The organism is Bartonella harrusi (genome assembly GCF_024297065.1).
In the GTDB taxonomy this organism is placed as follows: Bacteria; Pseudomonadota; Alphaproteobacteria; order Rhizobiales; family Rhizobiaceae; genus Bartonella; species Bartonella harrusi.
The window spans coordinates 1933186-1990856 of sequence record NZ_CP101114.1; the positions used below are offsets into that span (position 1 = coordinate 1933186).

Genomic DNA, 57671 nt, shown 5'->3' on the forward strand with positions numbered 1-57671 from the left:
CATTAGGTCTTCAAGAAGGAATTCGTGGAGGACTAGGTGGACTGGCTGTAGGTGGGATAACTGGAGGACCAGCAGGTATGTTGCCAGGTGCAGCTCTAGGTTTCACAGGGGGATTTGTAGGAGGTGCTGGTTGGGGATTTATAGAGAAAGCTCGAGAATGTTTTTTCTAATTTATAGAGAATAGCTTAAAGATATCTCTGAAATTATTAATAAAGATATTAAACTTAAATCATATCTATGGATAAAATAGTTTTCAGAGATATTTATTCTATATAACATATTATAATTAGGATTTTATTATAATGGATATTCGTTATGAAATCGCGAGATTGCTTTGGATGCTTATTATATATTGCTCTACAGTTGCTATTGGTTTTAAAGTATTTTGTGATTGGAATTGGACGTTCTCTATAAAAACAGCATTGTTGGCAGGAATTATATTCTTGATTATTGATATTTTGTGTAGATACCTCGGTCTACCTTGACATTTACTTAATAAATTGTCTTAAAATCGAGCAAATTTAATTTCATAGATATTTATTCTGTATAACAGACTACAATCAGGGTTTTGTATAATGAATATCCGTTATGAAATCGCAAATTTGATTTTCGCAATGATTATATTTCCCTCTGTTTTTTTTATTTTTTATAGAAAAATCTTAGGTTACAATCGGAAGTCAGCTATCAGATCTTCTTTATTTTTAAGTGTTATATGCTTTAGTCTTGATTTTTTACGGAGATATTTCAATTTATATTAACATTTACTTAATAAATTACCATAAAAACAAATTTGGTTTCAATGATATCTATTCTAGAAAATAGATTATAATTTGGATTTCGTAATGTTAGATTTTAATCATAAAATTATTTAATATTTCATGGTAACAGTTTTTTTTGGTTTAACACATCTTTTTTATTATAAATTTATTTCTTACAGTTGGAAAGATTCTCTAAAAAACTCATTATTAATAAGCTTTATATTTTTTATTGTTATTATTTTATTAAACTATATTGGTTTATATAAATTTTTAGATAATATTTTTATAATGGATATTTATTATAAATTATTGGAAGCATTATTTCAAACAATTTTAGTTGGACTAATATTTATAATTTTTCTGAAATTGAAAGGATACAATCTTAAAAAACGTATAATGTACTTATTAGTTATGTTAACAACAGTTTTCACTCTTATATTTTTATATAAATGCATTAAATAATTGTAAAATTAAACATCTATATCTATGGATAAAAAATATTTCAGAAATATCTATTACATTAACATATTATAATCAGGATTTTACTATAATGGACATTCTTTATAAAATTATACGGTTGTTTTGCATGATAATTATAATGGCCCCTATACTGGCTATTTCTGCTAAAGTATTCTGTGGTTGGAGTTGGAAATTATCTATAATAACATCGTTGTTATCAATTATTGTGTTCTTTATTTCCGATAGTTTATGTAGGTATTTTGGTTTATATTAATTCTTAAAAAATTTCCTCTTTTTAAACAAAAGAGAGCAACACGAAAAACATTCAACGCAATAAATTATCCAATATGCTATAGCAATGCTTTAAAAGAAGATGTTTTTAGGGCGCACATAATCGGATATTCACTTCATTTCTTCCATACCCTAAAAAAACAACGAAGGTGTTCATTTTAGATTTTCAATGCATTGCTCACTTATGGAGATCTTTAAGAAATTTCTCTCCTTGTTGCCAACCCCATCTCCCAGCATCACCCCCTAGAATTATTCGTAAACACTATAACACACAACGCAAAAGAGCGCATTTTGTACATTTACGCAAAAAACAAACCTACACCATCGTAATATTTGCCTTTCGTAAATGATTTTACAAAGGCTGTCGATAATCTATCACATCCCATCGACGTACAACACTTTATATGAAATTTCTTCAAACGTTCCTTTCTTGATGCGTTTATAAAAAATTATCTATAACAATATATTTTTACAATATTGTAATATGCTTTGCTGCACTTGAACCCCGTAAAACAGTGTAAAAAGAGTCTCTCTTTAAGACATCTCTTTAACAAAAACGCCTCAGATTTTAAAATTGACTATACTAATCTTTTTAATTTAGTCTAATCCCCAAAAGAGACTTTTCATTTAAGAAAAGACTTTTGGGAAAATTCTGCCAAAAATACAACAATACAACGGCTGATTTTTCCAAAGAATAAATTATAAAGAGAGGGAACCCATGTTTGAAAAAATCCATCCAATACCAGAGAATATCAAAAAAAATGCTCTTATTGATGAAGAGACCTATCAACAATGGTATCAGGAAAGTATCCATGATCCAGAAAGCTTCTGGGCAAAACATGGTCAACGCATTGAATGGTTTAAACCTTATACGAAAGTAAAAAATACGTCCTTTAATGGAGATGTCCCCATCCGATGGTATGAAGATGGCGTAACAAATGTTACCTATAATTGCATTGACCGTCACTTAAAAAACCATGGAGAGGAAATCGCATTGATTTGGGAAGGGGATAATCCCTACCATGATAAAAAAATAACCTATAATACGCTTTATGAACATGTCTGTCGCTTTGCCAATATTTTAAAGAACCACGGTATCAAAAAAGGCGACAAGGTGACCATTTACTTGCCGATGATTCCCGAAGCAGCCTACGCCATGCTTGCTTGCGCGCGCATCGGTGCCATTCATTCGGTTATTTTTGCTGGTTTTTCTGCTGAAGCAATAGCAGGACGGATTGTTGATTGCCAATCGACCTTTATCATCACCGCTGATCAAGGCTTGCGTGGAGGCAAACAGATTAACTTAAAAGACAATATTGATCATGCCATTGAGATTGCAGCACGCCAACATGTCAATGTAGATCAAGTCATGGTTATACGGCGCACCAGTAAAGCAATCAATTGGGTAGAAGGGCGTGATTTTTGGTACCATGAAGAAGCTTCTAATGCCAAGACGGATTGTCCAGCAGAACCAATGAATGCTGAAGATACCCTTTTTATTCTTTACACCTCCGGTTCGACAGGAAAACCGAAAGGCGTTTTGCATACAACGGCAGGTTATCTTGTCTATGCATCAATGACACATCAATATGTTTTTGATTATCACCCTGGAGAAATTTACTGGTGCACGGCTGATATTGGCTGGATCACTGGTCATTCTTATTTGATTTATGGGCCTCTGTGCAACGGTGCGACCACTTTGATGTTTGAAGGAACCCCAACCTTTCCTGACAAAGGCAGATTTTGGGAAATTGTTGATAAACACCAAGTAAATACGCTCTACACCGCACCAACAGCTATCCGCGCCTTAATGGGTGCGGGCAATTCCTTTGTCGAACGCTCAAAAAGAACATCCTTGCGGCTTTTAGGTACGGTAGGTGAACCGATTAATCCAGAAGCATGGGAATGGTTTTATCATACCGTTGGCGATGACCGCTGTCCCATTCTCGATACATGGTGGCAAACAGAAACAGGAGGGCATATGATCACCCCCCTGCCTGGTGCAACACCACTCAAAGCAGGATCAGCCACACGTCCATTCTTCGGTGTTCAACCGCAAATTGTCGACGAGCAAGGAAATATTTTAGAAGGCAAAGCAGAAGGCAATCTCTGTATTATCGACTCATGGCCAGGTCAAATGCGTACCCTCTACAATGATCATGAACGTTTCATTGCAACCTATTTTTCCGTATATAAAGGCAAATATTTTACAGGCGATGGCTGTAGGCGCGATAGCGATGACTATTATTGGATTACAGGACGGGTTGATGATATTCTCAATGTCTCTGGGCACCGGCTAGGAACAGCCGAGATTGAATCAGCACTTGTTTCTCATCCTGCCGTTTCAGAAGCCGCAATTGTTGGTTATCCTCATCCCATTAAAGGACAAGGTATTTACAGTTTTATTACCTTAATGGAAGGGACATCCCCAAGTGAAGAATTGCAAAAAGACCTTATTCAGCATGTTAGAAAGGAAATTGGCTCCATTGCTATCTTGGATAAAGTACAATTTTCCCCCCAACTGCCAAAAACACGGTCAGGAAAAATTATGCGGCGTATTTTACGAAAAATCGCCGAAAATAATTTTGATAATTTGGGAGACATTTCAACTCTTGCCGAACCACAGGTAGTTGAAGATCTGATTGCCAACCGGCAAAATAGAGAGTCCGCAACTTAACATTAAACCAGAATGGTGACTTTAGCTTTCCTGTCAAAATGATCTCGACATTCTAAAGTCACCAGTAAAGGAAAAAACATTCTATGGAGTCATTCAAACTCTCTAAAAACAGAGTGTCTTTCTCAATGCCAACGCAAAACACAAACGGATTAAAAAAACATTCAAAGGCGTATCAATTTTAAGAAAATCTAAAAGAGAAAAGCAAAGTAACCATGTAACCATCAAACAGAAAAGACGGCTTCTGAGTAAAAACGAGCCTGTTTTCTTTTATGTTTCTGCTAGCAACACCTTGGAATTCCTGTTAAAATCATAAATAAAGAAGAAATTCAAGGAAAAATAATAAGGAATTATATTCTTACAAAGAATGTTTTTCAATAACAAACTGGAAATGATGGAAGAAAATATTAAAAACAATACCCTATAAAAACGACCAAGAACCTAAAATAATGAAAGAAAAAACTCTTAAAATGATGCACGATAACAACGAAGTGGTAATGAAAAGTGATTCATTTTGAAAATGTTGGTTTGCGCTATGGAATGGGCCCTGAGGTCCTTCGTGATATCAGCTTTCATATTCCTCCTGGATCCTTCCAATTTCTCACTGGTGCTTCTGGAGCAGGAAAGACATCGTTGATGCGCCTGATGTTTTTGGCGCTTAAACCAACGCGCGGTCATATTGATCTGTTTGGCAACGATACAGCATTACTCAAACGACAAGAACTTCCAGCACTCCGGCAACGTATCGGTGTTGTCTTTCAAGACTTTCGTCTGCTTGATCACATGACAACTTATGAAAATGTCTCTTTACCTTTACGCATTAAAGGACAAGAAGAAGCAACCTATCGCAGTGAAGTAGAAGATCTTCTTTGTTGGGTAGGACTTGGAGATCATATTCATGTTTTACCCCCCGTTCTTTCTGGTGGAGAAAAACAAAGGGTAGCAATTGCCCGTGCACTTATTGATCAACCTGAAATTCTTTTAGCGGATGAACCAACAGGAAATGTTGATCCCCCTTTAGCAAAGCGTCTGCTCCGCTTGTTTATTGAATTAAATCGTTTTGGAACAGCTGTCATCATTGCCACGCATGATATTGCATTGATGGAACAGGTTGCGGCACGGCGCATGCTTCTCCATAATGGACGGATGACAATTCATGAATAAATTTTTCCCCCTTTTTACAAGTGGTCAAAAAAACAGCACGGCGATTATTCCAAGTAGCAATATTTCTGGGCAAGCACTGGTTGCAGTCATTGCTATTATGACATTTCTCTCTAGCCTCACATTGATTGGTGTTGATCTTGTGCAACGTGCCGCTCATAGCTGGAGCAATCAAATTAGCTATGAAGCAACCATTCAAATACGTCCCATTGAAAATATGAACATCGAAACAGCCCTTCATGATGCGGTTAAACTGGTAAAAACATTTCATGGTGTGCAAGATGCCACCATTGTTGACAAAACAGCGACGGAAAAACTGCTTGAACCATGGCTTGGCACAGGTTTAAGCTTCAATGAACTGCCTCTTCCCCGCCTTATTATCGTAACATTAAACGAAAAAGAAGAAATTGACTTTCGTGCCATAAGTCACGCCATCAAAACTCAAATTCCAGGAGGCCAATTTGATGACCATCGTGTTTGGGTGGATCGTTTGACAACAATGGCGCATACAACTGTTTTTATTGGTTTTGCAATTTTAATATTGGTTTTAGGTTCATTGATCCTCACGGTTATTTTTGCCGCACGCAATGCCTTAGCGGAGAATGCGCATATTATTAATGTCTTATACTTTCTCGGAACTGAAACCGTTTTCATTGCACGACAATTTGATTGGCATTTTTTTAAAACCGCCTTGCGCGGTGCGTTCTATGGTGGTACCATAAGCGCATTGCTGTTTGCTGCTTTTAGCTTTTGGACAAATTATAACATAGGGAGAGTAGAAGCTAGTCAAGTCACTGCTTTGTTTGGGCATCTTTCCATCAGTTCCATTCCTTATGGAAAAATCATCGGTCTTATTTTTTTCGTTTCTTTTCTTACTGTTTTTACAAACCGCATGACTATTTTAGCACAACTGAAAAAAATTGATCAATGCGAAAATGGCTTGTTTTAATTTTATGACCCACAACGCATATAATTCTCAGTCACCGATGCCAGACAATCAAAAGCATTCCCTAAAAAAGCACACCAGAGGCACTCTAAGCTCTCTGCGCTGTTTGTTTTGCTATGTGCCACCAACCGTATTTTCTCTTTTAATAATCACTCTGCTCTTTTGTGTTGGTTTCGTTATTTTTTCTGAAAAAACCGAACGGCTTCAACCACCTAATCCATTGCCGAAAGCGGATGCACTCATCGTTTTCACTGGGGGGAAAGACCGAATAAAGACAGGATTGGAACTCTTACAGCAAGGGCTTGGTTCGCGGCTTTTAATCAGTGGAGTCAACGCCTCAACCAATCTGAAAAATTTTATGCACAGCACGCATATTACCCCGCAGCTTTTCAGCTGTTGTGTTGACATTGGTCATAAAGCGATGAACACAACAGGAAATGCTGAAGAAAGTGCAGCTTGGATCAAAAAACACCATTACCAAACAGTTTATATTGTCACCCATGATTACCACATGTGGCGCTCTTTGCGTGAGCTTAAACATTTAATGCCTGAAATCAATTTTATTGCCTATCCTGTTAAAAAGAACGACAAGGGAAACACAATAGAACAGATCAAACACCTACGCATTCTTATATTTCAATACATCAAAACAATTGAGGTCTACATAAGAACCGCATTTTAATCTTTACCCTTCTCGTATTATAAAAATTTACACCAAGCAGCATCAGTATTTGCCAACTCAAACGTTACAAAGGCCCTCAAACACATTCCTAAAAGGCTTTTTACACCCTTCTTCCCTATCCACAAACCACCCAGCTTGTAAGATAAAAGCCCTCTCAAACACATTTCTAAAAGGCTTTTTATACCCTTCTTCCCTATCCACAAACCATCTAGCTTGTAATTATGCAAAGGGATAGTTTTGCCTCATTACTATGGGAATTGACTTTCTCGACATCCTAAAAGATAAAGATTCTTAACTACCTTTAGTTTTTCAACAATCCAACTTCTTGTCTCATAGGGTCCACTTACTAGCAAGATATTGATTTATAACAATAAATTATCGTTTTGCCTGTTGAATAAAACCCCTGAAAATGGTAAGATCCTCTCATTTTGAATCCTCTTATTTTGAAAGAATAAAAACCATGTTCCTGCGCGTCATAAACAGAGCTGTCGTGTGGATAAAAAACTCTAAAAAAGAGGAAAAATGCCTCTTATGAATCATCTAAAGACCGAAGACTGTCGCAACATTGGCGGCCGGTAAAGAGTATGATGGCGCCGGCTTATACCTTCATAAGCATAAAGATGGGGGTGCTTAATGGCTTTATCGATATACCATCCACGAGCGCTATCGTAAAATGGGCTTGGGTGCTTTAAAACATGTCTTAAAAAAAGCCCGTGAATATGCAACACGATGGCGTTCTGTTTTACACCCACGCACTGCAAATTACTCTATAAAACACGACAAGCAATCCATGCCTTAAAGAATTCACCACACATGCTAAAAACACCCCATGTAGAAGTCTGTACACAAACTTGATATTACCAGCTCTACAACAATAGTGCTTTATCACCACATCTCAAAAGACACTGTTTTACAATACAACGGATAAGTTAACATTTTCAGTGTCTCTTATTTCTAATTTCGGTAGACTGCGAACAATCTTCATTGTTTCTAAGCTGACAGTAATAACCCGTTGAAACAACTCCAACGGATAAGCAGGATTACCCATCGTTTCAACAGCATAGCGGTTAGCATCATTGATAAGACCACTCGCTTTATCAGTTTTGACAACCTGCCGTCCCATCACCCATTCAAGAGCTGGCCTACCATTCACCACATAATCATAAGCTTCAAGAGGGATATTTGTCATTGTGATATTACTGTTGTAAATAACAGTGGATTTATCTTTTTCCCTACTATTTCTAGCAAATTTCATTTCTGTGACATAGTAAAATTTTTCAGGATGAGGAATATCTGTAAGTTTTGGATCACCATCTTTAAAGGTAACAGGATAAGGTTCAACCTCTTCATAATTCATATGCATGTCACCAAGCTTTCGCCCTGCTGTCACAAAAGCCCAAAAATCCTCTACGCTTTTAACGATTGGAATCCGCAGCAACTGTTTAGCCAAATTATGCGCATAACGCGCACGATAATCTTCTGAATGCAAGATCCCGTAAACATAATAAAACAAATCATCCTTTGTTATCATTTCACGAGGATAAGCCGCTTTAAAATGTGCCAACCCTTCATCCGTAATGGCATCACGACGTTGCAAGCCAACTTTTTTGCTTTCTTTTGCAAAATTTGCAAACAAATGAGCCTGCTCCTCCTGTTTATCTTCTAAAGGCTCAGTATCTTCATAAACATACCGTGGAAAACATTGCCCCTTCTCCATTGCATCCAAGTTGAGCAAATACTTAGCCATCAAAACAGAAAAATCACTGCTTGCTCCAACTCCTGTTACTTGTATCACGCTATTTTCAACCACTTTTCCCAGAGGGAATATACGCGGCATTTGATACACCATTTCATTAAATTTGTCTCTTAAATGAGAGCCTCAAACATTGTAAGATTCTTTCATTTCAAACCTCCTCATCTTGAATCAAATCAAATCACGTGCCTACTTAACACAAACAGCACTGATGTATGGGTAAAAACGAGCAAGAAAAGGATAAAATCCCTCTTATAAAGCATCTTAATGCAAAACTGTCGCAACACTATTGTGAGCTGGCAAATATGATGATGGTGCAGGGACTTACACCTTCATAAGCGTAAAGATAGTACAAAATGATTGCTTATGAATATTTTAACATTCTACTGTCATGGAACCAATGGATTACGACAAAAACCCTTAAAGTTTCATTTTTTATCACGTTGGTTACAATCAGATCTGATGAATGCGCTTGAAAAAGCCAAAACGCAGTATCTCAATGATGTTGCATAAAAAACCTTCTCACATAAGGATAGACAAAGCTTTTTCAAATTATCACGAATTGAAGAGTACAAAATCCATCCTGTGACGCAGCGTCTAAAGAGGAGAAAAATGCATCATTCTAGAAATGCTCAGGGCATCACAAAATTAACTATTGTAAAAAAATTCAACACTCATGTTTTCGCTTCACATGCTTTTTTTAGTATTTATGTATTGCAGCGCCTAATCATTGCAAAGGTTTCCTTGAGAGCTCCATTAGCAATGTAGTAGCAATTTCGGTATTTCAGCATAGAGCAAGTAAAACATATCAATAGAGCACACCGCGAACGCAAGCATCACAAACTCTCATTGAAATATCCTAATATAGGGATATCATGTTAGGTAACAACGACTAAATCATGGAGAATTGATGCGTAATATCCCTCCTTATCCTGTTACCCCAAACCTACAGTTGGTATACGTATCAAACGTAGAATATTCTACTGCTTTTTACAAATTCATCTTTAAGAAAGAGCCTGTATTCGTCTCGCCACGCCATGTTGCATTTTCTTCTTCAGGTGACACACTCTTTGCTCTCTGGTCTGGTGGGATGCACCTGAGAAAAATATGCCTCGTTTTTCAGAAATCGGCATTATGTTGCCTGATGGGGAGAACGTAGATAAGCTATATGCAAAATGGCAAGAGCAAACCACCATTGAAATAAATGTCTTGAAGGAACCATATACTGACATATTTGGACGTACCTTCCTAATCAAAGATCCCGACAGTCATATTGTTCGTGTTTGTCCATTGGATTAAAAAGCCTTAAACCAGATCTTTAATCGCCTAAACTCTATTTGTCTGTTTTCAAAACCTATAAAGCTATGCACGCAAGAGGCTTACTTACGACGCGTAGCTTATCCGTTTAGTCCTATATGAAAATTCTCTACACCTTTAACAATCAGTATTGAGCCGCACAAAATGCTGTTTTCGCTGCAGGGCATTGTAATAAAAAAGCGTTTATAGATTGAGCAATATCATAAAGAGCTCATAAAAAGCGGCTTATTCTTGGGAACAATGGAGCTGGTAAATCAACTTTTCTAGAGATTCTTGCGGAGTTTATTGTTCTTATGCGAGCATACTTTATAAAGCCCCGCAAATTTGCTGGAAATTACTTGCACAAGATATAAGCTTTTCAAATCTTCAAGCAACACTACACTTTCTATATGAGCAGAATACCAATGACAGCGTGCCCTTGTTTACTAAATTCTTGGTTTTTATTATTGCCCAGCCATCGCATATGCTGCTTTTAGATGAGCCAACCAATCACCTGTCATTAAATTTTGTTGAGAAACAAGAAGATACTTTCCAGCTTAACGGCGACAATTATTATTACTTTGCATGATCGCTGGTTGCAGTGTCAATGGCAAAGTAAAAACTTAAAATATCTCATAAAGATTTTTAAATACAAATTTCACTCTGCTCTGCCTGCTTTTTTGAAATGAGAATCGTGAAATCAACGGACAGTTTATTTTATAGAAGCTAAAATAGAATACAAATTTACTTATGATCCGTTATGCTTATAAAACTTCATCCTTTCATGTATAGACATAAAACACACGCCCCTTAACGCATAAAGGATTTTCTAAAAAAGAGCAGCAAAGAATGCGCAACTTTTTCACCCATATTTCGCTTCATAAATGCTTCATGTTCATGCAAGCCAAAAGCATAACAACATACACGACAATTGATCATGCTTAATCACGCGAGAGAGCAACAACAGGATCAAGGCGTGAAGCTTGCCGTGCTGGTGAAAAACCAAAACAGATCCCTATGAGGGTTGAAAAAGTCAGAGACAAAATGACGGAATCAATCGTATAAAGCAAGTGGATAGGCGCTTTAAGCAGAACAAACAAACCACCGATAGAAAGTCCAAACAAGATTCCCAAACCGCCACCAATGACACAAACCAAAATTGCTTCAATTAAAAATTGCTGTAAAATATCACCCTGACGCGCGCCCACAGCCATACGCACCCCAATTTCATTGATTCGTTCAGAAACGGTGACCAGCATAATATTCATCACCCCAATCCCCCCCACGATCAGCGAGATAGCAGCAATTGAAGACACTAAAAGTGTTAAAATATGCGTGCTTTCCATGATACGTTCACGAAAGAACTCTGAACTTCGAATGAAAAAATCCTCTCCACCGTGCCGCATCGTGAGAAAACGCTTAACCATAGCCTCTGCCAAATGTGAATCAACATCATCAGCAATCTTAACAGTAATGGCACGTACCTGTGTTGTTCCAAGAAAACGCGTTTGCACTGTCGTATAGGGCAAATAAACTTGCAACGTATTAGAAGTTTCTCCCATATGTTGTGGTTCTATCACACCAAGAATACGCACGGGAACGTTCCCCACATGAACAATTTTTCCAATAGGATCTTCATGACTATGAGGGAAAAGCACAGCAAGTGCTTCTTTTTCGATCACAAGATCAACAGCGCGCTCATGCACACTCTTTTGATCAAACAATCTCCCTTGAACAGCTTTGAATCCTTGTGTCTGGAAATATTGTTCTCCTACCCCAACAATCACAGCATTGGCTTTAACGCCACCAACACGTATAGTAGAACTTGTTGAAAGTTGCGGTGTTACACCAAAAACATAGGGCAAATGAGAGAGCGCCTCTGCATCGGCTTCCACCAAGCTTGTTATTTTCTCTGCTTGTGGATCAGAGAGACTTTTTCCAGGTAAAATTGTCAATGTATTAGAACCTAAACTTTTAAAATTTTCCAGAATTTTCTCTCGCGTACCATTTCCCAAAGCCACCATAGCAATAATGGCACCAATACCGATAATCACCCCAAGCATTGTTAAAAAAGTTCGCATTCGATGTGCATTCATTGCCAACAAAGCCATAACAAATGCTTCACGAAACCGTTCGAAAAAAGAACGAAGAAAACCAAGCTGTTGTTTCCCTTCGAACTTTTCCCCCTCATATTGACTAGCAGCTTTTGTTTTTTTCCCCGCAGCTTTTGTTTTTGCACCCTTTGACACACGATCAGCAATAATTTCCCCATCACTAATTTCGATAATACGTTCAGCTCTTTCAGCCACGTGCATATCATGCGTTACAATAATAATGGTGCGTCCTTCTTGATGCAGTTCATCCAAAATACGCAACACTTCCTCACCACTGTGTTTATCTAATGCGCCGGTTGGTTCATCAGCAAGAATAACCTCTGCGTTATTCATCAAGGCACGAGCGATAGAAACCCGTTGCTGCTGCCCCCCTGAGAGCTGATTTGGACGATGATTAATCCGGTCCCCCATACCCAAACGTGTTAAAAGATCTTGTGCACGTTGTTTTCTTGTTGCGACAGGGTGCCCGGCATAAATAGCTGGAATTTCAACATTTCCCAATGCTGTCAATTCATTGAGCAAATGATAGCGCTGAAAAATGAATCCAAAATGGTTACGCCGCAAAGCCGATAATTCATCAGCAGAAAGAGTAGCTGTTTCTTTTCCTGAAATCCAATAACGACCAGAGGTTGCTCGATCAAGACACCCTAAGATATTCATCAAAGTGGATTTTCCTGAACCAGAGGCCCCTACAATCGCTACCATTTCACCACGCTTAATGGTGAGATTAATGTTTTTCAAGACAGTCACGCATGTTTCACCGGCCGGGAATTGACGCACAATATCTTCTAAAACAATGACAGCATCTGCTTTCTCTGTTTTCATAGCTTAAATCTCATCTTCGTTATGTTTATCAAAAGATTCTGGCATTCCACCAACACGTGTGCCGGTGATAACCACCTCCCCCTCATTAAGCCCTGAAACCACCTCTGCGACAACCTTGTTATTCAACCCAATTGTTACCTGTTTACTCACCACTTTGTTTTGCCCCTCAAGAACAGAAACCCATGCTTTATTCTCTTTTGTTTCATCGCGTAAAGCATCACTTGGAACCAACAAAACATTCTGAGCACGCCCTAAGATAATATGCACTTGCGCCGTCATATAAGTTCGCAAAAAATTGTCTGCATTATCAACATGGAGAATTCCGTTATAATAGATAGCCGACGATATTAAAGCACTAGATCCTGCCATACCAGGATTAATACTCACATCATTACGAATAGCTTCAGGCGCCGGTTCCACCCTTTCTAAAGTTCCCTCATAACGGCGCTGTGAATTGCCTAAAACTGTAAAATAAAGCGGTTGTCCAGCGTGAACTTTCAGAATATCCGCTTCTGAGATTTGCGCTTTGACCGTCATCTTTGACAAATCACCTAAAATAACAATTGTTGGTGCCGACTGAACAGCATTAACATTCTGCCCTTCTTCTACAACTGTTGCTAAAACCGTTCCCGCAGAAGGAGCAGTTATTCGTGTATACCCTAAATTGACCTCAGCACTATCCACATCTATTTTTGCTTGTACAATCTGTTGACGAAGCTGCTCAATTTGCGCCTCACGTATTTTTACTTGTGTTGCTGCATCATCCAGATTAGCCCGTGAAACTGCATGCGATTCAATCATTTTTTTCTGACGCTCTAAATTTTTCCGTGCCAGAGAAAGATAAGCTTCCTGTTCTACCAAATTCGCCTCATAATGCGCGAGTGCTGCTTTTTTTCTTTTAAGATCATTTTCTTGATCTGTCGGATCAATTTCTGCCAAGAGATCTCCCTCTTTGACAATACTACCAGGGGAAACGCGCATTGACACCACACGCCCTGTCGCCCGTGCACCAACAGCGACCAATCGATAGGGGCGCACAAGACCCGAAGCCAAAACACTTTCTTCGATATCCCCCCGTTTTACTACCGCAGTCATATAAACAGGTACTGATGTTCCAAAAAAAACAGAACGCAACCATAACAAGATAATAAGCAATAGAACCGTTAAAAAGAAGGAAAGTTTTTTATGTTTTTTAATGAAATTTTTTATAAAACTTATTTTCATTGCCCTACCTTTGTACGCGAACGGGGTACATTATCAACAACCTCTGGATGAGATGCGTCAACAACACCATCCCAGCCTCCCCCCAACGCTTTCATCAGCGCAATATACTGAGTAACCAAAGCAATACGACTATCCTTAAGAGCCATTTGCGTAGAATAATGGGAACGATCAGCATTTAACAATTCAAGAAAGCTGGTATTTCCATTTTCAAACAGATTTTGTGAAAGTTTTAAAGAATGCAAAGAAGCTTTATTTGCAACAATAAGCTTTTCTAAACGCTGATGTTCTTTGCTTAATCTTACAAGCGCATTTTCTACCTCTTGCAAAGCGCCCAACACAGCCGCCCGATAATGAATAAACGCTTGATCACGTTGTGCCCGTGCGACGGCAACAGAAGCGGTGATTTGTCCCCCATTAAAAAACGGGAAACGAAGACCAGGTCCAAAAGACCAACCAATTGTTGAACTTTTCCACAATTGATCAATTGCCGTTGCTGCTGTTGAAATATTTCCTGTTAAAGTAAGTGATGGATAGCGATCTGCCTCACGTTGACCAATCCGTGCTGTCGCTTGCGCGTATTGACGCTCTGCTCGCCGTAAATCGGGACGTGTTAACAAAATATCAGCTGGAATTCCTGCTGGTATTGGCCATTTTGGCTGCGGAATTTTTGCTTGTCTAACATTTTTTTGTAAAAGATCCTTTAAAGCCATAGGCACACGACCCGTTAAGACAGAAAGACTATGAATACTCATTGCCAAATTTGCTTCCATCTGCGCTATATCGGCTTCCGTATTCGCCAGTTGTGCTTGCGCATTGGAAACATCAAGTTCTGAAACATCCCCGGCCTTTAATCTAGCACGCATCAAGTCATATGTTTTGCGTTGTGAAAGAGCAATTTGCCGCACAATGAACAACTTTTGTTGCCATCCTCGCACTTGGACATAATTTGTTGCCACATCTCCCAACAATGTCACCATGGTAGCACGCATATCTTCAACAGCGGCTTCAAGACCGTAACGCGCCGCTTCAACGCCTCGCTTATGTCCACCAAAAAAATCAAGCTCCCAACTTGCATCAAAACTACTGCGATATTGGCTTAAAAGCGCATCAGACTGTCCAGAATCACTACGTGTTCCTGAAATTGAATTTGATACACTTGGCAAAAGCGATCCCACTACTTGCCCTAAGCTCGCCCGCGCTTCACGCACCCGCGCTTTAGCAACAGCAACATTATTGTTCCCAGAAATGGCATGATCCATTAACACATTCAAAACGGGATCATTCAAATGCCGCCACCACCCAGCAAGCACGACAGAACGCTGCGATATTTTTGTAGACTGCTGCCCCCAACTTTTTGGAACCTGAAAAGATGTTTTAAGATAATTAGGGCCAACCATACATCCTGATAATATAAAAACACACAACCAAATACTATAAAACAATCTGTTAGAAGTAACCCACTCTCGATTTTTGATCCGCATCCACTCTCCCACATGCTTTCAGAATAAATCTCTTAATATTTTATTTACGAAAATCTTATTTTGAATTTATCATAGTTTCAAAATCAATCCATTAATATTTTATTTACTATGATTTTATTCCCAATTTACTTTGAAAAATCAAAGAGTGTTTGTACTGGAACATGATCTGAAGGTTGCTTCCATCCCCGTGCCCTATGAAAAATTGCAAGATCAGCAACAAAAGGTGCTAAATCTGGAGAGGACCAAATATGGTCAAGTCGCCGCCCACGATCAGCAAGCGCCCAATCGCGTGCACGATAACTCCACCATGTATAAAGCTTGGTCGGAACAGGAATATACCACCGCATCAAATCAACCCAACCACCTTGGCAACAAAGAGCTTGTAAACGCTCTGTCTCAACAGGTGTATGGCTTACAACCTTCAACAATTGCTTATGAGACCAAACATCCTCTGGCAAAGGTGCAATATTCAAATCACCCACCAAAAGAGAAGAAAGCCCCTGTCCCTGATCTGCTTGAATAGAAGACATTTCTTCTAAAAAATCAAGTTTATGACGAAATTTTTCATTCACATCCGGATCAGGCACATCGCCTCCAGCGGGAACATAAAAATTGTGAATCTGTACATCTCTACCACAAATTTCCACAATCACTGAAAGATAACGACAATCTTGTTTTTGACAAAAGAAGCGCTTTTCAACAGTCTTAAACGGCAAGCGTGAAACAATTGCGACACCATTATAAGATTTTTGCCCACTCAACGCGATATGCTTATAACCTGCTGCTTCAAAAGCCTCGATTGGAAAAAGAGCATCTGGACATTTCGTCTCCTGTAGACACAAAATATCAGCAGGAAAGAGATCCAAATATTGAAAAACCTGTGCAAGACGCAAACGGATAGAGTTAATATTCCAAGTAGCAATACGAAAGAGCATCTGTTTGAATTCCAATGATGTAAAACAAACTATTTCTTTGCAGGAAGTGTAAACATCCCATCAGCAAACCTCACACCCGTACGTACATTCATAACCTGAACCGTTGTTTCTAAATTCTGTTGATCAACAATTGTCCATTGGCGTAAAGTTGTGCCCTTAGAATCAAACACCATTCTTATTTGCCCTGATCCAATGTTTTTATCACGCAGAACAATTGTCACCGCTCCTGGATCTTCACGAAAAGCCAACAAACGCCCTGATGAAACATCGATTTTATCATCTAACAGAAACTTCATTGGCGTTTGCAAAAGCTGTGAAAAATTCCACGTATTGAGAGCACGATTATGAATTCCTACGAATTGACCATCTGCAATAATCTGTAAGGGTATTTTTTTATAAATGAAACGAATTTTTCCTGGACGCTCTAAATAAAATGTCCCCTGAGACATTTTTCCCTTTGGACTAAACTGAATAAAATCCCCCGTCATTGTTTTAATTGCCGCAAAGCGATTCACAACATTCTGCGCCCTTGCTACTTTATTGGATGATTGCGAAAAAGCAGAAAAAGTGAAACAGCAAAAGAGAATCACTCCAACCAACCCAAAGATTCTTCTTTGTGGTAAAAAAGGCGTTTTCATAGAAAATGCTCCCCAGAAAAATAGTTTTGTTTTATAATAAAATAGGATAATCAATAAATACCCTTCCCTAAAAGAGAAAGATATTGTTAAAAGAAACTATCAAAAGATTTTATTTTAAAAGCGTTCTTCCTCAGCAGGTATCAAAATTTCTCGTTTTCCTGCGTGATTTGCTGCGCTAATGATCCCCTCTTCTTCCATCCGTTCAATCAGTGAAGCCGCACGGTTATACCCAATGCCTAAGCGGCGTTGAATATAAGAAGTTGAAGCCTTACGATCACGCAAAACGATAGCAACCGCTTGACTATAAGGATCATCGGCTGCCGGAGAAACCGAAGCAACATCCGCATCATTTTCTGCAATATCCTGCGTAATGGTTTCTAAATAATCAGGAAGGCCTTGTGCTTTAAGATGCGCGACAACTTGCTCCACTTCATCATCAGCCACAAAAGGCCCGTGCACACGTTGAACACGCCCTCCTCCCATCATGAACAGCATATCTCCCTGCCCCAACAATTGCTCCGCCCCCTGTTCACCAAGAATTGTTCGGCTATCAATTTTTGAACTAACAGAAAAAGAAATACGTGTAGGAAAATTGGCTTTAATCGTCCCAGTAATGACATCCACCGAAGGGCGTTGTGTTGCCATAATCACATGAATACCAGCGGCACGTGCCATTTGTGCAAGGCGTTGAACCGCACCTTCAATGTCTTTACCAGCCACCATCATCAAATCGGCCATTTCATCAATAATGACAACAATATAAGGCATAGAACGAAAATCCAGTGTTTCTGTTTCATAAAGGGGCTCACCAGTTTCATGATCAAATCCGACTTGAATTGTACGCGTCATTGTCTCGCCTTGACTTTCTGCTTCCCTAAGACGTGCATTAAAGCCATCAATATTGCGCACACCAAGTTTTGACATTTTACTGTAGCGTTCTTCCATTTCACGAACAGCCCATTTCAGTGCAATGACTGCTTTTTTAGGGTCCGTTACCACGGGTGTTAACAAATGGGGGATGCCATCATAAACTGAAAGTTCAAGCATTTTCGGATCAACCATAATGAGGCGGCATTGTTCAGGTGTCATCCGATAAAGCAGAGACAAAATCATAGTATTAATAGCCACAGATTTTCCCGATCCTGTTGTCCCAGCAACCAAAAGATGGGGCATTTTTGCTAAATCCGCAATAACCGCTTCACCACCGATTGTCTTCCCCAAAGCAAGCCCTAATTTCGCTTTACTCTCCATAAATTCTTGCGCTTGCAAAATATCACGCAAATAAACCATCTCACGCGTTGCATTGGGTAATTCTATTCCAATGACATTGCGCCCAGGCACCACCGCAACGCGTGCGGATATTGCCCGCATCGAGCGGGCAATATCATCTGCCAGACCAATAATACGAGAAGATTTAATACCAGCAGCCGGTTCAAATTCATACAAAGTGACCACCGGACCAGGACGTGCATCAATCATTTTTCCCTTGACGCCAAAATCTAACAAAACCCCTTCTAATTCATGAGAATTGGCTTTTAAGGCAGCAGGAGAAAGTTTAGCATCCCTTGCGGTTGGTGGAGAAACCGCAAGATAGTCTAAAAGAGGAAGGAGAAAACGACCATTTGAAGAAGCCTTTAAAGGCTTAAAAACATGGTTTTTAAGAGGAGGAGCCTTCTCTTGCTTTTCCTGACATTTTGCTTTTTCATCCAAGAAAATAGGTTCAATGCGATCAAAGGATTTTTCGCCTCTCTTAGAGCGCCTTTTGATAGAAAAAAGGCGAAAAAAACCCGCTTGTAAAAAATACAAAAGATGTAAAATCGCTCCCAAAGTTGTAACAAAAAAACCATGACGCCCCCTCTCTTCAACTTCCATATCTTCTAACGCATCAAAGGGAAGATTAGCCATTTCATTTTTTTGAACATTTTTTGCTTTACTTTTCTTTGTTTGGCGTCGCCACACCACGTTGCCTGCAAAAACAGCCATTAACAAACCTAACACACTCCCACCAAGACCCAACAACAATTTCTGAAATGGAGAAAAAAAGACAGGAAAAATTGCATAAACAGCATTTAAAGCTTTATCGCCCAAAAGTCCTCCCAAACCCATTGGCAATGGCCAATATGTAAAGAAGGCAACAGGTGTCATAAGAGCAAAAGAAATTAAAAAACAAATCGTTGATATCACCCATAAAAAAAGGCGAAAAATCAAATTGTGGATATCCTTTTGTGCTAACAAAAGAAATGACCAAAATAGTGGTGGTAACAAAACACCAAGACTTGCCAAACCAAAAAACTGCATAACAAAATCTGAAAAAATTGCCCCCGGCCACCCCATAAAGTTTGTAACACTGTTTGTATTTGCATGTGTCAAAGAAGGATCGGCAACATTCCACGTTGCTAAAGCGAAAACGCAAAAAATAAGAAAACCCAAAAGCCCAAGCCCAATGAAAACACCAATTTGACGTAAAAACATTTCAATAAGCCGCGAACCATAAGATTTTTGCGCTTCTAATAAATCATAAGGTGGAGAACTTTGCTGCATCCATCAATTCCAAATACAAAACCTTCGCATTAAAGAGTTATAAAATTATGACCACAAAATATTAACACAGTTTTAACTATCATCATCATAACAGTTGTCTTCTCTCTATACAGTTTCCTTACTCTCTACGAATGTCGCAAAACATTGTCCCTCAAGACAGTATGTTGTGAAATACGTTCATACCCATAAAATACCATAGCATTTCCGCTTGATTTTAGCTTTCTTTTACATCACCAAATATATTTTCTTTTGCATCAACAAATGGAGAAGTGTAAAGTTGAAGAGAATATTTAAGATAAAATTTGCCCCATAGGTTTATAAATCTGAATCATACTCAATGATCAACAGGAGAAAAATCAAGAGAAAGCAACCATCTCTAGACCAGCGTAAGAATGAAACCTTCGTCCTTTAGACGGAGGAGAGCAAAGAAGAAACCATAACAAAGTAAAAGTAAATGAAAGAAAATTATCCCCTTTAAGAACAATTAAACGACAAACAATGGAACAAAATATTGTGCACCCTAATCTCAATAAAAATGAAAAAGCGAATAGAACGATAAAACCCAATAAAAATATAAAACAATGCGATATTCTCATTGCTGGTGGTGCCGCTGTTGGTCTCACTTTAGCAATAGCACTCAAACAATCCACTCCTGAACTGAAAATTAATATTGTTGACGCTGCTCCTCAAGAAGATATCCCCACTGCCAATATACGAACCATCGCCCTTGCTGCTGCTTCTATTCGTATGTTAAAACAATTGCAATGTTGGGAACATATAGAACCCTACGCTCAACCCATTCATTCAATGATCATCACAGATGCATGCGCAGCTGACCCTGTCAAACCAACGCTTTTAACCTTTGAAGGCGATATTACCCCTAATGAACCTTTTGCCACTATGATAGAACAAAGAGAGCTTATCAACGCTTTGAAAAAGCGTATAAAGGATCTCGATATCACTGTCATTGCAAATATGCGTGTCGTTGATTTTCATCAAGAAGATCAACATACAACGGTCACTTTAAACAATGAAGACACTTGGCAAACGAAATTGCTTATTGCCGCTGACGGAGCACATTCAAAATTACGTGAAAAAGCAGGACTTAAAAACTTTTCTCACCGCTATAAACAAACAGCCATCATCTGCACGATTAAACATGAAAAGCCCCATCATGGACAAGCAACGCAACATTTCTTACCTTCAGGACCCTTTGCTCTTCTCCCTCTCAAAGGCAACCGATCTGCCATTGTATGGAATGAACACCATAAAACTGCGCAATATTACCTCAAAGCTGACGCTGTTATTTTTGAAACAGAACTCGAAAAACGCATTGGTCACCGGTTTGGCAAACTCTCTTGGAATGGAGAGCGTCAAGCTTTTCCCTTAAACCTTTCTTTAACACGGCACTGTATTAAATCTCGTTTTGCTCTCGTTGGTGATGCTGCCCACACAATCCACCCTCTTGCAGGACAAGGACTCAATTTAGGACTACGCGATAGTGCCGCACTTGCCGAAGTTATTATCGAAACAGCACGATTAGGCCTCGATATTGGATCCCTTACAGCTCTAGAACGTTATCAAAGCTGGAGGCGCTTTGAAACTGTACGTATGGCTTTAAGCAATGACTGGCTTAATAGACTCTTTTCTAATGACAATCTTTTCTTGCGTATGCTTCGTGATACTGGTCTTGGAATTGTCAACCAAACACCAAAGTTAAAAAAATATTTCATTCAAGAAGCTTCCGGCCTCACCCCTAATGCCCCACGTCTCTTGCATGGACTCTCACTTTAAGAAAAATGAATAAAAGCCATACTGTTTCACTTTTTACAATCAGTGAAAATAGAGACTCTTTTTCATCAAAATGGGTCCTTTGCTTATTTTTAAAAACCAAAGTTTTAGAAAACCCCCATAACCCCCATAGACGACTTTAGGAAAATCTATACATAATTGTACAAAAAGTTACCTACATTCTTTCATCACAATTTTCCATAAACGACACATGCAACAGCACAGCTCCCACACAATAAAAGAAAACAGACAAACACCAAAAAATTGCACCATCTTTTTATTTTCAACGTGTTTTTTAATTTCATTTATACGAATAATGAAATTTGCTAACCAACACTTCACAATGTTCACAAAATTATATTAAGACAAATATGAGCCATAAAAAAATAAAATGTGATACTTTAATGTACATAATTTTAGAAGAAAAACCAGACTTAAACTTATAAAAATAACAGACTCATGACAAAGTAGTATTCAAAAACAGAAGTCCCCATATCCAACAATATATTTATACAGAACAGTCATTGATCAATTTTGCATAGAGAGTTAAACTCTTTACTACAATAAGATTCATCTATCTCAATCCTTTTATGACAATGCAAGAAAAACCATTTGCTTTCTCATGATGAGAGGAAACAATATATAAAAAACACTTTAAGATAAAGAATAAATAGTTCTCATAGATCATCTGAATACGAAAGCAGATGCAATTTTAAGTCCGCAAAAAGAATAAAAGCACGGTTATCATGGTAATATACTCTTTGCATTTGAGTAAATTTGTATGTTTTTATTGCTTTATTTGATTACGCAGCATCTTAACACGTCATCCTTTAAATATAGCGATTATCTAAAAAAGCACACTGTTTAAGTTGATATCTTTTGCTATTCTTCTACTTTGCAAATATTGCCTATGTAAATGCCTCAGCCCCCACAGCCCATTGAAATTAACCAAAGAGCGAGAAAGACTATTCCGAAAGAATATGTGTCATGTTACTTCTAATTCCTCAAGTGTATATCCATTCTCCAACCATTCTTTAATCCACTTAGGTCTACGCCCACGCCCATTCCACAATTCCCATTGGTTATTGGGATTTCTATAGTAACGTTCTTTATTCACAAGATCAGCGATGTTAATTCCATGTGCACTAGCGATTTCAAGAATTTTTCGCCGTGCATTTTGCTTTTCTTTTGCTTGCCGTTTTTTTAATTCCACCTCAATTTGGGTACGCATCTCTTGTAGTTCATCAAAATTCATATTTTTAAGATTATTCACCTTATCACTCCCCTTGCAAAAAAAGAATTTCACTTTGCCATATTTTTAACACAATTATAGACGATTTTTGTCTATTTGTTATCGAAATTTAAATTACGATAAATATATCACTTAACGGAGATGTGTTTTGAACCACGAAGAATTATTTATTTGTGTCTCAGCTCTCACAACCATATCCTTTTCCAGTTTGACTACTGAAATTGGTGAGTGGAACGTGCAAACCCAATCACACCTCTCCGACTCTTACGAACCAGTAGTCGAAAGTGAATATAAATCGCCATTTTATAAACTATGGCAACACACAATAAAGGGCAAGTCCTCTGCCTGTAATGATAATACGATTTATCCTAACAAGCAGGGCTTTTTTTACATACATCGCTTTACTCCTTCATATTATTATTCCTCAAAAAGTTTTAAACAATCAGGAAATACTGCAAAATTAGCCTCAATAATTCCCCCAAAAGGGTTATTGTTTTGGCAAAAGCTCTCTTTCGGTAAACAGAATAACCGTAATGCTTTCTGGTGGAATGTGTACAACTTTACATCACAAATTTATATCATGAATTGGATATTATCTTGTATTAAAAATCTTCTCAAAAGAAGTAAGATTTACAGTTACAAAGCGTATTTTAAACTAAACAATTTCACTTCGCAAATCTATACAAATATGATGTGGCAACAATCAGAAAAGTCACATGGAATTCACATCAATAAGATTTTGTATCATCGGGTGTGCTGCTTATGACTCTTCAAAATTTCATGACACTTGCTGCTGTGTGCGCATCTACTGTACATCCCCCAACATTTTTAACTGTTGCTATGCAAGAATCTAAAGATGACATTCGTGCAATAAATATGCGTGATCATTATACATTATCCTATAAATTCTCTACATTGAAAGAAGCGATCAAAACATCTGAATGCCTTGAACAAAATAGGCATAATTTTGACATAAATTGGGGACAATTTAATGTTCGAAATTTGAAATGGCTTGGTGTTTCTTTCTCTGATGTCTTTTATCCATGCAAAGATCTTAAAGTTGTACGAACTGCTTTAACGCATAGCTATGAGCAGAAAACATCAAAGTACAATTCTGAACGAACTGAATTACAATCCGTGATCAATTTTTATAACTTGGAAAATTTCAGAAGTGGCTTTACTGGTACTTATATCCCAAAAACTGCCTTCTATGTCGAAGGAGAAGCTTCGGTACTTATAAGTGAAGAATCGCAAGAATCTGCAAAGCTTCATACAAGGAAGCAAGAGCAGCATATTAACACAGATGCACTTCCTCCTCCCTCAGAAGAATTAGCAGATGTATTTACACATAAAGCAAGCGGTGTGCGTGATGCTTTTGTAGAAGAAGGTCTTTCTTCATTAGAAAGGCAACAGGAGTAACACAGTCATCGCATTTATGAATTAGGACTATAATTTTGATAAGATATAGTAATGAAAGGTAGATAAAGGGATATTAAAGCTCTAAATTGGAAGATTATATGAAATTTTTTCTAATTGAGGGCACAAATAATGAAAATGATAGAGCAAAACAGTGTTGATATCGCATTCAGTCAAAAGGCAGCACGTGAGATTACAATTGTGATGCGTTCAGAAAGAGAGTGGTATTTCACATTTGTTGCAGATGATCCGATAACCGGAAAACCAAATAAGTATACGCTTCTTACACAAAGAGGGAAATTAAGAACTTGGGCTGATCCAAAATATCTCTTTAAATTTCTTCATGAAAGAGGTGTTTTTTATGGTAATTTTGAACTTAATCAGGACGAAAAACATGAAACAAACAAATACTCTTCTAACAATAGTTCGTAATAGAAGCATTGCGACTGCCGCGGCTGTCACTGTATTTTTGATGGTACATCCTTTATATGCTCAAGCCCAAAATTTAAATAATGCAAAAACAGTTCTAGAAAAGTTCCAAGAAGAATTGGGTAAAATTATCCCTGTTGCTGCCGCTGTCATCCTTTTGTGCTTAGCAATTGGCTATGCAGGACGCTATATTGAAAAAGATACATTTGTACGATGGGCAATTGGTGTGGTCATCGCTGGTTCTGCAGCCGAAATTGCTAATATGTTATTCAAAGTAGCATAATGAAAATAAATCATAAAGTTGTGTGCTATGGAATACTCTTTTTATTCAAAAAATAAAGATTTCAATGATTTTTTCCATGTCAATATAAACTATTACTTATAACAAGAAACAAAAAGCTATTTGCGCTAACAACACTCTAAATAAAGGCAAATAATATGAAACAGTTAAATACTCTTCAAACAGCAATAAGTAAGAGATCTAACGCAATTGTTGCGGCAACAAGTGCGTTTTTTATAACACATTCTGCGCATGCCCAAGCAGCGGGTTTAAACAATGCAAAAAAAGCTCTGGATGAATTCAAGAAGCAATTAGATATAATTATTCCTATTGGTGCTGCTGTTATACTGTTATGCTTAGCAATTGGCTATGCGGGACGCTATATTGAAAAAGATACATTTGTACGATGGGCAATTGGCGTTGTTATCGCAGGTTCAGCAGTTGAAATTGCTAAGTTGTTATTTACGGGTGCTGCATAAATTTATTGAAACAAGAAAGGTTCTTTTCATGCAAAGAAGCGCTTGAAGATTCGTGACTTCATGCATATCAAGAGGAGTTTTTCTTCTCTTACAGAGAAGATTATTTTCATGTCAACATAATCTATTAGGTTAAACAATATGAAACGATTACTGAATTTCCAATTAAAGAGTAATGATATAACAAACATAATTGCTGCAACTATAACTGTATTTTTTATAAGCAATCCTGTATATGCTCAACAAGCAACTCTAGACAAAGCACAAAAAGCTTTAGAAGCTCTAAAAAAAGATCTCATTGATAAAATTATTCCTCTTGCTGCTGCTGTTATCCTTTTATGTTTAGCAATTGGTTATGCAGGGCGCTATATCGAAAAAGATACATTTGTACGATGGGCAATTGGCGTTGTCATCGCTGGTTCAGCAGCTGAAATTGCCACGATGTTGTTTAAGTCATAGTGTGTTTATTGCAATAAATAATAATACAAAATGTGAAAAATTACCGATAGTTTCACTTGCGTTGAGAATATAAGATCCTTAAGAGTAAAACATGAAACAGTTCAATAATTTTCAATTAAAAAATAGCAACAGATTTGTTGTAATCTTCGCGTCTATAACGGTATTTTGTATGTCTCACCCTGCATATGCAGAGCTAAAAAATGCTAAGAATGCTTTAGAAAAACTAAAGGCTGAACTCATTGATAAAATTATTCCTCTTGCTGCTGCTGTTATTCTTTTATGTTTAGCAATTGGCTATGCAGGGCGCTATATCGAAAAAGATACATTTGTACGATGGGCGATTGGTGTCATCATTGCTGGTTCAGCAACCCAAATTGCTACCCTGTTGTTTACAGGTAAGTGAAGCCAATTATGAAATTGGCACGATGCATGATATTTTAAAAAACATATCAATTGGTTTAGATGTGTTTTTAAAATTCTGCTTATATTACAAAGGGGATATTACTTATGGCGATTTCAGTCATAATAAGGATAAAAAATATGGAACAATTAAATATTCTTCAAGCAAAAATGAGCAAAAGGATTCATACTCTTGTTATAATACCAATAATGCTTTTAATGACTCAAGTTGCATATAGTCAAACAAAAAACAGGTCCATAGATATTTTTATAGGTATGCAATATGGGTTAAGTATGGTTATTCCCATTGTTGGTGCTGTTCTTCTTTTATTACTGTTACTTATTTATTTGTTTCGCATCATCTCAAAAGCTACGTTCATACGATGGTCATTCAGTGTTATCATGGCAAGCGCAGCGTTTTATATTAGCAGTCTCTTGTTTTACATCAACTAACCGGAGCAACGCATGAAACTGAAAAAACATGAAGCATTTCCTTTATTTAAGGGCGCAACCCGTGTTCCAACAATTTGGGGTGTGCCCATGATGCCACTTATTGTTATGGTTACAGGTGTCGCTACTGTTGCTATGACAGTAAATATCTTTTTGTGGTTAATTGCACCGCCGTTATGGTTCATTATGGTGCAAATTACCAAGAATGATGATAAAGCATTCCGTATCTGGTGGTTGTGGATTGATACCAAATTTCGCAACCGTAACAAAGACTTTTGGGGCGCCTCAAGTTACAGTCCCTCTAATTACCGCAAAAGGAGATAAATATGACCGCTGTTGAAAGCAGCAAGCGTCTCGCTTCAGAGACGCCAGTAAGTCTGTTCATACCCTATTCCCATCACATTACAGATACGATCATCTCTACGAAAAATGCAGAATATTTATCAATCTGGAAGATTGATGGACGTTCGCATCAAAGTGCTTCGGAGGAAGATATTTTTCAGTGGGTAAAAGAGCTCAACAATACTTTGCGCGGTATTGCATCAGCGAATTTGTCACTATGGACTCATATTGTACGCCGACGCGTTTACGAATATCCCGATTCAACCTTTGATCAAATGTTTTGCTATCAGCTTGATGAAAAATACCAGCAAAGCTTTACGGGTTATAATTTGATGGTCAATGATCTGTATTTGACTGTTGTTTTCCAACCGATAGCTGATAAAGTTATGTCATTTTTTTCCCAGCATGAACGTGAAACGCTTGATCAAAAAAGGATGCGGCAGGAAGCATGTATCAAAGCTCTCAATGATATTAACAACACCTTAGGTCAGTCACTAAAACGTTACGGAGCAGAACTTCTTGGTGCTTATAAAAAAATGGACGCGCTTACTCTTCAGCGCTCGAATTTCTCGCCATGCTTGTTAATGGCGAATACCGCCCTATGCCGGTCTGCTACGATCGTTTTGCCGACTACATGTCTATCAATCGACCTTTTTTCTCAAAATGGGGAGCTCTTGGTGAATTGCGTACCGCCAGTGGAATGCGCCGATTTGGTATGGTGGAAATTAAGGAATATGATATAACGACGAGACCAGGTCAACTGAATGTTTTGCTGGAAAGTGATTTCGAATTCGTGTTAACCCAAAGTTTTTCTGTGCTCTCACGACATGCTGCCAAGGATTATTTACAGCGGCATCAGCGTAATCTTATCGATGCACGAGATGTAGCAACGAGCCAAATTGAGCAAATTGACGAAGCACTGAATCAGCTTGTCAGTGGACATTTTGTTATGGGTGAGCATCATTGTACATTAACCATCTATGGTGACACAGTTCAACAAGTTCGTGACCATATGGCAAAAGCAAGTGCCGCCTTGTTAGACGTTGCCGTACTACCCAAACCTGTCGATTTAGCCATAGAGGCTGGTTATTGGGCACAACTTCCAGCAAATTGGAAATGGCGGCCACGTCCTGCGCCGATTACATCACTAAACTTTCTGTCATTCTCATCCTTTCACAATTTTATGTCGGGTAAACCGACGGGAAACCCATGGGGACCAGCAGTTACAATTCTTAAAACAACAAGTAAAACACCGCTTTATTTCAATTTTCATGCCTCCACACTTGAAGAAGATTCAACAGACAAACGGTTGCTTGGAAATACCGCACTCATTGGGCAATCTGGTTCTGGTAAAACTGTTCTTCTTGGATTTCTGTTAGCACAAGCACAAAAATTCAAACCAACGACTGTTGTTTTTGATAAAGATCGTGGCATGGAAATTGCTATCCGAGCGATGGGAGGTCGATATCTATCATTTAAAGCTGGTAAAGCAAGCGGTTTCAACCCATTTCAACTTCCCCCCACACAAGATAATCTGATTTTTCTCAAACAATTTGTTAAAAAATTAGCAGAAGCTGGTGGTGAAGTCACACACCACGATGAAGAGGAAATTAACCAAGCTGTCACATCTATTATGAGCAATAACATCGATAGATCGCTGCGTCGTTTGTCTTTTTTGATACAGTTCTTACCAAATCCGCATCAGAGCGATTATAAAGCACATCCATCAGTACACGCTCGCTTAATAAAATGGTGTGAAGGCGGTGATTATGGATGGTTATTTGATAATCCCAATGATGCGCTTGATCTCTCGACACATCAAATTTACGGTTTTGATATTACCGAATTCTTAGATAATCCAGAAACCCGTACCCCAGTTATGATGTATTTGCTTTACCGCACGGAAGGAATGATTAGCGGGCAGCGATTTATGTATATCTTCGATGAGTTTTGGAAACCTTTACAAGATCCGTATTTTGAAGATTTGGCAAAAAACAAACAAAAGACGATCCGTAAACAAAATGGTATTTTTGTTTACGCAACACAAGAACCTGGTGATGCCCTAGAAAGTAATATCGCCAAAACGCTTATTCAGCAGTGTGCAACTTACATTTTTCTAGCCAATCCCAAAGCAAATTATGAAGATTATACAGAAGGCTTTAAACTGACAGATGCTGAATTTGAATTGATCAAAGGACTTGGTGAGTTTAGTCGGCAGTTTCTCATCAAGCAGGGTGACCAATCTGCACTTGCAGAGCTAAATCTCGGCAAATTCCACGTAAAAATTGATGGAAAAACCATTACGCGTGACTTTAGTGACGAGCTTTTGGTGTTATCAGGTACCCCTGACAACGCAGAGTTGGCCGAAAACATTATCGCTAAAGTAGGCGATGACCCGGCAGTATGGTTGCCAATTTTTTTACAACATATAAAAACTGATCGAAGGGGAACATGAAAAAAATAATTCTTACAGTAATGATAGTAGTAATTTTTGGAACTTCAAATTCTACAGCAGAACTTTATTGGTTTAGAAAAAATGCATATCTGGATAATAATAAAACGGGTAATAGTAGAACAGTAATGCTTAATATAAAACCAGTACGTCTTATGAATCTTGTTGATTTAACAAAACAAGAGCCTCCACTGAATAAAGAGCAGCTTGAACAAACAAAAAAAACAAATCAATTTATAACAGGTAATCGGAATTTTGCCGCTGAAAATTTTAAGACTATGCAAACAGATTTAGGCAGCTTTTTTCTTAAAGATCCACAATTAATCTACAAGATAAATAACCATCCAACTATATCCGCATCACTCAAAGGTATTTTGCAAGAAGAAGAAATATCTACAACTGTTCGTGAATCGCGCAACTCTATCAAAAAACGCACCCAATATGCAGCAGTTATTGATAAAGCTGTAAGTTTACAAACTTTTCAGGAAACAGAAAATCGTTTTAAGCAAATCTCTGGACTCCTAAAAAAAATAAATGCAACAACTGACTTAAAAGACATTGCAGAACTACAGGCACACATAAAAGGAATGCTCGCCATGATCCAAAACGAAGCAACAAAATTACAGATGGTTGCCTATTCACGCAATGCAGAACAAACTCTTATCAAGCAGCAAAAACAAAAACGTAACATGAAAATCTTAAACAGTGAAAATAAAGCAATGCCCACTATACGATTTATACGATAAACTATCTATAACAAACATTTATGCCATTGATCGTTTTTCATCTTAGAAATAAAGATTTCGCATAGTATCTAGTGGTCTCTTTAAAATTCTAGAGAACGCAAAAAAATTTAATCTACCTAAAAACGATTCCAAAGACAAATGCTTAGTTAAATGGATTGTATAAATACGAATAAACACACAGCATGCATCAATGTCCTAAGTGATGGAAAAACAGAAATTTGTTAAAGGGGAATATCATGGATTTTGTAATGTTCACGCAGCTTTTCAATAAAATTGATCAGGTAACAGCAACATACGTTACAGATATTTCATCAAAAGCAATCATTGCAATTACACCCATTGTGTCAATTGGGCTCACTATAGCTTTCATCACATATGGATGGCTCATCATCCGGGGCACTGTAGATATGCCCATCGTTGAATTTATTAACCATTGTTTGAGAGTGAGCATTATTACTTCAATTGCTCTCACTGCAGGGCTTTACCAAAATGAAATAGCCAATTTAATTACAAAAATGCCCAATGACTTGTTACATGCATTGATGCCCACCGCACCCCAAAATGCCGACTTTATCGAATTGATAAACAAAGTGGCCGAAAATGGGTTTAAGCGAGCAAGCGAAGCTTTCGAAGAAGCTGCTTTCTTAAATTCTGAGGGGCTTCTGTACGGTCTCTTCGGCATTCTCATCTTACTTGCAACAAGTTTCTTAGCCGCAATTGGCGGTGGATTCATTTTGTTAGCAAAAATCGCACTTATACTTCTCATCGGTCTTGGACCGTTCTTTATCATTGCCTTACTTTGGCAACCAACCTATCACTTTTTCGAACAATGGATCGCTCAGATCTTAAACTACACAGTTCTTATTACACTTTTGGCTACTGTATTTAAACTTATGATGAGCATCTTTGCAAATTACATGAATGATTTGCAATTTGATGGTCACCAGAATGTCAGTTATGCACTTGGTGGTGTTCTCATCTTATCTATTCTCTCCATTATGCTGTTGTTCAAACTATCAAGCATTGCGAGTGCCTTGGCAAGAGGTGTTACATTTGGACACCTCTGGAGATTAAATAGCGTAGGAAATAATGCTTTCCGTGACAGATATATAAGAAAATAACAAAAACCCCTATAACATAGTAACAAATACCTACGTTACAGTTAATATTTTCATGACTAAAAACAATCACAAAGCATACGTTTTATTTTATAATCAAAATTGAAATAAAGATAAAAAAGTGTTAGAGGTATATATTTAAATTAAAGAGAGGGGTATTATAAAATGAAAGTGATCAGTTTTATACTTTTGATTGCGAGTTTTTTATCCGCTTGCGGATTGGCTCCAAAACCAAAGCAACCCAATAATTGGAACCGTGTGCCTATTAACAAAACCCTCCCTGCCGAAACTCAGTGAGGTATAATATGAAAAAAATAATCACCACAATAACAGCAATAACAATGGTAGTAATTTCTGTAACTCCAAGTTTCGCAATATTTTTGTGGGGAGCAGGATCTGCAGATTTAAAAGCAGGAGTTCCTGCTTTGCCTGGTAGTTTTTTTAAGAAAAATTCTCCCCCCAAAAAAACACCTCCAAAACCTCCTATAGTTATACCGTCTCTTACACAAAAACTTCTTACAGAACTCATTGATTTAACAAAACAAAGACTTGAGCAAAATAAAGAGCAGCTTGAGCAAACAAAAAAAACAAATCAATTTATAACAGGTAATCGGAATTTTGCCGCTGAAAATTTTAAGACTATGCAAACAGATTTAGGCAGCTTTTTTCTTAAAGATCCACAATTAATCTACAAGATAAATAACCATCCAACTATATCCGCATCACTCAAAGGTATTTTGCAAGAAGAAGAAATACCTATAACTGTTCGTGAATCGCGCAACTCTATCAAAAAACGCACCCAATATGCAGCAGTTATTGATAAAGCTGTAAGTTTACAAACTTTTCAGGAAACAGAAAATCGTTTTAAGCAAATCTCTGGACTCCTAAAAAAAATAGATACAACAACTGACTTAAAAGGCATTGCAGAACTACAAGCAGGCATAAAAGGAATGCTCGCCATGATCAAAAATGAAGCAACAAAATTACAGATGGTTGCCTATTCACGCAATGCAGAACAAACTCTTATCAAGCAGCAAAAACAAAAACGTAACATGAAAATCTTAAACAGTGAAAATAAAGCAATGCCCACTATACGATTTATACGATAAACTATCTATAACAAACATTTATGCCATTGATCGTTTTTCATCTTAGAAATAAAGATTTCGCATAGTATCTAGTGGTCTCTTTAAAATTCTAGAGAACGCAAAAAAATTTAATCTACCTAAAAACGATTCCAAAGACAAATGCTTAGTTAAATGGATTGTATAAATACGAATAAACACACAGCATGCATCAATGTCCTAAGTGATGGAAAAACAGAAATTTGTTAAAGGGGAATATCATGGATTTTGTAATGTTCACGCAGCTTTTCAATAAAATTGATCAGGTAACAGCAACATACGTTACAGATATTTCATCAAAAGCAATCATTGCAATTACACCCATTGTGTCAATTGGGCTCACTATAGCTTTCATCACATATGGATGGCTCATCATCCGGGGCACTGTAGATATGCCCATCGTTGAATTTATTAACCATTGTTTGAGAGTGAGCATTATTACTTCAATTGCTCTCACTGCAGGGCTTTACCAAAATGAAATAGCCAATTTAATTACAAAAATGCCCAATGACTTGTTACATGCATTGATGCCCACCGCACCCCAAAATGCCGACTTTATCGAATTGATAAACAAAGTGGCCGAAAATGGGTTTAAGCGAGCAAGCGAAGCTTTCGAAGAAGCTGCTTTCTTAAATTCTGAGGGGCTTCTGTACGGTCTCTTCGGCATTCTCATCTTACTTGCAACAAGTTTCTTAGCCGCAATTGGCGGTGGATTCATTTTGTTAGCAAAAATCGCACTTATACTTCTCATCGGTCTTGGACCGTTCTTTATCATTGCCTTACTTTGGCAACCAACCTATCACTTTTTCGAACAATGGATCGCTCAGATCTTAAACTACACAGTTCTTATTACACTTTTGGCTACTGTATTTAAACTTATGATGAGCATCTTTGCAAATTACATGAATGATTTGCAATTTGATGGTCACCAGAATGTCAGTTATGCACTTGGTGGTGTTCTCATCTTATCTATTCTCTCCATTATGCTGTTGTTCAAACTATCAAGCATTGCGAGTGCCTTGGCAAGAGGTGTTACATTTGGACACCTCTGGAGATTAAATAGCGTAGGAAATAATGCTTTCCGTGACAGATATATAAGAAAATAACAAAAACCCCTATAACATAGTAACAAATACCTACGTTACAGTTAATATTTTCATGACTAAAAACAATCACAAAGCATACGTTTTATTTTATAATCAAAATTGAAATAAAGATAAAAAAGTGTTAGAGGTATATATTTAAATTAAAGAGAGGGGTATTATAAAATGAAAGTGATCAGTTTTATACTTTTGATTGCGAGTTTTTTATCCGCTTGCGGATTGGCTCCAAAACCAAAGCAACCCAATAATTGGAACCGTGTGCCTATTAACAAAACCCTCCCTGCCGAAACTCAGTGAGGTATAATATGAAAAAAATAATCACCACAATAACAGCAATAACAATGGTAGTAATTTCTGTAACTCCAAGTTTAACGCAAACACGTTATTTCCCTAATTTTTTTTATTGGTTTAGCTCCCCAAAGAAACCAACACCTCCAACTCCCCCAAAACCTCCTATAGTTAAGCCGTCTCCTATACCAAAACTTCTTACAGAACTCATTGATTTAACAAAACAAAAACTTGAGCAAAATAAAGAGCAGCTTGAACAAACAAAAAAAACAAATCAATTTATAACAGGTAATCGGAATTTTACCGCTGAAAATTTTAAGACTATGCAAACAGATTTAGGCAGCTTTTTTCTTAAAGATCCACAATTAATCTACAAGATAAATAACCATCCAACGACATCCGTATCATTCAAAGATATTTTGCAAGAAGAAGAAATATCTACAACTGTTCGTGAGTCGCGCAACTCTATCAAAAAACGCATTCAGAATGCAGCAGTTATTGATAAAGCTGTAAGTTTACAAACTTTTCAGGAAACAGAAAATCGTTTTAAGCAAATCTCTGGACTCGTAGAAAAAATAAATGCAACAGCTGACTTAAAAGGCATTGCAGAACTACAAGCACGCATAAAAGGAATTCTAGCCATGATCGAAAACGAAACAACAAAATTGCAGATGGTCGCCCATTCACGCGATGCAGAACAAACTCTTATCAAGCAGCAAAAACAAAAACGTAACATGAAAATCTTAAACAGTGAAAATAAAGCAATGCCCACTATACGATTTACACGATAAAAACTTCACAGCAACTCATTTATTGTATTTCACTGTAGGTTCTTTTAATAACTGTACTCAGTCTTATGACAAGACGATCATACGCACTGCGTTAATCTATAAATAGTTAACAGAAAGTATAAACGACATGTGCAAAAACGCAAATTATATACACTTAGAAAGAAGATTTTACCCTTTCCAATACTTTCATCGTGCTATTTCTAAACTATACTTCAAGTATATTAACTGGAAAAATACGTCATATTTTAACACTTCTAAATTACATAGAATAGGAAATACTTTCTCTCTCACTAATCAGATAATCAAAATCCAACCACTTATAAGATATTATTGATATAGAAAATAAAAACGATTAAAAATTACATAATTTATAATCAAAATTGAAATTATAGTAGAGATATGTTAGGGTATCTAACATGACTAAAAGAGAAAAGAAACATAAAAAAACTATTATTTCAGTAGCAATAACAATCATTTCTGAAATACAGAGCACAAATTTTATGGTTTATAGATCGGGAAGATCCGATTCTTATGAAAATTCTTGCTCTCAGGAAAATTCTTAGAAATCAGAGAAGAACAACTCTCCTTCTCTAAAAGATGTAATGCGATAGGCAAAACAAAAGATACTCTTGTTTCTTTAGCAAAAGAACAGCTTGAAATAGTAAAAAACAACTTAAAGACTATAAACAAAACATACCATTCTATAACGCGTTCTCGTCAATTTTATATTATGCAAACAAAAAATGCAGATACTCTTTATTTTAAAAATCCACACTCCATCTAAATAAAGATAGGTTTGATATAAAAAGCTCTTCAATAAATTCGCATGTTTCTAAAATAGAAAAAAGTGTAACGGCCCACTGGAGTAAAATCTTAACCTTTTTTCAATTCCTGTAGTACGTGCACTTATTGAAGACCGCAGCCAATATACAGCAGTTGTAGATAAAGCTTTGAGCTTGCAAATTTTTGATGAAGAAGAAAACCGTTTTATGTACATCAAAAAAAAGCCTTAATTGACACGGAACAGGCGCATGATATTAAAAAGATAAACGAATTAAATATGTATGTTGAAGGTACACTTGCAGTAATCCAAAATGAGATTACTAAATTGCAAATGGTTGCACTTTGGCGTGACACAGAACAAACACTGGTCCACCAGCAAAAATATAAACGCAATGCAAGAATTTCAAACCGTAACAACAAACAAATACCAACGGTAAAAGTACAATATATAAAAGCTACAAAAACAGAATAAGCTCTTTATAACAAGCTCATACCATAAATTTACTCTAATGAAAAATAAGTGTGTAATGCTTAGAGCAATCCCAACCAACTAAAAAAACATATAAAAATTTGATCGCCTTAAGTCCCAAAAATATTTTTTGTGAATAACATGAATGCAAAAAACAACACCATACACCAATATTTCAAAACAATGGAAAAGTGAAAATTCATGACAGAAAAGCACTCTGCACTTTAGAACATTTACACCACTTAAATTAATACAATAACAAATACATATATTACGGATATTTCATTAAAAATGATCGTTATAATGACACCTGTTGTCTCAATCGGTCTTAGTATTACTTTCATTGTATATAGATGGCTTATTATTCGCAGTACAATTGATTTATTCCCGGTGTAGTCGATATATCTATCTCTGACTTTTTAAGCCGTTGCTTACGGATAAGCATTATTCCCTCAAGGGCACTAACTTCGGGATTTTATCAGTAGAAATCGCAGATTTGATAATGAGCACATTTAGTACCTTATTATCTGCACTAACAACTTCATAAATCAACCATTCCCCAAATGATCACCACACTTGATATGACCGAACCGAAGATTTAAGCGAGCAAGCGAAGCTTTCGACGAAGCTGCTTTTTCTTAAATTCTGACGGCCTTCTTTACGGTCTCTTCGGCATTCTTATTTTGCTTGCAACAAGTTTCTTAGTAGCAATTGGTGGTGGACTCATTATGTTGGCAAAAATCACACTTTTGCTGCTTGCCGGTCTCGGTCCATTCTTTATCATTGCCTTGCTCTGGAAACCAACCTATCGTTTTTTCGAACAATGGATCGCTCAAATCTTAAACTATACAATACTCATAATACTCCTAGCCACCGTATTTAATCTGATGATGGGTATCTTTGCAAATTACATGAATGATCTGAAGCTCGATGGTCACCAGAATGTGGGTTACACACTTGGTGGTGTTCTCAGCTTATCTATTCTCTCCATTATGCTGTTGTTCAACCTATCAAATATTCAAGTGCTTTGGCAAAAAGCATCACATTTGGACATTTATGGAAGCTGCCTGCAGTAGGAAAGAACGCTTCTCGCAACAGATATATGAGAAAATAACAAAAAATCCTATAATGCAGTGAATAATTTCCGTGCTACAAACGTAATATTTCTGTAAATGAAAATAAAAGTTGATTTTATGCTATTTATTTAATAATCAAAATTGAAATAATGATAAAAAAATGTTAGGGGTCTATTTCACAGTCGAAAAAGAGGACTATTAAAGTGAAAATAATCATTTTTATAATTTTGATTGCGAGTCTTTTATCCGCTTGTGGATTAGCTCCAAAGCCAAAACAACCAAATAATTGGAACCGTATCCCTATTAACAAAACAATCCCTGCTGAAATTCAGCGAGGAGCAATATGACAAAAAAACAAACTAAACCAGTAAAAGCAGAAAAGCTTAACAGTTATTACGAAGAGAGCCGAGGCTGAAAACGTGAATTCATTAACGAATTTATAAGATCAGTACTAGCGCAGTAATGTAATTACCATTTCTTCTAGAATTATATAATAACAAAGGATAAAGCTATGAAAAAGCTGATTATTATAACAGCAATCAGTTTATTTTTTGAAACGCCCAGTCTAGCAATAGGAATAGGAGTTGGACTGCCAGACATAAGCCTCCTATGGAACAGTGGAAAAGAAAGTTCAACGTCAACGTCAATGTGGAAATGGAGTTCAGGAATAATACCTTCGTACAGCAATGGAGATAAAACAAAAAAAGCATCAGAAAAAAAACAACAAGCAGCCAGCGATCCTCTTCAAACCTTAATAAAACAACTGCTTGAAATAAATAAGAAGCAGTTCGAAAAAACTGAAAAAATACATGATGCTATAACAGGAACTCAAAAAATCAGCAAAAGGCAATACGATATACGACACGATAATAATGATATGTTACTTAAAAAACCAGAATTCATCTACGATAAAGATAAACAGACAGAAATTTCTGAAAATATTCCCAAAGTATTGACAGAACTTATACAAAAAGAAAATTATTTTGATATGTATGCTATAACTGATAGACGTGCATCTACAGATGCACGTAATTTTATCGATCAACGCATCCAATATGCAGCGCTCATTGATAAAATTATAACTTTGCAAACTTTTCAGAATGCAGAAAAGCGTTTTCATAAAATTGCAGAAATATCAACAAATATCGAGCAAACAGACAATCTAATGGATATCGCTAAATTGCAAATGCATATAAAAAGTTTGCTTACTGTGATCCAAAACGAAGCGACAAAATTGCAAATGGTCGCACATTCGCGCAATGTAGAACAAGCACTTATTAACCGACTAAAACGCAAGCGCAATACACAAATTCTTAGCAGTAAAAATACAGGAATGCCAATTATACCGCTACACCACAATAAATTATAATCAACATTTATACTTTCGTATCCTCTCTAATCATGAAAAAACACCATATAATACTCAAATGCCCTCCGATAACCCAAAGAAAAATATAAAAAATCTAACGCATTCTTCAAACATCTTGAAAAAATATTTGTAGCAAATTGTATAAATGTAAATGAAGCACATAACATATATCAATCGTCAATGCCCCAAATGATGGAAAGATAAAAATTCGTTAAAGAGGAATATCATGAACTTTACAATGTTCACGCAACTTTTCAATAAAATTGATCAGATAACAGCAACATACATTACAGGTATTTCATCACAAGCGATCATTACAATTACACCTATTGTGTCAATTGGTCTCACTATAGCTTTCATTATATATGGATGGCTCGTCATTCGTGGCACAGTGGATATGCCAGTCAGCGAATTTATCAACCGCTGCTTCAAAGCAAGTATTATTACTTCAATTGCTCTCACTACAGGACTTTACCAAAATGAAATAGCCAATTTAATTACAAAAATGCCCAATGACTTGTTATACGCATTGATGCCCACCACACCCCAAAATTCCGACTTTATCAAATTGATCGACAAAGTAGCTGAGAATGGATTCAAACGAGCAAGTGAAGCTTTCGAAGAAGCTGCTTTCTTGGATGCTGACGGATTACTGTATGGTCTCTTTGGTATCCTCATCTTATTTGCAACAAGCTCTCTAACGGCAATTGGCGGAGCATTCATTTTGCTGACTAAAATTGCACTTGTACTTCTTGTCGGTCTTGGCCCTTTCTTTATCATTAGCTTGCTCTGGCAACCAACCTATCGCTTTTTCGAACAATGGATCACTCAAATCTTAAGCTATACAATCCTTATAATACTCCTAGCTACTGTATTTAGTTTTATGATGAATATCTTTGCAATCTACATGAATGATCTGAAGTTTGATGGTAAGCAAAATGTCAGTTATGCACTTGGCGGTGCTCTCATCTTATCTATTCTCTCCATTATGCTGTTGTTCAAACTATCAAGCATTGCGAGTGCTTTGGCAAGAGGTGTTACATTTGAACACCTCTGGAAATTAAATAGAGTAAGTAGGAAGGGATAATCCCACAGCAACAACACCACCAAAATATCTCTATAAGAGAAATAAAATTAACAAAAGAAAAACTCTCTAAAGTTACATACTCTTTTTATTTTATAATCAAAATTGAAATAACGATAAAAAAATGCTAGAATTACATATTACATTTAAAAAAGATGGTGTTTAAATGAAGATAATCATTTTTACAATTTTGATTGAAATATTTTTATCCGCTTGTAGATTGGCTCCAAAGCCAAAGCAACCAAGTCAATGGAACCGCATCCCTATTAACAAAACAATTCCTGATGAAATTCAGCGAGGAGCAATATGACAAAAAAAGAAGCTAAACCAGTAAAAGCAGAAAAGCTTAACAGTTATTACGAAGAAAGCCGAGGATTGGAACGTGACCTTATTAATGAATTTATGAGGTCACGTAAGACAGCGTGGCGTGTAGCAGGTGTCGTTGGTATTTTTGGGTTGTTTGGCATGGTGTGTGGAGTTATTGGTTTTTCCCAACCAGCTCCAACGCCTTTAGTATTACGCGTTGATAACACAACTGGTGCGGTTGATGTGATTTCTGTGATGCGCGAACATGAGACAAGTTATGGTGAGGTTGTGGACAGATATTGGCTTAATCAATATGTGCTTAACCGTGAAACTTACGACTACGACACCGTTCAACTCAACTATGACACGACAGCACTTTTAAGCGCACCAACTGTTCAGCAGGAATTTTATAAGATCTACGAAGGTGAAAATGCGCGTGACAAAGTACTTTCCAATAAAGGGCGCATCACAGTTAAAGTAAGGTCAATCCAGCCAAATGGACGTGGCCAAGCAACAGTGCGTTTTACCACACAACAACATGACACGACCGGTACTATTGGACCAAAACAACATCAAATTGCGACAATTGGTTACACCTATGTTGGTGCACCAATGAAATCATCTGATCGATTGCTTAATCCTCTTGGTTTCCAAATAACAAGTTACCGTGCTGACTCGGAAATACTGTTGAACAATTAAGGGATTGATTATTATGAAAAAAATTGTGTTAATGACTCTATTGTCTTCACTTGTTTCTCTTTATACAGTACCCGCACAGGCACTCAAAACTCCATTTAATTCACAATATGATCATCGTATTCGTTATATCACTTATAATATAGCTGATGTCGTTCAAATTGAAACCGTTCTCGGCGTGGCAACACATATTATCCTTGAAGAAGGCGAACAATATATCACCCACGCTTTTGGTGACTCAGATGCCTATGCCTTTGCCCATAAAGGGCGGCATATTTTTATTAAACCCAAAGCAGAACTTGCCAATACAAACCTGATCGTTGTGACGGATAAACGTAGTTACAAATTTCGACTACAATTTCGCAATGACCGTGCTGGAGCGACTTATGAATTAGCTTTCCATTATCCTGAAGAAAATACCAAAAAATTAGAGGAACACAAGCAACACCTTGCTCTCGAACGTGCTTTTCATAAAAGTATGGCAGGTTATAATCTGAGCTACACCATGAGTGGTAATCAAGACATTGCCCCAATAAACGCTTGGGACAATGGACGTATTACCTATTTCAAATTTCCCGCCAACATGGATATGCCATCAATTTACGTAGTGGATGGCGAAGGTAACGAAAGTTTAATACCACGTACTGTTGTGGGCAATTCCAATGATATTATCGCTGTTCATAAGGTCAATCCTAAGTGGCTTATACGTCTTGGTAAACGCGCTTTAGCTGTTTTTAATGAAGCCTATGATCCCAATGGTATACCAAACACAACTGGAACAGTATCTTCGGCAGTTCATCGCATCAATAAAGGAGACAAATAATGTTCGATAATAAGAAAGGGGATGAGAACAACAAAGCTACAGAACTGGACTACCCCCAACAAAAACACATTGAAGGTGCGTATGGTAGCTCTGAATTAGGTACAGAACGCCGTCCAACAGTTCCTGGTGCACGTGCATTGTTAATGGTAGGACTCGTTGTCGTAGTGGCGGTACCAATTGCTTTAACTTGGAAAGCATTAAAAATGCGTAATGCTGTAGAAGTTGAAGAAGAAAAGCCTCAACAAACAGTGCAGCAAATTATCCCTAGCTATACTCCTCGAGCGATAGAAGAACCTAAGGTTGTCGAGGAGATAGAAAAACCAACAGAAACGGAGGCTTCAACAGAAGAACTTCCACAAACTTTGGCGAAACTTCTTCAAACAACGCTTCCGCAACAATTGCTCAAAGATTCTGAAGAATTAGCACGCAAGCGTATGTTCAGTTCAGGTCTTAACAATGGTGGTGGTAGCGAAGGTTCTGCAGAAAATTCAAAAAACAGTACATCTACAAATAATAGCAATAGTGGCCCATTATTCGACAATTTACAACAACCTGTACGATTAGATCAATCCCATGCAGTCCAACTTCATAACCGTGATCTTTTGATTACGCAGGGAACACAGATAGACTGTACATTAGAAACAAAAATCATCACATCACAACCGGGAATGACAACATGTCATTTAACGCGCGATGTTTATTCTACAAGCGGTCGTGTTGTTTTACTAGATCGTGGTTCTAAGGTCGTTGGTTTTTACCAAAGTGGCTTACAACAGGGACAATCACGTGTTTTTGTGCAATGGTCACGTATTGAAACGCCCTCTGGTGTTATCGTGAATCTTGACTCACCAGGCACAGGCCCTCTTGGTGAAGCAGGTATCGGTGGTTGGGTTGATAAACATTTTTGGGAACGATTCGGTGGTGCAATTATGGTGAGTATCATTGGTGATTTGGGAGAGTGGGTAAAAGGAAAAATTGGTCAAGATAATAAAGGAAAAACTGGTCAAGATAATAAAGAAAAAAAACAATCCCAAAGTGTGCAAAGTGCTGAATCGGTAGTAACCGATATTGTTCAAAACTCAATCAACATTGTCCCAACACTTTATAAAAACCAAGGTGAAAGAGTGAATATTTTTGTTGCTCGTGATCTGGATTTTAGTAATGTCTACAGCCTCGTTACACGCTAACTCAATACAGAAAGATCAAGCAGTTGCTCAACTCCTGCAACCACTTGATCATTTTTTAGAAGATACAAAAGTTACTGAATTATCAATCTGCCGCCCCTGTGAAGTGTGGACAAAAAGCTTCACAGGATGGCAGGTACATAGCGTACCAGAATTAACGGCTACTTTTTTACAGACACTTATCACAGCTCTTATCGTTTATAATGGTATGGCTCCTCAAAGCATTAATTATGTACGTTTACCCGGTGGACAACGCGGTACAATTATACAAACTCCAGCCATCATTGATGGTACACTGTCCTTTATGATTCGTAAGCATTCTTTCACCGTTAAGACGTTAGAAGAACTCAACGGAGAAGGCGTATTTGATGATTTTATCGATGTAAGTTTTAACAAGCCTTCGGAAGAAGAAGCACATAACCTGTTATCGAAACACGATTTTACACGATTGGAACCTTTTGAAGTGCAACTCCTAGGTCTCAAACGTGATAGAAATATTCTTGAATTTTTAGAAGAATGCGTCCTTCACAAACGCAATATCATCATTGCTGGAAAAACAGGATCGGGCAAAACGACATTTGCTCGCTCCTTAATTGAAAAAGTACCTGTAGAAGAACGCATTATCACGATTGAAGATGTTCATGAACTTTTTCTTCCTAATCATCCCAATCATGTGCATATGCTTTATGGTAGCGGTGCAGGTCGTGTTACAGCTGATGAGTGTCTAGATGCCTGTTTGCGTCAATCACCTGACCGTATTTTTCTTGCGGAACTTCGTGGCAATGAGGCATGGGAATATCTCAACTCGTTGAACACTGGGCACCCTGGATCAATTACAACAACGCATGCCAACAATGCTTTGCAGACATTCGAGCGGTGCGCTACATTGATCAAAAGATCAGAGGTTGGTCGTCAATTTGATATAGAAATGATAAAGATAGTGCTCTACACTACAGTGGATGTGGTGTTATTTTTCAAGGATAGAAAGCTCTCTGAAGTCTTTTATGATCCGATTTTTTCTAAATCGAAGATAGTTTAAGTAAGTATCTTTTCTGAAGAAAATTATGCAAATAATAACAGACGCAGCAATTTGTTGCGTCTTTTTTATAACTCTTTAAAATAAATTTTCTCTTCTACTTATTTTGCTCTGGTGAACCTTTCACGCTTTTATAACAAAGAAGAAATTGGCGATAAACAAACCTAAAGAAAACCAAACCAGACACAAAGTTTTATTGCATGCAATTTATTTCTTGTGATCATTTTTTCTTTATTCTTAAAAAAGATGTCTTTTACAGTAAAGAAAAGAAATCACTAGCAAAACACATATCTTAACAAAAGAAAAAATTCTTGATTCGCATATTAGTGAAAATTCTATGAAATATACACACTCGAAAAGTACAAACCATTGTTATTTTCTAAAGACAATAGATTACCATTCAAAAACTCTGTGCTTCATTTGCCATCCATCAATACATATGTTGTTCATCAAACAATTTTTATACAATCTGCCGATAAGCATAATTTAACGTATTAAATTTCTATTTAGCACAAACAAATCTCATATTCCAATTTTTGTAATGGAGGATATAAACAGCATAATATAGAGAGTTTCATTATCGTGTAGTAATAAATTTCAGCTCAACCTTCTTTGCACAAGAATTCATTCTTATAGCAAATCAAATTTGCATCTAAAAATATCTTGAAAACCAATTTTACAACAACTTGATTGAACGCATCCTCATTTTTGGTTTTTTTAGCATAATTTTGTAGTGTTGCAGACCATGCATAACATTGGAATAATTGTATATAAGCTTTTATGCTAACATCGACATGCCCCCCTGTTAAAAATGGCAAAAAATGACACAATAAAAGAAAAAAACGTTTTACATTATATTATCTTGAACAATAGCAACAACAAACAGTATTTCATTATATTGTCCAATAATTGCTAATAAAATTTCCACTTTCATATTGGCAAGTTACGAGATATTTTTGCTTCTAAAACAAATTTCTTGCACTTTTAAGCAAGCGACAAGAGAATTCCCTATACAACTACAAAAAGTTCTATTTTCCATGGATGAATAAAAAAAGAATGCGAAATTGTCACTCATAAAGATTCGCTAGGATTCAGCAACATTTCTATGATAGTTACATCCATTGCAATAGTATCAATTCCTTGCAACGTATTATATATAGGCAAGACATTATAGCGAGAATTTATCGTTTTGCATGTTGAATGAGAGACCCGAATATTCTACAGATTCTCTCATTTCAAACTTGCTTTATGTTGAATCAATCAAAACCATTCCCTTGCGCATCACAAGTAGGATTCTTGTGTGGATAAAAAACTCTAAAAAAAGGAGTAAAATACCTCTTATGAATCGTCTAAAGACCAAGAGCTGTCGCAACATTGGGTGGCGTTAAAGAGTATGATGGTGCCGGCTTGTGCCTCATAAGCGTAAAGATGATGGTACTCAATGGATTTTACGTCGTCGTGAAATGGGCTTAGGTGCCTTAAGAAAGGTTACTTTAAAAAAAAGCACGTGAATTGGCAACTGGGTGGCGTTCTGTTTTGCATGAAGTTCGTGCCCCATTAAAGAACGTGACAAACGAAAGTAAGGCAACGCGTAATCTCCATTACTTAAAAGATATTGCTGTAGATGCTTTTAAAAGTCGTAAAGCTGAATTAAAAAATGATAGTAAGGCTGGAGATTAGTTTTCACCTTTACAACTTCATATTTTGCCAAAATGAGGCTGTTTACCGGTTTCAGAGATTACGCAATACGCTTACCCCCATTTGACATACAAAAGCTGAAACCGCTAAAAAAGTACTAAATCGCCTTAATCTTTATCTTAAACATGCTGCTGCATTGGGATGAGATGTTGATTGACAAGCAACAGAAAAGCACGTGCTCTCTTAGGCAAACAACGCCATAAAACGCAAAATAAACCAGCAATGGATTGAAGAGATGTGCCGGCCTTTTATAAAACACTTTGCAAAACACCACCCCTAACACGACTAGCTTTGCGATTGCTTATTTTTACAGGTGTTCATACATATTAGGGTATATTTTTTATAATGTGACATTTCTTTTGCGCAAAAAAAGGGACCTTTTTAAAAGCGATCAGCACTATTTTTAATGCGCATACAAAAGCCAATAAGCTTTTAGAGATTAAACACTTCAAAAAGTGCAACAATCTCACAAATGTTTTATTTCTTCTATGACTTTCATGAACTGGTAAGTTTTAAAGACGGCGTTCAACCATGAGTTTTTTAATCTCAGCAATTGCCTTCGCTGGATTTAGCCCCTTTGGACAGGTTTGTGCACAATTCATAATCGTATGACAACGATAAAGGCGGAAAGGATCTTCTAAGTTATCAAGACGCTCACCACACATCTCATCACGTGAATCAGCAATCCAACGATAAGCCTGGAGTAAAACTGCTGGTCCTAAATAACGATCGCCATTCCACCAATAACTCGGACAAGATGTTTGACAACACGCACACAAAATACATTCATAAAGCCCATCGATTTTTTGGCGATCGGAATGACTTTGTAACCACTCTTTTGCAGGTTCTGGAGAAACGGTTTGCAACCAAGGTTCAATCACACGGTGTTGAGCATAAAAACGCTTCAAATCAGGCACCAAATCTTTGACAATGGGCATAGAAGGCAAAGGATACACCTTAATGGGATGCTTCACATCATCCATCCCTTTGGTACAAGCCAATGTATTGGTTCCATCAATATTCATAGCACATGAACCACAAATCCCCTCACGGCATGAACGGCGCAGTGTCAAAGTTGGATCAATATGATTCTTGATAAACAAAAGCCCATCGAGAATCATCGGACCGCAAGCTGAACGATCTACATAATAAGTATCGAGATGAGGATTTTCCTCATCATCAGGCGACCAACGATAAATATGAAATTCTGTCAGTTGGGTAGCACCTTCAGGCTTAGGCCAAACTTTTCCCGGTTTTACTTGAGAATTTTTGGGAAGCTTAATCTGGACCATCGTTCATTCTCCCCTTAATAAACACGTTTTTTAGGCGCGATACGCTTTAAATCGATACCACCATCTGCTTCAGATGTTAATGGATCAACATGGACAGGCCGATAGGACAAAGTGACCTTACCTTCTTTTGACAAATGCGAAAGGGTATGTTTACGCCAATTTTTGTCGTCACGCTCTGGATAATCTTCACGCGCATGCGCACCACGACTTTCTAAACGTGCTTCTGCAGAATAAACAGTTGTAATTGCATTGGCCATCAGATTTTCAAGCTCTAATGTTTCAACCAAATCAGAATTCCATATTAATGAACGATCTGTTACTTTGAGATCAGACAATTCATCCCAAATTTGGCTTATCCGTCGACATCCTTGTTGCAAAGACTCTTCGGTACGAAATACCGCAGCATCTTCTTGCATAGTCCGTTGCATTTTTTCACGCAACACAGCAGTTGGTGTTCCTCCTTGGGCAAAACGCAAACGATCAAAACGTGCCATAATCTGATCAACAGCATCTTCATTAATAGGTGGAATTTCCGCATCTCGATCAATAACCTCACCGGCACGAATTGCAGCGGCACGCCCAAATACGACAAGATCAATCAATGAATTTGACCCCAAACGATTAGCCCCATGGACAGAAGCACATCCAGCCTCCCCCACGGCCATCAAACCCGGTTGAACACGATCAGGCGAATCAGCTGTTGGATTGAGCACTTCTCCATAATAATTAGTAGGAATACCACCCATATTGTAATGAACCGTTGGCAGAATGGGAATAGGTTCTTTTGTCACATCAACCCCCGCGAAGATCCGTGCTGATTCAGAAATCCCTGGTAAACGCTCATGCAATATTGCGGGATCAATATGGTTGAGAACCAAATGAATATGATCTTTTTTGGGACCAACACCACGTCCTTCACGAATTTCAAGTGTGATACAGCGTGAAACAAGATCACGTGAAGCCAAATCCTTAAAGGAAGGCGCATATCGCTCCATAAAGCGTTCACCTTCAGAATTGATCAAATAGCCTCCTTCACCACGTGCTCCTTCTGTAATGAGACAGCCCGAACCATAAATCCCTGTAGGATGAAATTGAACAAACTCCATATCCTGAAGTGGCAATCCCGCACGTGCAATCATTCCTCCGCCATCACCGGTACAGGTATGTGCCGATGTTGCTGAAAAATAAGCGCGTCCATACCCCCCTGTTGCTAGCACAACCATCTTTGCCGAAAAACGATGGATTGTACCATCATCAAGATTCCACGCGACAACGCCGGTACACGCACCATCAGTCATAATCAAATCAAGCGCAAAATACTCAATAAAAAACTGCGCATTATGTTTTAAACTCTGTCCATAGAGAGTATGCAAGATAGCATGCCCCGTGCGATCGGCTGCGGCACAAGTGCGTTGCACAGGTGGACCTTCACCAAACTGTGTTGTATGCCCGCCAAAGGGACGTTGATAAATTTTTCCTTCTTCCGTCCGTGAAAAAGGCACTCCATAATGCTCTAATTCGTATACAGCCGCAGGTGCATTACGCACCAAATATTCCATTGCGTCCGTATCACCCAACCAATCAGAACCTTTTACTGTATCGTACAAATGCCATTGCCAACTATCAGTTCCCATATTGGAAAGTGAGGCTGCAATGCCGCCCTGTGCTGCAACCGTATGCGATCTGGTTGGGAAAACCTTTGTGACACATGCTGTTTTTAACCCCTGCTCTGCCATACCAAGCGTAGCACGCAAACCAGCTCCACCAGCACCAACCACCACCACATCAAATTTGTGATCCACAGTACGATAAGAAGCATTACCTGCTCTAGCGCTCAGAGGAGTTTCTCTACTTGCCATATTATTTAACCCCCTAATGCAATTTTCAAAAGAGCAAAAATGATGACACCGCCCAAAACAAAACAAAAGAGAATATTCAATGCCAAGAAGAATATTCGAAAACCCTCACGAGGAATATAATCTTCAATCACCACCTGCATTCCAAGTTTCATATGATAAAGAACAGAAAGGGCCATCAATCCCATTAAAACAGCAACAACAGGATGCGCAAGCCGTGCACGCACAATATTATAGTCCTTTCCAACCAATGAAAGAATAAGCACAATGAAAAATATCAAAAGCGGTAGATTGATAAAACCTGTCAAACGCTGCAACCAAAAATGCTCTGTTCCTTCATGCGCACTTCCACGTCCACGGACTTTTGCAAGTTCTGTTCGAAAATCTTTTTTCATAGCTTCTCCACCCCCCAGCTAAACAATGCTATATCCAATAACCCAAATGGCAAGAGTAACAATAAGAGAAATAAACACTGTTGCCCAAGCAGTTACTGTCGCCTTTTCTTTAGCCAAAAGGCAAGGTTTTAGGTCCCAAACAATGTGACGAATACCACCAACCATGTGATGGACACCCGCAAGAGTATAAAGAAACAAAATACAAAGGCCGAGCCAAGAACTATAAATCTCGTTCACCGTTCTAAATGCCTCAACCCCACAGCTGATGGAAAATAACCAAAGAGCGAAAAAGACCATTCCGAAATAAAGAGCCATACCGGTAAGACGATGTGCAATTGACATCGCCATCGTGATCGTCCAACGATAAATACTCACATGGGGAGAACGAGGGCGCTCTTTCATCCTAATTGTCTCTGTCATAAACATCCTGACCTGGCTTTGTTGCAACTGCGTTCTGAGCGATAAAACCGAACAAAACGATCAAATGCATTATCATTCCCACTTAATTTGGCGTCTCAAACACACCAATATTACAGGTCGGTTATCTCAAATAACGGATTAAAGGTCACGCTTAAAAAAACCGATTGTTTCACAGACATAATCTGCAAAACCCGCCTTAACTTAATACAATTTTATCTTCACGTCAAAGGTCTAACATCTTTTCTCAAAGAGAAACATACATTTTTTCCTGTATGCGCACCTTTTTTTCTGAATATCAATGACATAGCTTATGAGGATTAAATTTCAGATTTCACCATCATTATAAAGGAAATAAGAAACTGAAACTTCGAAAAGTTTAACATTTTCATATTCCTTTAAAGCCACTTCTTGAGGTTGCAAAAACGAACCGCAACAGAAGCGATTATAAAAATCACTTTTGCATAAATCCTAGCCGATACAATGTTTATTCAACAACTTGTGTTGTGGCATCGGGATCAACAGCTGCTTCTTTTGCAAGTTCAGCAACTTTTTCAGCTTTTTTCCGGTAATCTCTTTTTTCAGCGATACGCGCAGCTTTACCTCTCAAACCACGAAGATAATAAAGTTTTGCACGACGCACTCTACCGCGACGCACAAGCTCAACAGCTTCAATTAAAGGAGAATAAGTTGGAAAGACGCGCTCAACACCTTCACCATAAGAAATCTTGCGCACGGTAAAGGTCTCATTCAACCCACCACCTGAACGTGCGATACAAACACCTTCATAAGCCTGAACACGGGTACGAGTTCCTTCAGTTACACGCACCATGACACGAACTGTATCCCCTGGTTGAAAGGTGGGTAATTGGCGTTTTGCTTCAATTTTTGCACATTGTTCAGCTTCAAGCTGTGCGATAATATTCATTTCCTTTATCCTTTATAGTTTTTATCGAACAGTCAGAGCGCTCAACTTTTGCCGCAAAAACCTTTTCATAAAAAGAAAAGAAGTTCTTCAGGCTATGCTTTATGCAGGAGCGAATACACCATTTCTTCATTATCTTGAAACGATAGAACATCCTTCACAGAAAAACACTCTCAAGAGAGAACCATGCAATACACCACCTTACAAGATGAATCAAGTTTTCTGATGATTTTTATGATAACGCGCATAAAGATCAGGACGACGTTGACGCGTTACCAGTTCGGCTTGGCTTTGACGCCAATCCGCAATCGCTTTATGATGACCTGATGTCAACACTGGCGGAATGCTTCGCCCTTCAAAAACAGCAGGACGCGTATAATGAGGATGTTCCAACAAACCATTTTCAAAACTTTCACACTTTCCAGAAAGCCTATTCCCCATAACGCCAGGAAGAAGACGGATAAGTGCATCCAGAAGGACGAATGCCGCCGTTTCCCCTCCTGAAAGGATATAATCACCAATGGAAACTTCTTCCAATTGCCGCGCTTCTATGACCCGTTCATCGACGCCTTCAAAGCGCCCACAAACCAATGTCACTCCCGATTCACGTGCCAAAGAGCGAGCATAAGTTTGGTTAAAAAGCCGCCCCCGTGGACTCATCAACAATCTTGGCGAATCATCTGGACAACCATCAAGGGCAGCGGCTAATACATCCGCCCGCATTACCATACCAGCCCCACCACCAGCTGGTGTATCATCAACGCTATGGTGTTTATCTAACGCAAAATCCCTAATTTGCACTGTCTCCAAGGACCATATTCCCTTCTTTAAAGCCTGCCCTGCTAATGCGTAACCTAAAAAACCAGGAAACATTTCAGGATAAAGTGTTAAAATGCGTACTTGAAAATTTATTTTCATTCTTTCATTTCACCTTCAATCCAATTGCTACTCAATGAATGCCAACCCGTGTATCATCAACGCTATGATGTTTATCCAAAGCAAAATCCCTAATTTGCACTGTCTCCAATGATCATATCAACTGCTTTAAAGCTTTCTCTGTTAAAAAGCCCTAAAAATTCAAAAATATCTCAAGAGAAAGCGCTAACCCATATATTTATCAGCTTATTTTTGCGTTCTTTGACTTTCCACTTTTCTTTTGTTTCTTTCACCTTTATTTTGCCTCATACCATCAGCCTCTTTATCATCGCTTAATCCAGCAGCGACGGGATCAACAACAAGAAAACCAGAGGCAATACAAATTTTTGGCACAGCTACCTTGCTAAAAGGAATAAGCACCGTTTTGCGCGTATTCAACCGTATTTCAAGCAAATCACCAGCTCCAAAATTAAAAAAACCATGCACTTCACCTAATACTTGACCAACACAATCTTGAACAGAAAGTCCAATGAGATCGCACTGATAAAATTCATCCTCATCCAAATCATTGACCAATTGTTCACGAGCAACATACAGGCGAATTCCTTTTAAGTTTTCAGCAGCACCGCGATCTTCAATCCCCTTAAAACGCACAATTGCATTCTTTTTTTGCACGCGAAGTCTTACAATTTCATAAGTCCGCCCCATATCATCGTAAAGAGTAGCATAAGTCTTTAAACTCTGTGGTTCACCATTTAAAACTTTGACCAAAATGTCTCCTTTTATGCCATGAGGCAAACCAATAATGGCAAGATAGACTTTCTTTTTAGACTTTTTTTTATTATGTTCCATATGAAATATCATCTCTTCAAAATGATTCCTTGAATTTTGTAACTTTGCTATTAAACCTTGTTGCCATATCAAAATCTTCACAAAAAGACCTTTCTTGGTAACAAAAATAAATGAATAAAAGGAGAAGTCTTATGGCAAATATTATGCTGTTTTACAAAGATATTACCCCAATTAATAAAGTTGCTCATAAAAACCTCAAATTTTCTCCCCCAAGTGACATGTCCTTTGCTAAAAATACACATTGGGTTCCTTTAGCAAGCAGTGAATATTTTCAAGCTGCTCTAGACTACCCTATTTTGTTTATGTGCGCAGAAGATGAGAATAAGAAAAAACATTATACATCGGCTGCTCTTGTGGGTCTTTCTAACGACGAAAATGATTACATCACCTCCGATAAAAATTGGGAACGAAACACTTATGTTCCCGCTTTTGTCCGTCGCTATCCTTTTGTTCTTGCTCAACTGCAAAATGAAAAAGAGCTTTCCGTTTGTTTTGATCAACAATCAGGTATGTTCAATGAAGTTGCGGGAACAGAACTCTTTAATTCCGATGGATCTATTTCCCCTTTTATGGAAGAGCGTATTCATTTTCTTGAAAGTTTTAAAATTGCTATGGAAAAAACCACTGAGTTTATTGATGCTCTTGTAGAGATAGATCTTCTCAGTCAAAAATCTATCAATGTAAAAAATGACCAAGGTCTTTCGGCACAATTGGAACATTTTTGGGTTGTTGATGAAGAAAAACTGAATAAACTCTCTGCAAGTCAGCTCGCCAAACTTCATAAAAATGGCTTTTTAGGATTAATTTTCGCGCATTTGATGTCAACGCATAATCTTTTAAAAATACTCTCTTTAAAAGGTGAAAAGCGCATTATGAATCATGAAGAAGCACTCCCAAAAAACAGCGACGACTCTGGAAGCGAAAAGCAGAAAAAGAAAGAAACCCTCAATTAAAAAATGCCGACAAAGAAAGACTGTAGAAAAGACAAAAATATTTTTCTTATTCCAGCCAACCATGCCATTTTAACAGCAAGGAAAAATTGGTTAGAGGATCTTGTTCAAACACGGCGTATGGCAACAAAAACAGCACAAGCTTATGAACGTGATACACGGCAATTTTTGTTTTTTCTCTGTCAACATTTAGGGTACGAACCAACCTTTGATGATCTTGCCAATTTGCGCGTTATCGATTTGCGCGCTTATTTGGCTTATCGTCGTGCACATGACGTAAGCGCTCGCTCTTTAAGTCGTGGGATGGCGGGTTTGCGCTCTTTTTTCAGATATTTATCGCGAGAAGGCATCGTCAATGTGCCTGCTGCTAAGCTTGTCCGAACCCCAAAACAACCAAAATCGCTTCCAAAACCTTTGGCTATAGAATATGCGCTTCATATTGTTAAACAAGAAAATCAACAGGAAAATGAACCATGGATTACTGCCCGCAATGCTGCTATTTTGATGCTTCTTTATGGCTGTGGCATGCGAATATCAGAAGCTCTAGCACTCACACCGGAGCAATTTTCTGATCCTGAAAAAACAAGCTTATTTGTCACGGGAAAGGGTCAAAAAACACGCCTTGTTCCGCTCATAAAAATTGTCCACGAAACGGTAAACAATTATCTCAAATGCTGCCCATATCCTTTGGCAAATAACCAACCAATGTTTCGCGGTGCGCGTGGTGGCCCTTTGCAGCCCGCCATTATTCAACGCGCCGTTCGCAATTTACGAGCAAGTCTTGGTTTACCAGAGACTGCCACCCCCCATACATTGCGTCATTCTTTTGCGACCCATCTTTTATCACGAGGAGGGGATTTACGTACCATTCAAGAACTCCTTGGCCATACCAGCCTCTCCACCACCCAAGTCTATACCCACGTTGATACAGACCGTTTATTGGAAATTTATCAAAAAGCGCATCCCCGTTCTTGAAAAATTTAAAGGAAAAGAGCAATTAAACAGACCCAACTTCAAGCGCCAAAGCATGAACACAAGTTGCAAGTTCTTTTTGTAAAACTTGATAGATTGTTCGATGTATCTCCACACGCGTCATACCAACAAAAGAAGAAGAGAGAATTTTTACCCGAAAGTGCGTTTCCCCTTTCCCATCAAAAGCATGCTCTTCATGGGGATGCCCTTCATGAAGGTGACTCTCGTTAATAACCTCAAGTTTTTGTGGATGAAAAGCATCTTGGAGTTTCATCGTAATGATTGATTGAATCGGAGTAGACATGTTTGTTCCTTAGCGAAATGAATTTCTTGGAATAAGCTTTTTTGATCAACAAAGAGAGTGTGGGAACAAATTTTTCAAAAGTCAATTCTTGTCAAACTGATCAATTTTGCATAAATCTAGAGACATGGTAACAACATCTAAATTATTCGACTCAATTCGAATCAGTTCCAATAAAAAGGAACGGACTGAATCGCAAGCACAACAATGTCAATGGGAAGGCTGTGAGCAAGCAGGCACGCATAAAGCACCAGCAGGTCGCAATCACGAAGGTCAATATCTCCATTTTTGTATTGATCACGTGCGTGCTTATAATAAAAATTTTAATTACTTCTCTGGTCTTAGCGATAAAGATATTGCAAAGTTCCAAAAGGATGCCCTTACAGGGCATCGCCCGACATGGCCTACCGATTTTAGCAATGGCACCTCAAAAAAAACCGCTGCGAATTATGCGCAAATCCGTTCTGGGACAGCTGCTTACCAAAACCGTATGCGTGATCCCTTTACGCTCTTTACCCAACGTCATTCAACCAGAAATTCCTCAAGAAAATTAAAGCCCTTAGAAGCAAAAGCTTTTGAGACATTGGGATTAGCAGCAAACGCTTCATCTGAAGAGATCAAAACAAAATATAAAGAACTTGTAAAAAAACACCATCCTGATTCCAATGGCGGCAACCGTTCTTCAGAAGAACGTTTTCGCGATGTTTTGCACGCTTATAATTTGCTCAAAAAATCTGGTTTGTGCTAGAGTAACGCATCCCCGTGCGATATGCTCTATACAAAGCACAATTTTAGCAATATTATGAATCGTATTTACAATTAACATAATGATTTATAATAACAATTCATCATTTTTTATCTTGAATGAGAGACTCGTATATCCTCAGATTCTCTCATTTCAATCCTGCTAATGTTGAATCAATTAAAACCATCCCCTTGCACACCACAAGTAAGACTATCGTGTGGATAAAAAACGAGAAAGAAAGGATTCAAATACCTTTAATGAATCGTCTAAATACCAAGGACTGTAGCAACATTTTAAGCTAGAAGATAGTATGATGGTGCCGACTTGTTGCAACATATCAGAGAACGTCTGGTAATAAAAGTTCTCTGATGCCCAAGACTCTCATGATAGGGCATTGCATAAGTGCTCTAACTCTTGTATCGTTTTCTAACGAATAAAAAGAGCGTCCTTTCCCTTCCGAAAAAACAATGACAGAAAAAAAACTGACAGTTGAAAATATGCCCGATATCACAGTTTGTGCTCGCGATCTGTTTGATGTTGATACGGATATGAAAGTCCCTGCTTTTAGCACAAAAAGCGCCCACGTTCCCGATATAGATCCCGATTATCTTTTTGATCAACAAACAACTTTAGCAATTTTAGCAGGTTTTGCCTTTAACCGCCGTGTCATGATTTCCGGTTATCACGGCACTGGTAAATCGACACATATTGAACAAGTTGCAGCCCGTCTCAACTGGCCTTGTATACGCATTAATCTCGACAGTCATGTGAGCCGTATTGATCTTGTAGGAAAGGATGCCATTGTTTTAAAAGATGGCTTACAAATCACTGAATTTAAAGAGGGCATTTTGCCTTGGGCTTATCAAAACAATATTGCTCTTGTTTTCGATGAATATGATGCAGGCCGTCCTGATGTTATGTTTGTCATCCAGCGTGTTCTTGAAGCTTCTGGGCGACTAAGCTTGCTTGACCAAAGCCGTGTTATCACGCCTCACTCAGCCTTTCGTCTTTTTGCAACCGCAAATACCATAGGCCTTGGCGATACAACAGGACTTTATCATGGCACACAACAAATCAACCAAGCCCAAATGGACCGTTGGTCACTTGTAACAATCCTCAATTATTTGCCGCATGATAAAGAGGTTGATATTGTTTGTTCCAAGGTTAAAACTTTTCAAACAATAGAGGGGAAAAAGACAATTTCACAAATGGTCCATGTTGCTGATATGGTGCGTCAATCTTTTATTAATGGAGATCTTTCAACCGTCATGAGCCCACGCACTGTCATTACTTGGGCAGAAAATACGAAAATTTTTCAAAATGTTGGCTTTGCCTTTCGACTTACTTTTCTCAATAAATGTGATGAACTCGAACGTTCAGCTGTTGCAGAATTCTATCAACGTGCCTTTGGGGAAGAGCTTCCTGAATCACGCATTCATGGTGTTTCGCCTTAAGGAATATGTCAATCATGACTATGGATACTGGCGATAACAGCAAAAATTTAACCAACGATTCTCCCAACACAACTCTTGATGCTACAGCTTTTAAAAAAGCACTTTCCACCTGTATCCGCGCCATTGCTGGTACAAACAAGCTTGAAGTTTCCTTTAACAATAACAGACCATCTTTAAGTGAAAATTATGCACGTTTACCGGAATTACCACAACATGCAACAAACAAAGATATCACGATTACGCGTGGATTAGGCGATTCCATGGCTTTACGCACAGCATGGCATGATAACCGTATTCACACACAATTTGCTCCACAAGAATCAGAAGCCCGTGCCATCTTTGAAGCGCTTGAGCAAACACGTATTGAAGCAATCGGCACCTTAGCCATGGAGGGAATTGCACAAAATCTTGATGGTATGCTTGCTGATAAATATCAAAGGGCCCATTATCAAAAGATTAACACGCAAAGTGAAGCCCCTATCCAAGAAGCCATTGCACTTTTACTGCGTGAAAAAATAACCAAACGCCCTCCCCCAAAAGAATCTGGACCGGTATTAGAGTTATGGCGTCAAGAAATCGAACAAAAAGCTGCAAAAGAACTAAACGAACTCACACACCATATTTACAACCAACCTGCTTTTGCACGCATTGTTCGTCAAATGCTTGTGACATTAAAAATGGCTGCACAACTAGAAGAAACTTCTGACAGTGAAAATAGTAAAAAATTAAAAAACCAGTGTGAACCCCAAAATCAAGCAGAAGAAGAGAGCAGCAACGAAAAAAAAACCCAAAGCGAAGAACAAACAACAGCAGAACAAGAAAGTGATGCGCAAAACAAAGGAAAAACACAAGCAACACGAACCAATGACAGTGACAAAGCCGAAGAAGAACAAGAGAGAAATTCTTGGCAAAAAAAAAGTAAACCAAGCCAAACACCTTTTCACTGATTCAGAACAAATGGAAAGGCTTGGTAATTATAAAGTTTTCACCCGACAATTTGATGAAATTCTGGAAGCGATAGATTGTTGTCCTGAAAGCGAATTGGATCAGTTACGCCATTATCTTGATAAACAAATCAATCATCTACAAAACATCGTTGGGCGTTTAGCCAATCGCCTACAGCGCCGTCTTATGGCACAACAAAATCGCAATTGGAATTTTGATCTTGAGGAAGGATACCTTGATACAGCACGACTTTCCCGTCTGATCATTGATCCCATGCAACCCCTTTCTTTCAAAATGGAAAGCAACACCCCATTTCGTGATACTGTTGTTTCACTGCTCATTGATAATTCAGGCTCAATGCGTGGACGACCAATGACTGTTGCAGCAAGCTGTGCAGATATTTTAGCACAAACCCTCGAACGTTGTGGTGTCAAAGTTGAAATTTTAGGCTTTACCACAAAAACTTGGAAAGG

Annotated in this window: 51 protein-coding genes and 5 pseudogenes (2 of these 56 only partly in view); 40 read left to right on the forward strand and 16 right to left on the reverse strand. The window is 37.9% G+C overall.

What is annotated here, in order from left to right; genetic code table 11:
• The 6 genes from NMK50_RS09140 to NMK50_RS10655 all read left to right on the forward strand — a co-directional run.
• Positions 1-170 carry the 3' portion of a hypothetical protein gene (locus tag NMK50_RS09140; RefSeq protein ID WP_254770191.1) on the forward strand. Its footprint begins 100 nt before the window's first position, so only the last 170 of its 270 coding nucleotides appear in the window; the start codon falls outside the window, past its left edge; it ends in the stop codon at positions 168-170.
• Between the two features lie 2056 nt (positions 171-2226).
• On the forward strand, positions 2227-4185 hold the full coding sequence (acs, locus tag NMK50_RS09145; protein ID WP_254770192.1) for an acetate--CoA ligase: 1959 nt from the start codon (positions 2227-2229) through the stop codon (positions 4183-4185).
• Positions 4186-4686: 501 nt separating this feature from the next.
• A complete protein-coding gene (ftsE, locus tag NMK50_RS09150) occupies positions 4687-5346 on the forward strand; it encodes a cell division ATP-binding protein FtsE (RefSeq protein ID WP_004857838.1) in 660 nt (219 codons plus the stop codon).
• Positions 5339-6292, forward strand: coding sequence for a cell division protein FtsX (locus NMK50_RS09155; protein ID WP_254770193.1), 954 nt, complete (start codon positions 5339-5341; stop codon positions 6290-6292). The genes ftsE and NMK50_RS09155 overlap by 8 nt, the downstream gene beginning before the upstream one ends.
• 4 nt (positions 6293-6296) lie before the next feature.
• Positions 6297-6971 (forward strand): YdcF family protein, encoded by a 675-nt coding sequence (locus NMK50_RS09160; RefSeq protein WP_254770194.1) that lies wholly within the window; start codon positions 6297-6299, stop codon positions 6969-6971.
• A gap of 673 nt (positions 6972-7644) precedes the next feature.
• Positions 7645-7770 (forward strand): hypothetical protein, encoded by a 126-nt coding sequence (locus NMK50_RS10655; protein WP_374112175.1) that lies wholly within the window; start codon positions 7645-7647, stop codon positions 7768-7770.
• Positions 7771-7881: 111 nt separating this feature from the next.
• Here NMK50_RS10655 and NMK50_RS09170 read toward each other — a convergent pair.
• Positions 7882-8829 (reverse strand): annotated as a pseudogene (locus NMK50_RS09170) (type ISP restriction/modification enzyme); the annotation flags it as partial.
• Between the two features lie 255 nt (positions 8830-9084).
• On the opposite strand from NMK50_RS09170, the gene NMK50_RS09175 reads away from it, so the two are divergent.
• Positions 9085-9237 (forward strand): DNA-binding protein, encoded by a 153-nt coding sequence (locus NMK50_RS09175; RefSeq protein ID WP_254770195.1) that lies wholly within the window; start codon positions 9085-9087, stop codon positions 9235-9237.
• Positions 9238-10961: 1724 nt separating this feature from the next.
• On the opposite strand, the gene NMK50_RS09180 is transcribed toward NMK50_RS09175, so the two are convergent.
• The 6 genes from NMK50_RS09180 to NMK50_RS09205 all read right to left on the reverse strand — a co-directional run bounded on the left by NMK50_RS09180 (position 10962) and on the right by NMK50_RS09205 (position 19778).
• Complete coding sequence (locus NMK50_RS09180) at positions 10962-12959, reverse strand: MacB family efflux pump subunit (RefSeq protein ID WP_254770196.1); 1998 nt, start codon at positions 12957-12959, stop codon at positions 10962-10964.
• Between the two features lie 3 nt (positions 12960-12962).
• Positions 12963-14183 (reverse strand): efflux RND transporter periplasmic adaptor subunit, encoded by a 1221-nt coding sequence (locus tag NMK50_RS09185; protein WP_254770197.1) that lies wholly within the window; start codon positions 14181-14183, stop codon positions 12963-12965.
• A complete protein-coding gene (locus NMK50_RS09190) occupies positions 14180-15664 on the reverse strand; it encodes an efflux transporter outer membrane subunit (protein WP_254770198.1) in 1485 nt (494 codons plus the stop codon). The genes NMK50_RS09185 and NMK50_RS09190 overlap by 4 nt, the downstream gene beginning before the upstream one ends.
• 125 nt (positions 15665-15789) lie before the next feature.
• Positions 15790-16599, reverse strand: a complete 810-nt coding sequence (locus NMK50_RS09195; protein WP_254770199.1) for an exodeoxyribonuclease III — start codon at positions 16597-16599, stop codon at positions 15790-15792.
• 29 nt (positions 16600-16628) lie between these two features.
• Positions 16629-17237: a LolA family protein gene (locus NMK50_RS09200; protein WP_254770200.1), complete on the reverse strand. Its 609-nt coding sequence runs from the start codon at positions 17235-17237 to the stop codon at positions 16629-16631.
• Positions 17238-17351: 114 nt separating this feature from the next.
• Entirely contained in the window at positions 17352-19778 is a 2427-nt protein-coding gene (locus tag NMK50_RS09205) for an FtsK/SpoIIIE family DNA translocase (RefSeq protein ID WP_254770201.1), read from the reverse strand.
• A 498-nt stretch (positions 19779-20276) separates the two neighbouring features.
• On the opposite strand from NMK50_RS09205, the gene NMK50_RS09210 reads away from it, so the two are divergent.
• Complete coding sequence (locus NMK50_RS09210) at positions 20277-21572, forward strand: ubiquinone biosynthesis hydroxylase (protein WP_374112176.1); 1296 nt, start codon at positions 20277-20279, stop codon at positions 21570-21572.
• 982 nt (positions 21573-22554) lie between these two features.
• Here the strand turns inward: NMK50_RS09210 and NMK50_RS09215 are convergent.
• Positions 22555-22842, reverse strand: a complete 288-nt coding sequence (locus NMK50_RS09215; protein WP_254770202.1) for an H-NS histone family protein — start codon at positions 22840-22842, stop codon at positions 22555-22557.
• Between the two features lie 741 nt (positions 22843-23583).
• Between NMK50_RS09215 and NMK50_RS09220 the strand changes: the two genes are divergently transcribed.
• The 27 genes and pseudogenes from NMK50_RS09220 to NMK50_RS09350 all read left to right on the forward strand — a co-directional run.
• On the forward strand, positions 23584-24240 hold the full coding sequence (locus NMK50_RS09220) for a lysozyme family protein (protein ID WP_254770203.1): 657 nt from the start codon (positions 23584-23586) through the stop codon (positions 24238-24240).
• A gap of 129 nt (positions 24241-24369) precedes the next feature.
• Complete coding sequence (korA, locus tag NMK50_RS09225; protein ID WP_254770204.1) at positions 24370-24669, forward strand: KorA family transcriptional regulator; 300 nt, start codon at positions 24370-24372, stop codon at positions 24667-24669.
• A complete protein-coding gene (trwL, locus tag NMK50_RS09230) occupies positions 24632-24949 on the forward strand; it encodes a VirB2 family type IV secretion system major pilin TrwL (RefSeq protein ID WP_254770205.1) in 318 nt (105 codons plus the stop codon). The genes korA and trwL (NMK50_RS09230) overlap by 38 nt, the downstream gene beginning before the upstream one ends.
• Before the next feature lie 155 nt (positions 24950-25104).
• Positions 25105-25425 carry a VirB2 family type IV secretion system major pilin TrwL gene (gene trwL, locus NMK50_RS09235; RefSeq protein WP_254770206.1) on the forward strand — a complete coding sequence of 107 codons (321 nt, stop codon included), beginning with the start codon at positions 25105-25107 and terminating at the stop codon, positions 25423-25425.
• Between the two features lie 138 nt (positions 25426-25563).
• The gene (gene trwL / locus NMK50_RS09240) at positions 25564-25881 is read left to right on the forward strand and encodes a VirB2 family type IV secretion system major pilin TrwL (RefSeq protein ID WP_254770207.1); all 318 of its coding nucleotides are present in this window, start codon (positions 25564-25566) and stop codon (positions 25879-25881) included.
• A gap of 91 nt (positions 25882-25972) precedes the next feature.
• Positions 25973-26284: a VirB2 family type IV secretion system major pilin TrwL gene (gene trwL, locus NMK50_RS09245; protein WP_254770208.1), complete on the forward strand. Its 312-nt coding sequence runs from the start codon at positions 25973-25975 to the stop codon at positions 26282-26284.
• Positions 26285-26421: 137 nt separating this feature from the next.
• Positions 26422-26733 carry a conjugal transfer protein gene (locus NMK50_RS10660; RefSeq protein WP_254771235.1) on the forward strand — a complete coding sequence of 104 codons (312 nt, stop codon included), beginning with the start codon at positions 26422-26424 and terminating at the stop codon, positions 26731-26733.
• Between the two features lie 12 nt (positions 26734-26745).
• Entirely contained in the window at positions 26746-27054 is a 309-nt protein-coding gene (locus NMK50_RS09255; RefSeq protein ID WP_254770209.1) for a VirB3 family type IV secretion system protein, read from the forward strand.
• A gap of 2 nt (positions 27055-27056) precedes the next feature.
• A pseudogene (locus tag NMK50_RS09260) lies at positions 27057-29527 on the forward strand (VirB4 family type IV secretion/conjugal transfer ATPase).
• Positions 29524-30270: a TrbJ/VirB5 family protein gene (locus NMK50_RS09265; protein ID WP_254770210.1), complete on the forward strand. Its 747-nt coding sequence runs from the start codon at positions 29524-29526 to the stop codon at positions 30268-30270. The pseudogene NMK50_RS09260 and the gene NMK50_RS09265 overlap by 4 nt, the downstream one beginning before the upstream one ends.
• A 236-nt stretch (positions 30271-30506) precedes the next feature.
• Positions 30507-31391 (forward strand): TrbL/VirB6 family protein, encoded by an 885-nt coding sequence (locus NMK50_RS09270; protein ID WP_254770211.1) that lies wholly within the window; start codon positions 30507-30509, stop codon positions 31389-31391.
• A gap of 162 nt (positions 31392-31553) precedes the next feature.
• Entirely contained in the window at positions 31554-31685 is a 132-nt protein-coding gene (locus NMK50_RS09275; protein ID WP_254770212.1) for a TrwH protein, read from the forward strand.
• Between the two features lie 8 nt (positions 31686-31693).
• The gene (locus NMK50_RS09280) at positions 31694-32497 is read left to right on the forward strand and encodes a TrbJ/VirB5 family protein (protein ID WP_254770213.1); all 804 of its coding nucleotides are present in this window, start codon (positions 31694-31696) and stop codon (positions 32495-32497) included.
• 236 nt (positions 32498-32733) lie between these two features.
• Positions 32734-33618 (forward strand): TrbL/VirB6 family protein, encoded by an 885-nt coding sequence (locus tag NMK50_RS09285; RefSeq protein WP_254770211.1) that lies wholly within the window; start codon positions 32734-32736, stop codon positions 33616-33618.
• A 162-nt stretch (positions 33619-33780) separates the two neighbouring features.
• Positions 33781-33912, forward strand: a complete 132-nt coding sequence (locus NMK50_RS09290) for a TrwH protein (protein ID WP_254770212.1) — start codon at positions 33781-33783, stop codon at positions 33910-33912.
• 8 nt (positions 33913-33920) lie between these two features.
• Positions 33921-34694 carry a TrbJ/VirB5 family protein gene (locus NMK50_RS09295; RefSeq protein ID WP_254770214.1) on the forward strand — a complete coding sequence of 258 codons (774 nt, stop codon included), beginning with the start codon at positions 33921-33923 and terminating at the stop codon, positions 34692-34694.
• Positions 34695-35754: 1060 nt separating this feature from the next.
• Positions 35755-35949, forward strand: a complete 195-nt coding sequence (locus NMK50_RS09300; RefSeq protein WP_254770215.1) for a hypothetical protein — start codon at positions 35755-35757, stop codon at positions 35947-35949.
• A 243-nt stretch (positions 35950-36192) separates the two neighbouring features.
• Positions 36193-37060, forward strand: a pseudogene (locus NMK50_RS10665) (TrbL/VirB6 family protein).
• 165 nt (positions 37061-37225) lie between these two features.
• Positions 37226-37369, forward strand: coding sequence for a TrwH protein (locus NMK50_RS09310; protein WP_254770216.1), 144 nt, complete (start codon positions 37226-37228; stop codon positions 37367-37369).
• A gap of 164 nt (positions 37370-37533) precedes the next feature.
• Positions 37534-38391 (forward strand): TrbJ/VirB5 family protein, encoded by an 858-nt coding sequence (locus NMK50_RS09315; protein ID WP_254770217.1) that lies wholly within the window; start codon positions 37534-37536, stop codon positions 38389-38391.
• A 226-nt stretch (positions 38392-38617) separates the two neighbouring features.
• Entirely contained in the window at positions 38618-39478 is an 861-nt protein-coding gene (locus NMK50_RS09320) for a TrbL/VirB6 family protein (RefSeq protein WP_254770218.1), read from the forward strand.
• 163 nt (positions 39479-39641) lie between these two features.
• Positions 39642-39785, forward strand: coding sequence for a TrwH protein (locus tag NMK50_RS09325; RefSeq protein ID WP_254770219.1), 144 nt, complete (start codon positions 39642-39644; stop codon positions 39783-39785).
• Entirely contained in the window at positions 39782-40480 is a 699-nt protein-coding gene (locus NMK50_RS09330; protein WP_254770220.1) for a VirB8 family type IV secretion system protein, read from the forward strand. Before NMK50_RS09325 ends, NMK50_RS09330 begins: the two co-directional genes overlap by 4 nt.
• Before the next feature lie 13 nt (positions 40481-40493).
• Positions 40494-41300, forward strand: a complete 807-nt coding sequence (gene virB9 / locus NMK50_RS09335) for a P-type conjugative transfer protein VirB9 (RefSeq protein ID WP_254770221.1) — start codon at positions 40494-40496, stop codon at positions 41298-41300.
• A complete protein-coding gene (virB10, locus tag NMK50_RS09340; RefSeq protein ID WP_254770222.1) occupies positions 41300-42487 on the forward strand; it encodes a type IV secretion system protein VirB10 in 1188 nt (395 codons plus the stop codon). Before virB9 ends, virB10 begins: the two co-directional genes overlap by 1 nt.
• Positions 42462-43523: a P-type DNA transfer ATPase VirB11 gene (gene virB11, locus NMK50_RS09345; protein WP_254770223.1), complete on the forward strand. Its 1062-nt coding sequence runs from the start codon at positions 42462-42464 to the stop codon at positions 43521-43523. Before virB10 ends, virB11 begins: the two co-directional genes overlap by 26 nt.
• Before the next feature lie 1328 nt (positions 43524-44851).
• Positions 44852-45542, forward strand: a pseudogene (locus NMK50_RS09350) (integrase); the annotation flags it as partial.
• Positions 45543-45730: 188 nt separating this feature from the next.
• Here NMK50_RS09350 and NMK50_RS09355 read toward each other — a convergent pair.
• From NMK50_RS09355 to rimM, 7 genes are all read right to left on the reverse strand, one after another.
• Positions 45731-46510, reverse strand: a complete 780-nt coding sequence (locus tag NMK50_RS09355) for a succinate dehydrogenase iron-sulfur subunit (protein ID WP_254770224.1) — start codon at positions 46508-46510, stop codon at positions 45731-45733.
• A gap of 14 nt (positions 46511-46524) precedes the next feature.
• Positions 46525-48369, reverse strand: a complete 1845-nt coding sequence (gene sdhA, locus NMK50_RS09360; RefSeq protein ID WP_254770225.1) for a succinate dehydrogenase flavoprotein subunit — start codon at positions 48367-48369, stop codon at positions 46525-46527.
• A gap of 5 nt (positions 48370-48374) precedes the next feature.
• Complete coding sequence (gene sdhD, locus NMK50_RS09365) at positions 48375-48761, reverse strand: succinate dehydrogenase, hydrophobic membrane anchor protein (RefSeq protein WP_254770226.1); 387 nt, start codon at positions 48759-48761, stop codon at positions 48375-48377.
• Positions 48762-48779: 18 nt separating this feature from the next.
• Entirely contained in the window at positions 48780-49181 is a 402-nt protein-coding gene (gene sdhC, locus NMK50_RS09370) for a succinate dehydrogenase, cytochrome b556 subunit (protein ID WP_254770227.1), read from the reverse strand.
• A gap of 484 nt (positions 49182-49665) precedes the next feature.
• Positions 49666-50106 (reverse strand): 50S ribosomal protein L19, encoded by a 441-nt coding sequence (gene rplS, locus NMK50_RS09375; RefSeq protein ID WP_254770228.1) that lies wholly within the window; start codon positions 50104-50106, stop codon positions 49666-49668.
• Between the two features lie 210 nt (positions 50107-50316).
• Positions 50317-51015: a tRNA (guanosine(37)-N1)-methyltransferase TrmD gene (gene trmD, locus NMK50_RS09380; RefSeq protein WP_254771236.1), complete on the reverse strand. Its 699-nt coding sequence runs from the start codon at positions 51013-51015 to the stop codon at positions 50317-50319.
• Between the two features lie 210 nt (positions 51016-51225).
• Positions 51226-51831, reverse strand: a complete 606-nt coding sequence (gene rimM / locus NMK50_RS09390) for a ribosome maturation factor RimM (RefSeq protein ID WP_254770229.1) — start codon at positions 51829-51831, stop codon at positions 51226-51228.
• Between the two features lie 131 nt (positions 51832-51962).
• Here rimM and NMK50_RS09395 point away from each other — a divergent pair, with 131 nt between their 5' ends.
• Both NMK50_RS09395 and NMK50_RS09400 read left to right on the forward strand, forming a co-directional pair.
• Complete coding sequence (locus NMK50_RS09395) at positions 51963-52784, forward strand: SapC family protein (protein WP_254770230.1); 822 nt, start codon at positions 51963-51965, stop codon at positions 52782-52784.
• 3 nt (positions 52785-52787) lie between these two features.
• Complete coding sequence (locus tag NMK50_RS09400) at positions 52788-53756, forward strand: tyrosine recombinase XerC (protein WP_254770231.1); 969 nt, start codon at positions 52788-52790, stop codon at positions 53754-53756.
• Between the two features lie 22 nt (positions 53757-53778).
• Here the strand turns inward: NMK50_RS09400 and NMK50_RS09405 are convergent, their stop codons facing one another.
• A complete protein-coding gene (locus NMK50_RS09405) occupies positions 53779-54057 on the reverse strand; it encodes a BolA family protein (protein ID WP_254770232.1) in 279 nt (92 codons plus the stop codon).
• A gap of 124 nt (positions 54058-54181) precedes the next feature.
• Between NMK50_RS09405 and NMK50_RS09410 the strand changes: the two genes are divergently transcribed.
• The 3 genes and pseudogenes from NMK50_RS09410 to cobT form a co-directional block, all read left to right on the forward strand.
• The gene (locus NMK50_RS09410; RefSeq protein ID WP_254770233.1) at positions 54182-54802 is read left to right on the forward strand and encodes a J domain-containing protein; all 621 of its coding nucleotides are present in this window, start codon (positions 54182-54184) and stop codon (positions 54800-54802) included.
• Between the two features lie 464 nt (positions 54803-55266).
• Positions 55267-56253, forward strand: coding sequence for a cobaltochelatase subunit CobS (gene cobS, locus NMK50_RS09415; protein WP_254770234.1), 987 nt, complete (start codon positions 55267-55269; stop codon positions 56251-56253).
• Between the two features lie 14 nt (positions 56254-56267).
• Positions 56268-57671: pseudogene (cobT, locus tag NMK50_RS09420) on the forward strand (cobaltochelatase subunit CobT) (it continues 508 nt past the right edge of the window).

Coding starts and splice junctions, on each gene's coding strand:
- NMK50_RS09220 (WP_254770203.1), top strand. CDS start 23,584: ATGACTCTTCAAAATTTCATGACACTTGCTGCTGTGTGCGCATCTACT.
- NMK50_RS09195 (WP_254770199.1), bottom strand. CDS start 16,599: ATGCTCTTTCGTATTGCTACTTGGAATATTAACTCTATCCGTTTGCGT.
- trwL (WP_254770208.1), top strand. CDS start 25,973: ATGAAACAGTTCAATAATTTTCAATTAAAAAATAGCAACAGATTTGTT.
- NMK50_RS09275 (WP_254770212.1), top strand. CDS start 31,554: ATGAAAGTGATCAGTTTTATACTTTTGATTGCGAGTTTTTTATCCGCT.
- NMK50_RS09355 (WP_254770224.1), bottom strand. CDS start 46,510: ATGGTCCAGATTAAGCTTCCCAAAAATTCTCAAGTAAAACCGGGAAAA.
- NMK50_RS09300 (WP_254770215.1), top strand. CDS start 35,755: ATGTATGTTGAAGGTACACTTGCAGTAATCCAAAATGAGATTACTAAA.
- NMK50_RS09255 (WP_254770209.1), top strand. CDS start 26,746: ATGAAACTGAAAAAACATGAAGCATTTCCTTTATTTAAGGGCGCAACC.
- korA (WP_254770204.1), top strand. CDS start 24,370: ATGAAAATGATAGAGCAAAACAGTGTTGATATCGCATTCAGTCAAAAG.
- NMK50_RS09320 (WP_254770218.1), top strand. CDS start 38,618: ATGAACTTTACAATGTTCACGCAACTTTTCAATAAAATTGATCAGATA.
- NMK50_RS09200 (WP_254770200.1), bottom strand. CDS start 17,237: ATGAAAACGCCTTTTTTACCACAAAGAAGAATCTTTGGGTTGGTTGGA.
- NMK50_RS09315 (WP_254770217.1), top strand. CDS start 37,534: ATGAAAAAGCTGATTATTATAACAGCAATCAGTTTATTTTTTGAAACG.
- NMK50_RS10655 (WP_374112175.1), top strand. CDS start 7,645: ATGGGCTTGGGTGCTTTAAAACATGTCTTAAAAAAAGCCCGTGAATAT.
- virB10 (WP_254770222.1), top strand. CDS start 41,300: ATGTTCGATAATAAGAAAGGGGATGAGAACAACAAAGCTACAGAACTG.
- NMK50_RS09290 (WP_254770212.1), top strand. CDS start 33,781: ATGAAAGTGATCAGTTTTATACTTTTGATTGCGAGTTTTTTATCCGCT.
- cobS (WP_254770234.1), top strand. CDS start 55,267: ATGACAGAAAAAAAACTGACAGTTGAAAATATGCCCGATATCACAGTT.
- NMK50_RS09330 (WP_254770220.1), top strand. CDS start 39,782: ATGACAAAAAAAGAAGCTAAACCAGTAAAAGCAGAAAAGCTTAACAGT.
- NMK50_RS09155 (WP_254770193.1), top strand. CDS start 5,339: ATGAATAAATTTTTCCCCCTTTTTACAAGTGGTCAAAAAAACAGCACG.
- NMK50_RS09190 (WP_254770198.1), bottom strand. CDS start 15,664: ATGCGGATCAAAAATCGAGAGTGGGTTACTTCTAACAGATTGTTTTAT.
- NMK50_RS09395 (WP_254770230.1), top strand. CDS start 51,963: ATGGCAAATATTATGCTGTTTTACAAAGATATTACCCCAATTAATAAA.
- trwL (WP_254770207.1), top strand. CDS start 25,564: ATGAAACGATTACTGAATTTCCAATTAAAGAGTAATGATATAACAAAC.
- NMK50_RS09410 (WP_254770233.1), top strand. CDS start 54,182: ATGGTAACAACATCTAAATTATTCGACTCAATTCGAATCAGTTCCAAT.
- NMK50_RS09270 (WP_254770211.1), top strand. CDS start 30,507: ATGGATTTTGTAATGTTCACGCAGCTTTTCAATAAAATTGATCAGGTA.
- rplS (WP_254770228.1), bottom strand. CDS start 50,106: ATGAATATTATCGCACAGCTTGAAGCTGAACAATGTGCAAAAATTGAA.
- sdhA (WP_254770225.1), bottom strand. CDS start 48,369: ATGGCAAGTAGAGAAACTCCTCTGAGCGCTAGAGCAGGTAATGCTTCT.
- NMK50_RS09185 (WP_254770197.1), bottom strand. CDS start 14,183: ATGAAAATAAGTTTTATAAAAAATTTCATTAAAAAACATAAAAAACTT.
- virB11 (WP_254770223.1), top strand. CDS start 42,462: ATGTCTACAGCCTCGTTACACGCTAACTCAATACAGAAAGATCAAGCA.
- acs (WP_254770192.1), top strand. CDS start 2,227: ATGTTTGAAAAAATCCATCCAATACCAGAGAATATCAAAAAAAATGCT.
- NMK50_RS09265 (WP_254770210.1), top strand. CDS start 29,524: ATGAAAAAAATAATTCTTACAGTAATGATAGTAGTAATTTTTGGAACT.
- NMK50_RS09325 (WP_254770219.1), top strand. CDS start 39,642: ATGAAGATAATCATTTTTACAATTTTGATTGAAATATTTTTATCCGCT.
- NMK50_RS09400 (WP_254770231.1), top strand. CDS start 52,788: ATGCCGACAAAGAAAGACTGTAGAAAAGACAAAAATATTTTTCTTATT.
- NMK50_RS09205 (WP_254770201.1), bottom strand. CDS start 19,778: ATGCAGCAAAGTTCTCCACCTTATGATTTATTAGAAGCGCAAAAATCT.
- sdhD (WP_254770226.1), bottom strand. CDS start 48,761: ATGAAAAAAGATTTTCGAACAGAACTTGCAAAAGTCCGTGGACGTGGA.
- NMK50_RS09295 (WP_254770214.1), top strand. CDS start 33,921: ATGAAAAAAATAATCACCACAATAACAGCAATAACAATGGTAGTAATT.
- NMK50_RS09160 (WP_254770194.1), top strand. CDS start 6,297: ATGACCCACAACGCATATAATTCTCAGTCACCGATGCCAGACAATCAA.
- virB9 (WP_254770221.1), top strand. CDS start 40,494: ATGAAAAAAATTGTGTTAATGACTCTATTGTCTTCACTTGTTTCTCTT.
- NMK50_RS09405 (WP_254770232.1), bottom strand. CDS start 54,057: ATGTCTACTCCGATTCAATCAATCATTACGATGAAACTCCAAGATGCT.
- sdhC (WP_254770227.1), bottom strand. CDS start 49,181: ATGACAGAGACAATTAGGATGAAAGAGCGCCCTCGTTCTCCCCATGTG.
- NMK50_RS09285 (WP_254770211.1), top strand. CDS start 32,734: ATGGATTTTGTAATGTTCACGCAGCTTTTCAATAAAATTGATCAGGTA.
- rimM (WP_254770229.1), bottom strand. CDS start 51,831: ATGGAACATAATAAAAAAAAGTCTAAAAAGAAAGTCTATCTTGCCATT.
- NMK50_RS09280 (WP_254770213.1), top strand. CDS start 31,694: ATGAAAAAAATAATCACCACAATAACAGCAATAACAATGGTAGTAATT.
- trwL (WP_254770206.1), top strand. CDS start 25,105: ATGAAACAGTTAAATACTCTTCAAACAGCAATAAGTAAGAGATCTAAC.
- NMK50_RS10660 (WP_254771235.1), top strand. CDS start 26,422: ATGGAACAATTAAATATTCTTCAAGCAAAAATGAGCAAAAGGATTCAT.
- NMK50_RS09210 (WP_374112176.1), top strand. CDS start 20,277: ATGGAACAAAATATTGTGCACCCTAATCTCAATAAAAATGAAAAAGCG.
- NMK50_RS09180 (WP_254770196.1), bottom strand. CDS start 12,959: ATGAAAACAGAGAAAGCAGATGCTGTCATTGTTTTAGAAGATATTGTG.
- trwL (WP_254770205.1), top strand. CDS start 24,632: ATGAAACAAACAAATACTCTTCTAACAATAGTTCGTAATAGAAGCATT.